64 protein-coding genes, 2 tRNA genes and 2 pseudogenes (1 of these 68 cut by a window edge) are annotated in these 55,255 nt (G+C 56.9%); 58 read left to right on the top strand and 10 right to left on the bottom strand.

Annotation, left to right across the window (positions count from 1 at the left end; genetic code table 11):
• The 9 genes from rpoC to G7069_RS06350 form a co-directional block, all read left to right on the top strand.
• Positions 1-3,137 carry the 3' portion of a DNA-directed RNA polymerase subunit beta' gene (gene rpoC, locus G7069_RS06310; RefSeq protein ID WP_166295381.1) on the top strand. 1,117 nt of this gene lie to the left of the window's left edge, so only the last 3,137 of its 4,254 coding nucleotides appear in the window; its start codon lies off the left edge, out of view; the stop codon is at positions 3,135-3,137.
• A 237-nt stretch (positions 3,138-3,374) separates the two neighbouring features.
• The gene (rpsL, locus tag G7069_RS06315; RefSeq protein ID WP_166295382.1) at positions 3,375-3,749 is read left to right on the top strand and encodes a 30S ribosomal protein S12; all 375 of its coding nucleotides are present in this window, start codon (positions 3,375-3,377) and stop codon (positions 3,747-3,749) included.
• A 62-nt stretch (positions 3,750-3,811) separates the two neighbouring features.
• Positions 3,812-4,279: a 30S ribosomal protein S7 gene (rpsG, locus tag G7069_RS06320; RefSeq protein WP_166295383.1), complete on the top strand. Its 468-nt coding sequence runs from the start codon at positions 3,812-3,814 to the stop codon at positions 4,277-4,279.
• 152 nt (positions 4,280-4,431) lie between these two features.
• Positions 4,432-6,528, top strand: a complete 2,097-nt coding sequence (fusA, locus tag G7069_RS06325; protein WP_166295385.1) for an elongation factor G — start codon at positions 4,432-4,434, stop codon at positions 6,526-6,528.
• A 63-nt stretch (positions 6,529-6,591) separates the two neighbouring features.
• Positions 6,592-7,782, top strand: coding sequence for an elongation factor Tu (gene tuf, locus G7069_RS06330; RefSeq protein WP_166295373.1), 1,191 nt, complete (start codon positions 6,592-6,594; stop codon positions 7,780-7,782).
• Between the two features lie 81 nt (positions 7,783-7,863).
• Positions 7,864-7,939 (top strand) — tRNA-Ala (locus tag G7069_RS06335).
• Between the two features lie 295 nt (positions 7,940-8,234).
• Positions 8,235-9,506: a DNA cytosine methyltransferase gene (locus tag G7069_RS06340; RefSeq protein ID WP_240912663.1), complete on the top strand. Its 1,272-nt coding sequence runs from the start codon at positions 8,235-8,237 to the stop codon at positions 9,504-9,506.
• A gap of 18 nt (positions 9,507-9,524) precedes the next feature.
• Complete coding sequence (locus tag G7069_RS06345) at positions 9,525-10,745, top strand: MvaI/BcnI family restriction endonuclease (protein WP_166295387.1); 1,221 nt, start codon at positions 9,525-9,527, stop codon at positions 10,743-10,745.
• Positions 10,746-10,892: 147 nt separating this feature from the next.
• Complete coding sequence (locus G7069_RS06350; protein WP_166295389.1) at positions 10,893-11,450, top strand: hypothetical protein; 558 nt, start codon at positions 10,893-10,895, stop codon at positions 11,448-11,450.
• 112 nt (positions 11,451-11,562) lie between these two features.
• On the opposite strand, the gene G7069_RS06355 is transcribed toward G7069_RS06350, so the two are convergent.
• Positions 11,563-12,210 carry a trimeric intracellular cation channel family protein gene (locus G7069_RS06355; protein WP_240912498.1) on the bottom strand — a complete coding sequence of 216 codons (648 nt, stop codon included), beginning with the start codon at positions 12,208-12,210 and terminating at the stop codon, positions 11,563-11,565.
• A 130-nt stretch (positions 12,211-12,340) separates the two neighbouring features.
• Between G7069_RS06355 and ygiD the strand changes: the two genes are divergently transcribed.
• From ygiD to G7069_RS06515, 32 genes are all read left to right on the top strand, one after another.
• Complete coding sequence (gene ygiD / locus G7069_RS06360) at positions 12,341-13,120, top strand: 4,5-DOPA dioxygenase extradiol (protein ID WP_166295391.1); 780 nt, start codon at positions 12,341-12,343, stop codon at positions 13,118-13,120.
• A 444-nt stretch (positions 13,121-13,564) separates the two neighbouring features.
• Positions 13,565-13,876, top strand: a complete 312-nt coding sequence (gene rpsJ / locus G7069_RS06365; RefSeq protein ID WP_140908250.1) for a 30S ribosomal protein S10 — start codon at positions 13,565-13,567, stop codon at positions 13,874-13,876.
• 12 nt (positions 13,877-13,888) lie between these two features.
• A complete protein-coding gene (gene rplC, locus G7069_RS06370) occupies positions 13,889-14,545 on the top strand; it encodes a 50S ribosomal protein L3 (protein WP_166295393.1) in 657 nt (218 codons plus the stop codon).
• A 2-nt stretch (positions 14,546-14,547) separates the two neighbouring features.
• Entirely contained in the window at positions 14,548-15,153 is a 606-nt protein-coding gene (gene rplD, locus G7069_RS06375) for a 50S ribosomal protein L4 (protein WP_166295395.1), read from the top strand.
• On the top strand, positions 15,150-15,446 hold the full coding sequence (gene rplW, locus G7069_RS06380; RefSeq protein WP_166295397.1) for a 50S ribosomal protein L23: 297 nt from the start codon (positions 15,150-15,152) through the stop codon (positions 15,444-15,446). Before rplD ends, rplW begins: the two co-directional genes overlap by 4 nt.
• An 11-nt stretch (positions 15,447-15,457) precedes the next feature.
• Positions 15,458-16,285 carry a 50S ribosomal protein L2 gene (gene rplB / locus G7069_RS06385; RefSeq protein WP_166295398.1) on the top strand — a complete coding sequence of 276 codons (828 nt, stop codon included), beginning with the start codon at positions 15,458-15,460 and terminating at the stop codon, positions 16,283-16,285.
• Between the two features lie 6 nt (positions 16,286-16,291).
• Complete coding sequence (gene rpsS, locus G7069_RS06390) at positions 16,292-16,561, top strand: 30S ribosomal protein S19 (protein ID WP_166295399.1); 270 nt, start codon at positions 16,292-16,294, stop codon at positions 16,559-16,561.
• Between the two features lie 10 nt (positions 16,562-16,571).
• A complete protein-coding gene (gene rplV, locus G7069_RS06395) occupies positions 16,572-16,916 on the top strand; it encodes a 50S ribosomal protein L22 (protein WP_166295403.1) in 345 nt (114 codons plus the stop codon).
• A gap of 2 nt (positions 16,917-16,918) precedes the next feature.
• On the top strand, positions 16,919-17,665 hold the full coding sequence (gene rpsC, locus G7069_RS06400; protein ID WP_166295405.1) for a 30S ribosomal protein S3: 747 nt from the start codon (positions 16,919-16,921) through the stop codon (positions 17,663-17,665).
• Between the two features lie 3 nt (positions 17,666-17,668).
• Positions 17,669-18,082 (top strand): 50S ribosomal protein L16, encoded by a 414-nt coding sequence (gene rplP / locus G7069_RS06405; protein ID WP_166295407.1) that lies wholly within the window; start codon positions 17,669-17,671, stop codon positions 18,080-18,082.
• Positions 18,082-18,270: a 50S ribosomal protein L29 gene (gene rpmC, locus G7069_RS06410; RefSeq protein ID WP_166295409.1), complete on the top strand. Its 189-nt coding sequence runs from the start codon at positions 18,082-18,084 to the stop codon at positions 18,268-18,270. Before rplP ends, rpmC begins: the two co-directional genes overlap by 1 nt.
• A gap of 17 nt (positions 18,271-18,287) precedes the next feature.
• Positions 18,288-18,551 carry a 30S ribosomal protein S17 gene (gene rpsQ / locus G7069_RS06415; protein WP_166295411.1) on the top strand — a complete coding sequence of 88 codons (264 nt, stop codon included), beginning with the start codon at positions 18,288-18,290 and terminating at the stop codon, positions 18,549-18,551.
• A 14-nt stretch (positions 18,552-18,565) separates the two neighbouring features.
• Positions 18,566-18,934 carry a 50S ribosomal protein L14 gene (rplN, locus tag G7069_RS06420; RefSeq protein ID WP_166295413.1) on the top strand — a complete coding sequence of 123 codons (369 nt, stop codon included), beginning with the start codon at positions 18,566-18,568 and terminating at the stop codon, positions 18,932-18,934.
• Between the two features lie 11 nt (positions 18,935-18,945).
• Positions 18,946-19,263, top strand: coding sequence for a 50S ribosomal protein L24 (rplX, locus tag G7069_RS06425; RefSeq protein ID WP_205758772.1), 318 nt, complete (start codon positions 18,946-18,948; stop codon positions 19,261-19,263).
• A gap of 11 nt (positions 19,264-19,274) precedes the next feature.
• Positions 19,275-19,817: a 50S ribosomal protein L5 gene (rplE, locus tag G7069_RS06430; RefSeq protein WP_166295417.1), complete on the top strand. Its 543-nt coding sequence runs from the start codon at positions 19,275-19,277 to the stop codon at positions 19,815-19,817.
• A 13-nt stretch (positions 19,818-19,830) separates the two neighbouring features.
• The gene (gene rpsN, locus G7069_RS06435) at positions 19,831-20,136 is read left to right on the top strand and encodes a 30S ribosomal protein S14 (protein ID WP_166295419.1); all 306 of its coding nucleotides are present in this window, start codon (positions 19,831-19,833) and stop codon (positions 20,134-20,136) included.
• Between the two features lie 48 nt (positions 20,137-20,184).
• Positions 20,185-20,583: a 30S ribosomal protein S8 gene (gene rpsH, locus G7069_RS06440; RefSeq protein ID WP_166295421.1), complete on the top strand. Its 399-nt coding sequence runs from the start codon at positions 20,185-20,187 to the stop codon at positions 20,581-20,583.
• A gap of 16 nt (positions 20,584-20,599) precedes the next feature.
• Positions 20,600-21,127, top strand: coding sequence for a 50S ribosomal protein L6 (gene rplF, locus G7069_RS06445; RefSeq protein ID WP_166295423.1), 528 nt, complete (start codon positions 20,600-20,602; stop codon positions 21,125-21,127).
• 24 nt (positions 21,128-21,151) lie between these two features.
• Positions 21,152-21,511 (top strand): 50S ribosomal protein L18, encoded by a 360-nt coding sequence (gene rplR, locus G7069_RS06450; RefSeq protein WP_205758773.1) that lies wholly within the window; start codon positions 21,152-21,154, stop codon positions 21,509-21,511.
• A gap of 66 nt (positions 21,512-21,577) precedes the next feature.
• Positions 21,578-22,132, top strand: coding sequence for a 30S ribosomal protein S5 (gene rpsE, locus G7069_RS06455; protein WP_166295427.1), 555 nt, complete (start codon positions 21,578-21,580; stop codon positions 22,130-22,132).
• Complete coding sequence (rpmD, locus tag G7069_RS06460; protein ID WP_166295429.1) at positions 22,119-22,313, top strand: 50S ribosomal protein L30; 195 nt, start codon at positions 22,119-22,121, stop codon at positions 22,311-22,313. Before rpsE ends, rpmD begins: the two co-directional genes overlap by 14 nt.
• Before the next feature lie 4 nt (positions 22,314-22,317).
• A complete protein-coding gene (gene rplO, locus G7069_RS06465) occupies positions 22,318-22,755 on the top strand; it encodes a 50S ribosomal protein L15 (RefSeq protein ID WP_166295431.1) in 438 nt (145 codons plus the stop codon).
• A gap of 7 nt (positions 22,756-22,762) precedes the next feature.
• On the top strand, positions 22,763-24,118 hold the full coding sequence (secY, locus tag G7069_RS06470; protein ID WP_166295433.1) for a preprotein translocase subunit SecY: 1,356 nt from the start codon (positions 22,763-22,765) through the stop codon (positions 24,116-24,118).
• A 299-nt stretch (positions 24,119-24,417) separates the two neighbouring features.
• Entirely contained in the window at positions 24,418-24,774 is a 357-nt protein-coding gene (rpsM, locus tag G7069_RS06475; protein WP_166295435.1) for a 30S ribosomal protein S13, read from the top strand.
• A gap of 15 nt (positions 24,775-24,789) precedes the next feature.
• Entirely contained in the window at positions 24,790-25,182 is a 393-nt protein-coding gene (rpsK, locus tag G7069_RS06480) for a 30S ribosomal protein S11 (protein WP_166295437.1), read from the top strand.
• A gap of 14 nt (positions 25,183-25,196) precedes the next feature.
• Positions 25,197-25,826 carry a 30S ribosomal protein S4 gene (gene rpsD / locus G7069_RS06485; protein ID WP_166295449.1) on the top strand — a complete coding sequence of 210 codons (630 nt, stop codon included), beginning with the start codon at positions 25,197-25,199 and terminating at the stop codon, positions 25,824-25,826.
• Positions 25,827-25,880: 54 nt separating this feature from the next.
• Positions 25,881-26,879 carry a DNA-directed RNA polymerase subunit alpha gene (gene rpoA / locus G7069_RS06490; RefSeq protein WP_166295451.1) on the top strand — a complete coding sequence of 333 codons (999 nt, stop codon included), beginning with the start codon at positions 25,881-25,883 and terminating at the stop codon, positions 26,877-26,879.
• Between the two features lie 71 nt (positions 26,880-26,950).
• Complete coding sequence (gene rplQ, locus G7069_RS06495) at positions 26,951-27,322, top strand: 50S ribosomal protein L17 (protein WP_166295453.1); 372 nt, start codon at positions 26,951-26,953, stop codon at positions 27,320-27,322.
• A 68-nt stretch (positions 27,323-27,390) separates the two neighbouring features.
• On the top strand, positions 27,391-27,921 hold the full coding sequence (locus G7069_RS06500) for a disulfide bond formation protein B (RefSeq protein WP_166295455.1): 531 nt from the start codon (positions 27,391-27,393) through the stop codon (positions 27,919-27,921).
• Entirely contained in the window at positions 27,918-29,300 is a 1,383-nt protein-coding gene (locus G7069_RS06505; RefSeq protein ID WP_166295457.1) for a 3-deoxy-7-phosphoheptulonate synthase class II, read from the top strand. Before G7069_RS06500 ends, G7069_RS06505 begins: the two co-directional genes overlap by 4 nt.
• Before the next feature lie 71 nt (positions 29,301-29,371).
• Positions 29,372-30,259: a phosphatidate cytidylyltransferase gene (locus tag G7069_RS06510; RefSeq protein WP_240912664.1), complete on the top strand. Its 888-nt coding sequence runs from the start codon at positions 29,372-29,374 to the stop codon at positions 30,257-30,259.
• Between the two features lie 27 nt (positions 30,260-30,286).
• Entirely contained in the window at positions 30,287-32,029 is a 1,743-nt protein-coding gene (locus tag G7069_RS06515; protein ID WP_166295461.1) for a bifunctional alpha/beta hydrolase/class I SAM-dependent methyltransferase, read from the top strand.
• Here G7069_RS06515 and G7069_RS06520 read toward each other — a convergent pair.
• Both G7069_RS06520 and G7069_RS06525 read right to left on the bottom strand, forming a co-directional pair.
• A complete protein-coding gene (locus G7069_RS06520) occupies positions 32,001-32,615 on the bottom strand; it encodes a CDP-alcohol phosphatidyltransferase family protein (RefSeq protein WP_166295463.1) in 615 nt (204 codons plus the stop codon). The genes G7069_RS06515 and G7069_RS06520 overlap by 29 nt on opposite strands.
• A complete protein-coding gene (locus G7069_RS06525) occupies positions 32,612-33,823 on the bottom strand; it encodes a phosphatase PAP2 family protein (protein WP_166295464.1) in 1,212 nt (403 codons plus the stop codon). Before G7069_RS06525 ends, G7069_RS06520 begins: the two co-directional genes overlap by 4 nt.
• 28 nt (positions 33,824-33,851) lie before the next feature.
• Between G7069_RS06525 and G7069_RS06530 the strand changes: the two genes are divergently transcribed.
• The 4 genes from G7069_RS06530 to G7069_RS06545 are packed head-to-tail and all read left to right on the top strand — an operon-like array spanning position 33,852 to position 37,015.
• On the top strand, positions 33,852-34,865 hold the full coding sequence (locus G7069_RS06530) for a patatin-like phospholipase family protein (protein WP_166295465.1): 1,014 nt from the start codon (positions 33,852-33,854) through the stop codon (positions 34,863-34,865).
• Positions 34,862-35,584 (top strand): SDR family NAD(P)-dependent oxidoreductase, encoded by a 723-nt coding sequence (locus G7069_RS06535; protein WP_166295466.1) that lies wholly within the window; start codon positions 34,862-34,864, stop codon positions 35,582-35,584. The genes G7069_RS06530 and G7069_RS06535 overlap by 4 nt, the downstream gene beginning before the upstream one ends.
• Before the next feature lie 28 nt (positions 35,585-35,612).
• The gene (locus G7069_RS06540; RefSeq protein WP_166295467.1) at positions 35,613-36,680 is read left to right on the top strand and encodes an oxidoreductase; all 1,068 of its coding nucleotides are present in this window, start codon (positions 35,613-35,615) and stop codon (positions 36,678-36,680) included.
• Positions 36,677-37,015 (top strand): hypothetical protein, encoded by a 339-nt coding sequence (locus G7069_RS06545; RefSeq protein ID WP_166295468.1) that lies wholly within the window; start codon positions 36,677-36,679, stop codon positions 37,013-37,015. The genes G7069_RS06540 and G7069_RS06545 overlap by 4 nt, the downstream gene beginning before the upstream one ends.
• Here the strand turns inward: G7069_RS06545 and G7069_RS06550 are convergent.
• Both G7069_RS06550 and typA read right to left on the bottom strand, forming a co-directional pair.
• Entirely contained in the window at positions 36,988-37,464 is a 477-nt protein-coding gene (locus G7069_RS06550; protein WP_166295469.1) for a DUF2127 domain-containing protein, read from the bottom strand. The two genes, G7069_RS06545 and G7069_RS06550, sit on opposite strands and share 28 nt — an antisense overlap.
• Positions 37,465-37,491: 27 nt before the next feature.
• Positions 37,492-39,336, bottom strand: coding sequence for a translational GTPase TypA (typA, locus tag G7069_RS06555; RefSeq protein ID WP_166295470.1), 1,845 nt, complete (start codon positions 39,334-39,336; stop codon positions 37,492-37,494).
• A 145-nt stretch (positions 39,337-39,481) separates the two neighbouring features.
• On the opposite strand from typA, the gene G7069_RS06560 reads away from it, so the two are divergent.
• From G7069_RS06560 to prpC, 7 genes are all read left to right on the top strand, one after another.
• Positions 39,482-39,976, top strand: a complete 495-nt coding sequence (locus tag G7069_RS06560; protein WP_166295471.1) for a peptidylprolyl isomerase — start codon at positions 39,482-39,484, stop codon at positions 39,974-39,976.
• Between the two features lie 87 nt (positions 39,977-40,063).
• Entirely contained in the window at positions 40,064-40,855 is a 792-nt protein-coding gene (locus G7069_RS06565) for a hypothetical protein (protein ID WP_166295472.1), read from the top strand.
• A gap of 54 nt (positions 40,856-40,909) precedes the next feature.
• Positions 40,910-42,109 carry an aminotransferase class I/II-fold pyridoxal phosphate-dependent enzyme gene (locus G7069_RS06570; RefSeq protein ID WP_166295473.1) on the top strand — a complete coding sequence of 400 codons (1,200 nt, stop codon included), beginning with the start codon at positions 40,910-40,912 and terminating at the stop codon, positions 42,107-42,109.
• Between the two features lie 33 nt (positions 42,110-42,142).
• Positions 42,143-43,126 (top strand): malate dehydrogenase, encoded by a 984-nt coding sequence (locus tag G7069_RS06575; RefSeq protein ID WP_166295475.1) that lies wholly within the window; start codon positions 42,143-42,145, stop codon positions 43,124-43,126.
• A 20-nt stretch (positions 43,127-43,146) separates the two neighbouring features.
• Positions 43,147-43,773 carry an RluA family pseudouridine synthase gene (locus tag G7069_RS06580; protein WP_240912499.1) on the top strand — a complete coding sequence of 209 codons (627 nt, stop codon included), beginning with the start codon at positions 43,147-43,149 and terminating at the stop codon, positions 43,771-43,773.
• 87 nt (positions 43,774-43,860) lie between these two features.
• Entirely contained in the window at positions 43,861-44,751 is an 891-nt protein-coding gene (prpB, locus tag G7069_RS06585; protein WP_166295477.1) for a methylisocitrate lyase, read from the top strand.
• Positions 44,752-44,756: 5 nt separating this feature from the next.
• Positions 44,757-45,908 carry a 2-methylcitrate synthase gene (gene prpC / locus G7069_RS06590; protein WP_166295479.1) on the top strand — a complete coding sequence of 384 codons (1,152 nt, stop codon included), beginning with the start codon at positions 44,757-44,759 and terminating at the stop codon, positions 45,906-45,908.
• A gap of 48 nt (positions 45,909-45,956) precedes the next feature.
• On the opposite strand, the gene G7069_RS06595 is transcribed toward prpC, so the two are convergent.
• From G7069_RS06595 to trxA, 4 genes are read right to left on the bottom strand one after another with little or no spacing between them, the layout of a single operon-like run.
• The gene (locus G7069_RS06595) at positions 45,957-47,105 is read right to left on the bottom strand and encodes a glucose/sorbosone dehydrogenase (protein ID WP_166295481.1); all 1,149 of its coding nucleotides are present in this window, start codon (positions 47,103-47,105) and stop codon (positions 45,957-45,959) included.
• 55 nt (positions 47,106-47,160) lie between these two features.
• Complete coding sequence (locus G7069_RS06600) at positions 47,161-47,820, bottom strand: DUF502 domain-containing protein (protein ID WP_166295483.1); 660 nt, start codon at positions 47,818-47,820, stop codon at positions 47,161-47,163.
• Between the two features lie 9 nt (positions 47,821-47,829).
• Positions 47,830-48,318 carry a DUF4442 domain-containing protein gene (locus G7069_RS06605; protein WP_166295485.1) on the bottom strand — a complete coding sequence of 163 codons (489 nt, stop codon included), beginning with the start codon at positions 48,316-48,318 and terminating at the stop codon, positions 47,830-47,832.
• 5 nt (positions 48,319-48,323) lie between these two features.
• Entirely contained in the window at positions 48,324-49,196 is an 873-nt protein-coding gene (gene trxA, locus G7069_RS06610; protein WP_166295487.1) for a thioredoxin, read from the bottom strand.
• A gap of 71 nt (positions 49,197-49,267) precedes the next feature.
• Between trxA and G7069_RS06615 the strand changes: the two genes are divergently transcribed.
• From G7069_RS06615 to nadD, 6 genes and pseudogenes are all read left to right on the top strand, one after another.
• Positions 49,268-49,894, top strand: a complete 627-nt coding sequence (locus G7069_RS06615) for a DUF998 domain-containing protein (protein ID WP_205758700.1) — start codon at positions 49,268-49,270, stop codon at positions 49,892-49,894.
• Positions 49,895-49,970: 76 nt separating this feature from the next.
• Positions 49,971-51,149: pseudogene (gene leuS, locus G7069_RS10760) on the top strand (leucine--tRNA ligase); the annotation flags it as partial.
• A 111-nt stretch (positions 51,150-51,260) separates the two neighbouring features.
• Positions 51,261-52,721: pseudogene (locus tag G7069_RS10765) on the top strand (class I tRNA ligase family protein); the annotation flags it as partial.
• Position 52,722: 1 nt separating this feature from the next.
• On the top strand, positions 52,723-53,277 hold the full coding sequence (gene lptE, locus G7069_RS06625) for an LPS assembly lipoprotein LptE (RefSeq protein ID WP_240912500.1): 555 nt from the start codon (positions 52,723-52,725) through the stop codon (positions 53,275-53,277).
• A 2-nt stretch (positions 53,278-53,279) separates the two neighbouring features.
• Positions 53,280-54,317, top strand: coding sequence for a DNA polymerase III subunit delta (gene holA, locus G7069_RS06630; protein ID WP_166295493.1), 1,038 nt, complete (start codon positions 53,280-53,282; stop codon positions 54,315-54,317).
• Positions 54,314-54,985 carry a nicotinate-nucleotide adenylyltransferase gene (nadD, locus tag G7069_RS06635; protein WP_166295495.1) on the top strand — a complete coding sequence of 224 codons (672 nt, stop codon included), beginning with the start codon at positions 54,314-54,316 and terminating at the stop codon, positions 54,983-54,985. The genes holA and nadD overlap by 4 nt, the downstream gene beginning before the upstream one ends.
• 45 nt (positions 54,986-55,030) lie before the next feature.
• On the opposite strand, the gene G7069_RS06640 is transcribed toward nadD, so the two are convergent.
• Positions 55,031-55,107 (bottom strand) — tRNA-Arg (locus G7069_RS06640).
• Positions 55,108-55,255: the final 148 nt, after the last annotated feature.

The following is a 55,255-nucleotide window of genomic DNA, read 5'->3' on the forward strand; positions in this document are numbered from 1 at the left end:
CGCTTGAATTGTTCAAGCCCTTCATTTTCTCCAAGCTGCAATCGCGCGGCCTCGCCACCACCATCAAGGCGGCGAAGAAGTTGGTTGAACGCGAAGAAGCTGAAGTCTGGGACATCTTGGAAGAAGTGATCCGCGAACACCCGGTGTTGTTGAACCGTGCACCGACACTTCACCGTCTCGGTATCCAAGCGTTCGAACCGGTCCTGATCGAAGGCAAGGCCATCCAATTGCATCCGCTCGTGTGTACGGCATTCAACGCCGACTTCGACGGTGACCAAATGGCTGTCCACGTGCCGTTGTCGATCGAAGCACAGCTTGAAGCCCGTGCTTTGATGATGGCCTCAAACAACATCCTGTCGCCGGCCAACGGCGAGCCGATCATCGTGCCGTCGCAAGACGTCGTGTTGGGCTTGTACTACATGACCCGCGCGCTTGAAAACAAGCGTGGCGAAGGCATGGTGTTTGCCAACGTCTCTGAAGTGAAGCGTGCATACGAATCACAACATGACGAAGGCGGCCGTGTGGTCGAACTGCATGCCAAGGTCAAGGTGCGTATCACCGAAACCGTGGGCGAAGAAACCCGCACCCGCATCGTCGAAACGACGGTCGGTCGCGCATTGCTCGCAGAAATCATGCCGAAGGGCTTGCCCTACGAGCTGGTGAATACCGAGCTGTCGAAGAAAAACATCAGCCGCTTGATCAACACCTGTTACCGCATGTTGGGCTTGAAGGACACCGTCGTGTTCGCCGACCAACTGATGTACACCGGTTTCCGTTACGCAACGCGTGCGGGCGTGTCCATCGGTATCGATGACATGACCATTCCGGATGCAAAGAAAGACATCTTGGCCGACGCAGAACAAGAAGTTCTGGAAATCCAAGAGCAGTACCAATCGGGTCTCGTGACCGCCGGCGAACGCTACAACAAGGTCGTCGACATCTGGTCGCGCACGAACGAAAAAGTCGCCAAGGCGATGATGGACACCATCGGTACCGAAAAGGTGCAAAACGCGAAGGGTGAAACCATCGATCAAAAGTCGATGAACTCCATCTACATCATGGCCGACTCCGGCGCTCGTGGTTCGCAAGCACAGATTCGTCAGCTCGCAGGTATGCGTGGTTTGATGGCCAAGCCGGACGGCTCGATCATCGAAACGCCGATCACCGCGAACTTCCGCGAAGGTCTGAACGTGCTTCAGTACTTCATCTCGACCCACGGTGCACGTAAAGGCTTGGCCGATACCGCATTGAAGACGGCGAACTCGGGTTACCTGACCCGTCGTCTGGTCGACGTCGCGCAAGACGTGGTCATCGTGCTCGACGACTGCGGCACGATGGAAGGCATCACCATGACGCCGATCATCGAAGGCGGTGACGAAGTTGAACCGCTGCGCGATCGCGTGTTGGGTCGTATCGTCGCTGAAGACGTGTACTTGCCGGGCAACGACGATGCACCGATCGTGACCCGCAACACCTTGCTCGACGAAGCATGGGTGAAGACGCTCGAAGACAACAGCGTGCAGCTGGTGAAGGTGCGTTCCACCATTACCTGTGAAGCACCGTTCGGCGTCTGCGCCAACTGCTACGGTCGTGACCTCGGTCGCGGTCACTTGGTCAACATGGGTGAAGCCGTCGGCGTCGTCGCAGCACAATCCATCGGTGAACCGGGTACCCAGCTCACCATGCGTACCTTCCACATCGGTGGTGCGGCATCGCGTGCAGCTGCAATCGACAACATCACCGTGAAGACCACGGGTACGGTCAAGTTCAACAACTTGAAGTTCGTTGAACAAGCCAACGGTAACGTGGTTGCAGTGTCGCGTTCGGGCGAAGTGTCGGTGCTCGATGGGCACGGCCGTGAGCGCGAACGTTACAAGCTGCCGTACGGCGCAACCATCACGGTGCACGATGGTGCAGCAGTGAAGGGCGGCCAAACGATCGCCAACTGGGATCCGCATAACCACCCGATCGTCTCGGAAGTGCAAGGTTTCGTGCGCTTCATCGACTTCATCGACGGCGTCACCGTCATCGAGAAGACCGACGAACTCACCGGCCTCGCATCGCGTGAAATCACCGATCCGAAACGTCGTGGCTCGCAAGGCAAGGACCTCCGCCCAGTGGTTCGCATCGTCGACAAAGCAGGCAAGGACCTCAACATCCCGGGTACCGACTTGCCGGCGCAATATCTGTTGCCGCCGCGCTCGATCGTGAACTTGCAAGATGGTGCCTCCGTAGGCGTGGGTGACGTGGTTGCGAAGATTCCGCAAGAAGCGTCGAAGACCCGCGACATCACCGGTGGTCTGCCGCGCGTGGCCGACTTGTTCGAAGCACGTAAGCCGAAGGATCAAGCGATCCTGTCCGAAATCTCGGGCGTGGTCAGCTTCGGTAAGGACACCAAGGGCAAGCAGCGCCTCATCATCAAGGGACCGGAAGGTCAGGAACACGAAGAGCTGATTCCGAAGTACCGCCAAATCATCGTGTTCGAAGGCGAACACGTGGAGAAGGGCGATACCGTCGTGGACGGCGAACCGAATCCGCAAGACATCCTGCGTTTGAAGGGTGTCGAGGAATTGGCCGCTTACCTCGTCAAGGAAATCCAAGACGTGTACCGCTTGCAAGGCGTGAAGATCAACGACAAGCACATTGAAGTGATCATCCGTCAGATGCTGCGTAAGGTCGAAATCACCGATGCCGGTGATAGCCGCTTCCTGGCTGGCGAACAACTCGAACGTCAACGCGTCATCGACGAAAACCGTTCGATTGCCGCCCGTAAGGAAATCGAAGTCAAGTCGGTGCCGGTCTTGCTCGGTATCACCAAGGCTTCGTTGGCGACCGAATCGTTCATCTCGGCAGCGTCCTTCCAGGAAACCACCCGCGTCCTCACCGAGGCAGCGGTTCGTGGTACCCGCGACAACCTGCGCGGCCTGAAGGAAAACGTCATCGTCGGCCGTCTGATCCCGGCCGGTACGGGTCTGGCCTATCACACCCAACGTCGTCGCAAGGCCGAAGGCCTGTTGAGCGAAGACGAACTGGACGTGTTGGCCGCCGAACCGTCGGTGGTGGACGTCGAAGAAATCGCTGCACCGCAAGTCATGATGTTTGAAGGTGACGAACCGGCTGCAACGTCCGAAAATTGAGTTATACTTAACGGGTTAGAGGCGACCCAGGTCGCCTCCAGATTCTGGAAAGAAGTGCTAAGGATAGGCGCTTCGTGTCCAGTTCACGGATGAGGGGATTAATGAAGTTTTGCCGGTTTGACGCGCAGGCGTCAGGCCGGCTATACTTTTTCGTCTAACTTGGCCGGGTTTCGCATGTTTCCCGGCTTTGTTGTTTGAACTGAACGGGCAATCAGCCCTCGAATCACACGGTAAATCATGGCAACCATTAACCAGCTGGTCCGCAAGCCGCGGAGCCCGGAAACATACAAGAGCACGTCGCCTGCTTTGGCGAACTGCCCGCAACGTCGCGGTGTCTGCACGCGCGTTTACACCACCACCCCGAAGAAGCCGAACTCGGCGATGCGTAAGGTGGCCAAGGTGCGTCTCACCAACGGTTACGAAGTCATTTCGTACATCGGTGGCGAAGGCCATAACTTGCAAGAGCACAGCGTGGTCTTGATCCGCGGTGGTCGTGTGAAGGATTTGCCGGGTGTGCGTTACCACACCGTGCGCGGTTCGCTCGACGCCGCCGGTGTCGCCAAGCGCCGCCAACGCCGTTCGAAGTACGGCGCGAAGCGTCCGAAGGCTTAAGCCATTTCCTGTCACCGGGTTTGATCCGGTGGCATCCAAGAACTACAGATTGAGATACACCCATGTCGCGTAAAGGTTCAACCCCGCAACGCAATGTTCTTCCGGATCCGAAGCACGGATCGGAAACCATTGCTCGTTTCATCAACATGGTCATGCAAAGTGGCAAGAAGTCGATCGCTGAAAAGATCGTCTACGGCGCCATGGACGTGATCGGTGAAAAGAACCCCAATTCTTTGGAATTGGTGGAAAAAGCACTCGCAAACGTCGCACCGACAGTCGAAGTGAAATCGCGCCGCGTTGGCGGTGCCACCTATCAGGTGCCGGTCGAAGTTCGCGCTTCACGTCGTATGGCATTGGCCATGCGTTGGTTGATTGAATCCGCGCGTAAGCGTGGTGAAAACTCCATGCCGCGCAAGCTCGCAGCTGAATTGATGGACGCCTCGGAAAGCCGCGGCGGGGCCATCAAGAAGCGCGAAGAAACGCACCGTATGGCAGAAGCCAACAAGGCCTTTGCGCACTTCCGCTGGTAATTCATTTGCCTAGTGGAAGCCGGTAACACCGGCCTTCGCGACCTCACGCGCTTTCGGGCGCGTGGATCCATCCAGAGGCCGCCCCATGGGCGGCGTCTGGGCATTTACCGGTAGGGATTTCCTTCCGGTTAAACCCAAAGAGAGAGACGACCGTGGCACGCACCACTCCTATCGAACGCTATCGCAACTTCGGCATCATGGCCCACATCGATGCTGGCAAGACCACCACGTCCGAACGCATCCTGTTCTACACCGGCAAGAGCCACAAGATCGGTGAAGTGCACGATGGCGCCGCCACCATGGACTGGATGGAACAAGAACAAGAACGCGGTATCACGATCCAATCCGCGGCCACCACCGCGTTCTGGAAAGGCATGGACAAGTCCTTGCCGGAACACCGCTTCAACATCATCGATACCCCCGGCCACGTTGACTTCACCATCGAAGTAGAGCGCTCCTTGCGCGTGCTCGACGGTGCCGTGTTCGTGTTGTGTGCAGTCGGTGGCGTGCAGCCGCAGTCGGAAACTGTGTGGCGCCAAGCCAACAAGTACCACGTGCCGCGCATCGCGTTCGTCAACAAGATGGACCGTACCGGTGCCAACTTCCTCAAGGTTCGCGACCAGTTGAAGTCGCGCCTGGGCGCAGTGCCGGTGCCGATGCAAGTGCCGATCGGTGCTGAAGACAACTTCGAAGGCGTCGTTGACTTGCTGAAGATGAAAGCGATCCATTGGGATACCGCTTCGCAAGGCATGAAGTTCGAATACAAGGACATTCCGGCCGAATTGCAAGCCGAAGCCGAAGAAGCGCGTGCCTTCATGGTGGAAAGCGCAGCTGAAGCCAGCGAAGAACTGATGGACAAGTACCTCGGCGGCGAAGAGCTGACCGAAGCCGAAATCGTCAACGCATTGCGCGAACGCACCTTGAAGACCGAAATCGTGCCGATGTACTGCGGCACCGCGTTCAAGAACAAGGGCGTGCAAGCCATGCTCGACGGCGTGATCCAGCTCCTGCCGTCGCCGGTCGACGTGCCGGACGTGAAGGGCCTCGACGTTGATGACGAAACGGTTGAAATGACCCGTAAGTCGTCCGACAAAGACCCCTTCTCGGCGCTCGCGTTCAAGATCATCACCGACCCGTTCGTGGGTTCGCTGACCTTCTTCCGCGTGTACTCCGGCACCCTGAATGCCGGCGACCAAGTCTTGAACTCGGTCAAGAGCAAGAAGGAACGCATCGGTCGTTTGCTGCAAATGCACTCGAACAACCGCGAAGAAATCAAAGAAGTGTTGGCAGGCGACATCGCCGCAGCCGTCGGCTTGAAGGACGTCACCACCGGTGACACCTTGTGCTCGATGGACGCGCCGATCATCCTCGAACGCATGGTGTTCCCGGAACCGGTCATCTCGATGGCGGTCGAACCGAAGACCAAGTCGGACCAGGAAAAGATGGGTATCGCTTTGGGCCGTTTGGCGCAAGAAGATCCGTCGTTCCGCGTGCGTACCGACGAAGAGTCCGGCCAAACCATCATCGCGGGCATGGGCGAATTGCACCTCGACATCATCGTCGACCGCATGAAGCGCGAGTTCAACGTGGAAGCCAACGTCGGCAAGCCGCAAGTGGCTTACCGCGAAACCATCCGCAAGACCGTCAAGTCGGAAGGCAAGTTCGTTCGCCAGTCCGGTGGTAAGGGTCAATTCGGTCACGTGTGGCTCGAAATCTCACCGCAAGAAGCCGGTAAGGGTTACGAGTTCGAAAACGCGATCGTCGGTGGTGTGGTGCCGAAGGAATACATCCCGGCTGTCGATAAGGGCATCCAAGAAGCATTGGCCAACGGCATCCTCGCCGGTTACCCAATCGTCGACGTCAAGGTCAAGCTGTTTGACGGCTCGTACCACGAAGTCGACTCCTCGGAAATGGCGTTCAAAATCGCCGGCTCCATGGGCTTCAAGGAAGGCTTCAACAAGGCATCGCCTGTGTTGCTCGAGCCGATCATGAAGGTCGAAATCGTGACGCCGGAAGATTACCTCGGTGACGTCATGGGCGACGTGTCGCGTCGTCGCGGCATCCTGCAAGGTCAGGACGACAGCCCGTCGGGCAAGATCATCAATGCGATGATCCCGCTGGGTGAAATGTTCGGTTACGCCACCACCTTGCGTTCGATGTCGCAAGGCCGCGCAACCTTCTCGATGGAATTCGACCATTACGCCGAAGCCCCGTCGAACATCGCCGAACAGGCGATGAAGAAGAAGTAATCAAGTATCGGGTCTGCATGTCGCAGACCCGAATCTAAATTCTCCAAATCAGGTAGAAGAGAAATGGCAAAGGAAAAGTTTGAGCGCAAGAAGCCGCACGTAAACGTGGGCACGATTGGTCACGTTGACCATGGCAAAACGACCTTGACGGCAGCACTGACGAAGGTTGGCGCTGAGCGTTTCGGTGGTGAATTCAAAGATTACTCGGCGATTGACGCTGCACCGGAAGAGAAGGCACGTGGTATCACGATCTCGACCGCGCACGTTGAATACGAAAGCCCGACGCGTCACTACGCGCACGTGGATTGCCCGGGACACGCCGACTACGTGAAGAACATGATCACGGGTGCAGCGCAGATGGACGGCGCGATCTTGGTGTGTTCGGCCGCTGACGGCCCGATGCCGCAAACCCGTGAACACATCTTGTTGTCGCGCCAAGTGGGCGTGCCGCACATTGTTGTGTTCTTGAACAAAGCTGACATGGTTGACGACGCAGAATTGCTCGAACTCGTCGAAATGGAAGTGCGCGAATTGCTCTCGAAGTACGACTTCCCGGGCGACGACACCCCGATCATCCACGGTTCGGCTCGCTTGGCTTTGGAAGGCGACCAATCGGACATCGGCGTGCCGGCGATCCTGAAGCTCGTTGACGCTTTGGACACCTACATTCCGGAACCGGAACGTGACGTTGACAAGCCGTTCTTGATGCCGGTGGAAGACGTGTTCTCGATCTCGGGCCGCGGCACCGTGGTGACCGGTCGTATCGAACGCGGTGTGATCAAGGTTGGCGAAGAAATCGAAATCGTCGGTATCCGTCCGACCCAGAAGACGACCGTGACCGGCGTTGAAATGTTCCGCAAGCTGCTCGACCAAGGTCAAGCAGGCGACAACGCAGGCTTGTTGCTGCGTGGTACGAAGCGTGACGACGTTGAGCGCGGCCAAGTGTTGTGCAAGCCGGGTTCGATCAACCCGCATACCGACTTCGAAGCCGAAGTGTATGTGTTGTCGAAAGACGAAGGTGGCCGTCACACGCCGTTCTTCAAGGGTTACCGTCCGCAGTTCTACTTCCGTACCACCGATATCACGGGTGCGGTTGAGTTGCCGGAAGGCGTTGAAATGGTGATGCCGGGCGACAACGTGAAGATGGTTGTCAGCTTGATCAACCCGGTGGCAATGGACGAAGGTCTGCGCTTCGCAATTCGCGAAGGTGGCCGTACCGTCGGCGCCGGCGTGGTGGCAAAGATCATCAAGTAATCTTTCGCACTACCCGCAATAACCGAAATCCCCCGCTTGAAAGAGCGGGGGATTTTTTTTGTATGATTGAAGCGTACCTACGGGGCCATAGCTCAGCTGGGAGAGCGCGTCGTTCGCAATGACGAGGTCGGGAGTTCGATCCTCCCTGGCTCCACCAAATATCAAATGCACTAGATGAACTGAATAGGTTTTTGTTTGGTCTGCCGTCCCTATGATTGGAATCTGACCTAATTTGTCGACCTTAGTAAAGAAAGCCCTACGTACATTTAAGTCATTGCCGGTAACAATTTACGTCCTATTCCCTGGACTTTTTGAACACTTTCTGCCAAAGTTGCAAGGTGCCGACGCTGCCAGGCACTCTGTCAGTGTTGTGGTCGCAGTTTGTGATACTTCATTCGGGAAAAATCCCGGGCAGTGAAGTTACTTTATGTGTTGGAGATTGTCTGTTGGCGATGAAGAGTCTAAAGGTCGTTGATCTTTTTGCGGGTTGCGGTGGGTTGTCGCTTGGCTTGGAGCTAGCAGGCTTTGAGCCAATTTTCGTAAACGAGCTAAATGATGACGCGCGTTCGACTTACATTCGGAATCGGGTTGAACGACAAGCGTGGCTTCAAGAGAAGGGCTTTCATTCTTCTGACGTCAAAGAAATGGTCCTTCGCAAGCGATATCTCACTGAACTCGAGAAGCGATTCAAAGATTCGTTTGGAATGGAACACGGAGACCTAGACCTTCTAGTTGGCGGTCCTCCATGCCAAGGCTTTTCAGGGATCGGTCATCGACGATCCTATTCAGTGGACAAGGAAAACTTGCCTTCAAACCATCTCTATCAAGACATGGCGACGATAATTCATCGCCTTCAACCGCGCGCATTCTTATTTGAGAATGTACGCGGTCTGCTAAACAGCAAGTGGACTGAGAATGGCTCCAATGGTGAGATTTGGCGAGATATCGTTGCGACATATAAGTCAATTCCGGGCTACTCAATAGCGGCACAGCTCGTCTACGCTAAGGACTATGGAGTCCCTCAAAACAGGCCGCGAATACTGTTGGTTGGAATTAGGGATGATGTTCCAGCGGCCATTGAAAGAGAAGGTCACGACGAAAATGCCGTGGGCCGCGGATATTTGCCAGTTCCTAAGCGCGGGCAGGCGCCCGACCTTATTGATCTCCTCGGAGATCTTGTCGATGCCAACTATGAGAATGGCGGCTCGACCGAAAGCTATTCACACGCTGCAACGACGAAGATTCAGAAATTCTTGAGGATGCCGCTTGATGGAAACTCACCTTTAAAAAAGGGCGCGCCGGTTACGGAACATGAGTACAGCAGGCATAACCCGACCGTTCTGGCGAAGTTCAAGGCGATGCATAAATCCGGCGGCGAAGTTCCGGAGAAGTTCCGGACAAAGAAGTTTGCGCAGAAGCTTCTTCCATCGAGATGGGGCGAGAATGGGCCAACAATTACCGCAACTTCACTTGCAGATGATTACGTTCATTTCTCCCAACCGCGGACACTAACGGTACGTGAGTGGGCACGCCTCCAAATGTTTCCGGATTGGTACCAATTCTCCGGGAAGCGCACAACCGGCGGGATTCGTCGAGCAGGGAACCCGCGAGAAGGTATTTTTGATCGAGAGGTGCCGAAGTACACGCAAATTGGAAATGCGGTGCCGGTTGGGCTTGCCAAAGCGGTAGGCGACCACCTCGCAAGCATACTTGTACACAAATAATTCTTTCGGGGCGATTCGATGTTGAGCTCGGCCGACGTTCCAATTGAAGATGTCTTGCGCTACTTCACACAACGTGGAGTTGAGGTCAGTTTCCTAGTTCCGACCCAAACGGGGATCGTCAAGAGCATCATGGATGCAACGGCGCCCGTTCGCGATTTTCTGAGACGATCTGGAATCCATGACTTTGAGCTTCAGCAGCAAGGTCAAGATCACAAAAAACTCGTTCGCACCCGGATCATTACGTGTACTGGAATATACGAGACGGAGACGAGTCTTTATCGACCGACAACCAAAAATGGTGACCCTAGAATCTGGGTTGCCGGTATTAAGTCATACATCGAAGCTGGAAATGTTTTAGCGCTGGTTGCAACAGAAGATAAAGAGCTTCTCGTCATAAATGCTTCAAATGCGGGATTGGTTGCAGGTGTGAACACTTACACCAGTGGAGCAGTGATGGTTCGCGATTGTGATTGCGTCGATCTTGACGCGGTCTTGGCGCGATACCTTCGCAGAGAGAATGGCGTAGCTGATGAGTTGCTAGAGCTAATGAGAGGCCTCTCTGGTCGCTGGCATGCGGGTAAGTCAGGAGGCCGTAGAGACTTGGAAGTCGGTAGATTGCTTGAGGAATTGCTGGGAATTTCCGCCAATAGCTCCAAAGCACCTGATTACAAGGGGATTGAGATCAAGGCCAGTCGTAGGAAGCCCGGAAATAGACAGACACTCTTCGCAAAGGTTCCGGATTGGTCTGTTAGTCCGCTCAAATCAAGCGCAGCAATTTTAGATGCTTTTGGATATGTGCGTGATCCGAAGTATTTGAAACAATTGCGATGCACTGTTTCTGCAAAAGCACCAAACTCTCAAGGACTGTTCTTAGTTCTGGAGGAAAAGCAAAATCGCCTACTCGAGGCAAGTACGAATTCTGAAATTCCTAAAGTTGCCTATTGGCCAATTCAAGGTCTTCAGGCGGCTCTTCAATCAAAGCACCCTGAGACATTTTGGGTTGATGCGGCATCTCGACGCGAGTCAGAGAGGGAGTTCTTCAAGTACGAGTTTGTGCTTCATACAAAGCGACCACTGATTTCGGCCGTTCCTACCTTGTTAGAAGCGGGGATCATGACGATCGATCATCTGATCACGCGTGATGTGCGAGGCAGAGTATCGGAGCAAGGTCCACTATTCAAAATACCCAAAAATAGTTTTGACTTGCTTTTCCCGCCTGGAACTTTCTATACCCTTTAGCGGTTCGCTGCCGACGTCGCCCCATTGGGGCGCGTCCTACCCGTTATTGGTGAAGATTTGCGAGAGATTGCTCAATTACGAATCTTGGGGTTAGAGTGCCCTAGCAAGAGAATCCCCATGCCTCTCGCTTGATAGAGGATCAGTGATATGGATGCAGTCCCAAGCTTAAAAGAACTTCGGCAGATGGCTGAATTGAAAGCGCTCGAAACTTCGTCTCTCATACGTGCAGGTGTTGATAGCGAAGAAATCCTTTCTCGGTCCGTTGCAAGTTTCAAAGATACTTATCAGCCTCTTTTGGTTGACAAAGTATTTACGGCACTCTTTCAGACATATAGCCAGTGGTTCATTGCTGCTGTGAGAAACCTTCTGGAACCGGGTAGCGCGATTTACGAAGAACCTGTCAGCGTAGCTTCTATCGGAGACGGGCAAGTAATTAGGCGAATGAATCGCTTAAATTTGAGTGAAGATCTCCTCAATGAGTACAAGACTGCGATTGGGTGTCTGGCACAAGAATGCGGATCCCAGATGGTTCAGGCTGGAGCCGCTGGTAAGGATGCTCGAGAAGTGCTTGTGAATTTCAACCTAGCGGCTACAAAACTGGAGTTTGATTTTGGCCTAACCGAGCAAGAATCGCTGGACACGTTTGACCTATTTTCTGGTCAAGTTGCCAAAGAGGTTGACCGGCGCTTATCGAGCGATGACTGACGCTTTAACTGAAACTTTTCAATTATTCCCAGCTTTGATTCGTCGGGCGCCTTTTAAAATCTCGAGTTACACAAGTTTGAGTTCTCTCATTCGCTCGGCTTGACTTAAGTGCTTAGGATGGACCGCCATCTGACTTTTTGTGCCCATTTCCCGCCACCGGCAAATGCCACCCCCTCCGCACCGCCAACATCCGCAGCACAAAACAAAATAACGCCCCCGCAAACATAACCGCAGCAGACGGCAACCCCATCGCAATACCAACCACCACAACCGTCGCCCCAGCCAACGCCGCAATCGCATACAAATCCGCGCGCAACACCATCGGCACATCGGCCAACAACACATCGCGCAACATCCCGCCGCCGATGCCCGTCAACATACCGAGCAATGCCGCCATTACCGGATTCAATCCGTAGTCCAAAGCCTTCTGCGCACCAGCAACAGCAAACAAACCCAACCCAGCCGCATCAAACATCCGCACCGGTGTTTTCATTCGTTCAATCAACGGCGCCCATAAGAAGGTGATCAAGCCGGCAGCCATTGCGACCGCCAAGTAGCGCCAGTCCCGCAACGCGGCAGGTGGCGTCGCACCGATCAATACGTCACGACAAATACCACCGGCACTCGAAGCAGCAAACGAAAGCACCAGCACGCCAAACAGATCCAGCTGTCGCCGAGTGGCCACAGTGGCGCCACTCAATGCAAACACGAATGTCCCGATCAAGTCGGCAATCAGCAAGAGCATGTCAGATGAAGGCATGGCGGTCCCCGGTCGCGTGGGTCACTTTAACATTTGAAAAGCAGCGCTTTCGGAACGCTCAGTCGCATGGATGTGTCTACTAAGGCCGAACTCGAATTGCTACGCTGAGTGCCTCATCAAGGAGCACCCGATGAACGCACGCATGCCCACTCTGTTCTTCGGCCACGGAAGCCCAATGAACGCCATCGAAGACAACCCATGGTCTAAGGGTTGGCGGGCGATCGGGCAGGGCATCCCTAAACCGAAAGCCATCCTTTCGATTTCCGCACATTGGTATGTGCCGACCACGGCCGTCACGGCGAACGCCCATCCAAAAACTATTCACGACTTCGGCGGATTCCCGCCCGAACTTTTCGCCATGCAGTACCCGGCACCCGGCGATGCCGAACTCGTCGAACGCACCCAAGACATCTTGAGGCCGCTCGATGTCGCTGCCGACCACGCGTGGGGCCTCGACCACGGCACTTGGTCCGTACTCTGTCACGTCTACCCGAATGCCGACATTCCGGTCGTCCAACTGTCGATCGACAGCAGCCAGCCGCCCGCATTTCATTACGCGCTTGGCCGCCAGCTGCGCCCCTTGCGAGACGAAGGCATCCTCATCATGGGCAGCGGTGACGTCGTTCATAACCTGCATAGCTATGCCTGGGGCCGTCACCCCGTCGCACCGTTCGACTGGGCGGCACGGTTCGAAGCCCTCTGCAAGCAGATGATGGAGGAGGGCGACCACACGGCCCTAACGCACTATGAGGCGCTTGGCCGCGACGCCGAGCTCTCCATCCCGACGCCCGAACACTATCTCCCTTTACTCTATATATTGGGCGCCAGCCACGAAGATGAGGCGCCCAGCTACCCGGTCGAAGGCATGGATGGCGGTTCGATCTCCATGTTGACCGTTCAGTACGGCTGATTTCGATGGGGGCCTAATCCGCCCCAACATCCCGCGCCAAATTCGCTGTACAATACGCGCCGGTCTTCAGGCCGCAGAACCGTGAAATTTTTGTTTCCGGGGCTTGCGCAGTGCTTTGAAAACCCGTTAGAATGTAAGACCACTTGCGAAAACGTGTCCCAAAAGGGGTCAAAACACGCCGCAGTGACGCGAAATGAGTGGCAGGATGCCTGCTCGTCTTCGCCAGACAGGGACTTGTCGCGCACAGATCTCACGCATGCAGATGCGTGGGCGGCGCGGATTACGTTTCAGTCTGGGCAGGCCGGGAAACCGAGCCTGCCTTTGTCGTTTCAAGGATTTGCAATACGTCGAAACCGTAAAACCTCTGGGTTTTAAGGGTCGGCGCCCTGGGTCAGGCACACCTAGCTGCTTGGCCTTCGCTCTTTCAACCGAGGATTCACCGCCATGGCGGATCAAAAAATTCGTATCAGGCTTAAAGCCTTCGATCACCGACTGATCGATCGTTCGGCCAGCGAAATCGTGGAAACGGCTAAGCGCACCGGCGCTCAAGTCCGCGGTCCGATTCCGTTGCCGACCAAAATTGAACGCTACACCGTATTGACCTCGCCGCACGTCGATAAAGACGCGCGTGATCAGTACGAAACCCGCACGCACAAGCGCGTGCTTGACATCGTCGACCCGAACGACAAGACCGTAGACGCGCTGATGAAGCTCGAACTCGCGGCGGGCGTCGACGTGCAAATCAAGTTGACCTAAGGAGACTGACAGATGAGCGCGAAAATCCATTCGCTCGGCATCGTCGGTCGCAAGGCCGGCATGAGCCGCATGTTCACCGAAGACGGCAAGTCCGTACCGGTGACCTTGATTGAAGCAACGCCGAACCGCATCACCCAAGTGAAGACCCCGGAAACCGACGGCTACGCCGCGATCCAGGTCACCGCTGGCGTGAAGCGCGCAGCACTCGTAAACAAGACCGGTGCAGGTCACTACGCCAAGGCGAAAGTCGAAGCGGGTCGTGGCTTGTGGGAATTCCGCGTCGCTGATGAAAAGATCGCCGACTTCGCCGTAGGTGGCGAAATCAAGGCTGACATCTTCAGCGAAGGCCAAATCGTCGACGTCCAAGGCGTCACGAAGGGTAAGGGCTTCCAAGGCACCATCAAGCGCTGGAACTTCCGTATGGGTGACGCCACCCACGGTAACTCGCTGTCGCACCGTTCACCCGGTTCGATCGGTCAGCGCCAAACACCGGGTCGTGTGTTCCCGGGCAAGAAGATGTCGGGTCACATGGGTCAAGACACGCAAACGACCCAAGGCCTTGCCATCGTGAAAGTTGACGCAGAACGCGGCCTGATCGCCGTGCGCGGCGCCGTTCCGGGTGCACCGGGTGGCGACGTCATTGTGCGTCCGACGAGCAAGGGGGTCTGATCATGGAACTCGTAATCAACGGTAGCAACAAGAAGGTCTCGGTCTCCGACGCCATCTTCGGTCGCGAATTCAACCAGGACCTCGTCCAACAAGTTGTCACCGCATACCGCAACGCTGGTCGTGCAGGCACCAAGGCGCAAAAGACGCGCTCTGAAGTCGCCGGTACCACCAAGAAGTCGAAGAAGCAAAAGGGTGGCGGTGCACGTCACGGCGCCTTGACTGCTCCGATCTTCGTCGGCGGTGGTGTGACCTTCGCAGCGAAGCCGCGTAGCTTCGCGCAAAAGGTCAACCGCAAGATGTACCGCGCAGCGATGATGAACATCCTGTCGGAACTCAACCGTCAAAACCGTCTGACCATCGTCGAAGCGTTCGACGTTGACGCCCCGAAGACCAGCGGCTTGGTGACCAAGCTTGCAGATCTGAAGGCCGGCAAGCGTCCGCTGCTCGTGGTCGAAGATGCCAGCGAGAACCTGTATCTCGCAGCACGCAACATTCCGTACGTTGAAGTGCGCGATGTCCTGGGTCTCGACCCGGTCGCATTGGTCGCTTCCGACACCGTCGTCATGACGGCTGATGCGGTCAAGAAGATTGAGGAGTGGTTGGCATGAGCGCCACGAATGTATACGCAGTAATCCGCGCGCCGCGCGTGTCTGAAAAGACCGCACGTTTGCAGGAACTCTCCAACCAGTATGTCTTTGAAATCGCAACGACTGCTACGAAGGCTGACGTCAAAGCAGCCGTCGAGCAGATCTTTGAAGTCAAGGTCGAATCGGTGAACGTCGTCAACGTGAAGGGCAAGACCAAAAACTTCCGTCAACGCGCCGGCCGCCGCAGCGACTGGAAAAAAGCATACGTCAAGCTCGCTGATGGCCAGTCCATCGACGTGATGGCCAAGGCCTGAGGAAACGACCCATGCCATTGATGACATTTAATCCCACCTCTCCCGGCCGTCGCAGCGCAGTTCGCGTTGTCACGCCCGACCTCCACAAGGGTGCGCCGTATGCACCGTTGCTGGAAAAGAAGAGCAAAACCGGTGGACGCAACAACTACGGCCGCATCACCACTCGCCACGTCGGCGGTGGTCATAAGCAGCATTACCGCATCATCGACTTCAAGCGCGATAAGGAATCCATTCCGGCTAAAGTCGAACGCATTGAATACGATCCGAACCGTACCGCGCACATCGCTTTGTTGGTGTACGCAGACGGCGAACGTCGTTACATCATTGCGCCGAAGGGCTTGAAAGCAGGCGACCAAGTGCTCGCAGGTTCGGCATCGCCGATCCGCGCTGGCAACACCTTGCCGCTGCGTAACATCCCGGTCGGTACCACGGTGCATTGCATTGAAATGAAGCCTGGCAAGGGCGCGCAAATGGCGCGTGCTGCTGGCGCCGGCGTCCAATTGGTCGCTCGCGAACAAGGCTACGCCACCTTGCGTTTGCGCTCTGGTGAAATGCGTCGCGTGCCGGTTGAATGCCGCGCGACCATCGGCGAAGTCGGCAACGTCGAGCACAGCCTCGAGAAGCTCGGCAAAGCAGGTGCCAAACGCTGGCGCGGTATCCGTCCGACCGTTCGTGGTGCAGCCATGAACCCGGTGGATCACCCGCACGGTGGTGGTGAAGCAAAGGCTGGTCAGGGCAATCCGCATCCGGTTACACCGTGGGGCGTTCCGACCAAGGGTTACAAGACGCGCAAGAACAAGCGCACGCAGCAATTCATCGTTCGCGATCGCAGGGGTTGATAGAAGATGGCACGTTCACTAAAGAAAGGTCCGTTCATCGACCACCACCTGATCACGAAGGTGGAGGCCGCTGCCGGCAACACCAAGAAGCCGATCAAAACCTGGTCGCGTCGTTCCATGATCATGCCGGAAATGGTGGGTTACACCATTGCCGTGCATAACGGTAAAGCCCACGTCCCGGTGCTCGTCAACGAGCAAATGGTCGGTCACAAGCTTGGCGAATTCGCATTGACCCGTACGTTTAAGGGTCATGGCGGCGACAAGAAGGGGCGCTAAGGAAATGGCTATGAATGCAAATGACGCCAAAGCAGTGTTGCGCACCGCGCGCATCTCTTCGCAAAAAGCACGTTTGGTCGCAGACCAAATCCGCGGTCTCCCGGCCGCACGCGCCCTCGACTTGCTGAAGTTCAGCGACAAGAAGGCTGCTGCAATGATTCACAAGTTGTTGTGGTCGGCGGTTTCGAACGCTGAAAACAACAACGGCGCAGACGCTGATGCACTGCGTGTCAAAACGATCATGGTCGACGAAGGTCCGTCCTTGAAGCGTTTCATGGCACGTGCAAAAGGTCGCGGTACGCGCATTGTGAAGCGCACCAGCCACATCACCATTGTCGTCGGCGAGGGCAAATAATCATGGGTCATAAAGTTAACCCGATCGGCATCCGTCTTGGCATCGCCAAAGATTGGAACTCCAAGTGGTATGCCGGCAAGAAAGAATTCGCAGGTTTTCTCGCCGCCGATTTGAAGGTGCGCGAAATGTTGCGTAAGAAGCTCGCTTCGGCTGGCATCTCGCGCATCCTGATCGAACGTCCCGCCAAGACGGCACGCGTCACCATCTTCACGGCACGTCCGGGTCTGGTGATCGGCAAGCGCGGCGAAGACATCGAAAAGCTGCGTAAAGAAGTCGGTGACATGATGGGCGTTCCGGCGCACATCAACGTCACCGAAGTCCGCAAGCCGGAGCTCGACGCACAACTCGTCGCCGAATCCATCGCACAACAGCTGGAACGCCGTATCATGTTCCGCCGTGCGATGAAGCGCTCGGTTGGTAATGCCATGCGCCTCGGCGCATTGGGCATCAAGGTCAATGTCGCTGGCCGCTTGAATGGTGCAGAAATCGCACGTTCTGAGTGGTACCGCGAAGGCCGCGTGCCGTTGCATACCCTCCGCGCCGACATCGACTACGGTTTTGCCGAAGCGCACACCACCTACGGTGTGATCGGTATCAAGGTGTGGATCTACAAGGGTGAAGTGTTTGACTTCAGCCAAGTGGGCCAAGAAAAGAATGACGAGCCGCGCAATGAGCGTTCGGACCGTCCGGCTCGTGCACCTCGTGCACCGCGCGGCGGCGATCGTGACCATCGTGAGGCAAGGGGCTAAGCCATGTTGCAACCGAAGCGAACCAAATACCGCAAACTCCACAAGGGCCGTAACGAAGGCCTGGCATGGAGCTCAAATGCAGTGAGCTTTGGCGAATACGGTCTGCGTTCAACGCAAACCGGCCGCCTGACCGCTCGCCAAATCGAAGCCGCACGTCGTGCCATCTCCCGCTATGTAAAGCGCGGTGGCAAGATGTGGATCCGCGTGTTCCCGGACAAGCCGATTACCCAAAAGCCGATCGAAGTCCGCATGGGCTCGGGTAAAGGTAACGTCGAGTACTGGGTGGCACAGATCCAACCCGGCCGCATGATTTATGAAATCGAAGGTGTGGACGAAGCAACGGCGCGCGAAGCGTTCCGTTTGGCTGCCGCCAAGCTTTCGGTCACCACCCAATTCGTGACCCGGACGGTGCGCTAATGAGCATTAAAGAACTCCGCCAAAAGTCGACCACCGACTTGAATGGCCATCTGGTTGAGCTCCAAAAGGAGCAGTTCGCCCTGCGTATGCAGAAGGTGACCGGCCAAATGACCAAGACCCACGAAATTCGTCGCGTGCGCCGTGAAATCGCCCGCGTGAAAATGCTGCTCGGCGCCGCCAAGCAGTAACCCACCAGGACTTGACCATGAACAATACTGATAAAAAGCAGCACTCGGTCGAAGGTCGCGTGGTGAGCAACAAGATGGACAAGACGGTTACCGTTCTTGTCGAGCGCCAAATCAAACACGCGCTCTACGGCAAATTCATTCGCCGTTCCACCAAGTTGCACGCTCACGACGCTGACAATTCGTGTAATGAAGGTGATTTCGTCCGCATCGTTGAATGCGCGCCGATGTCGAAAACCAAAAACTGGCGCGTCGTCGAAATCGTCGCCCGCGCAGCTGAATAAGAGGAGGCACAGCCATGATTCAAATGCAAAGCCATCTCGATGTCGCTGACAATTCGGGTGCAAAAGAAGTGATGTGCATCAAGGTGCTCGGCGGCTCCAAGCGCCGTTACGCCCACATCGGCGACATCATCAAGGTGTCGGTGAAAGATGCCATTCCGCGCGGCAAGGTCAAGAAGGGCGAGGTGTACAACGCCGTCGTCGTTCGTACCCGTAAAGGCGTTCGTCGCCCGGACGGTTCCTTGATCCGTTTCGACGGCAACGCAGCCGTGTTGCTCAATAACAAGCATGAACCGATCGGTACCCGTATCTTCGGACCGGTGACGCGCGAACTGCGCTCCGAGAAGTTTATGAAGATCGTTTCGCTTGCACCTGAAGTGCTCTGAGCCGGAGATATCTGATGAACCGTATCAAGAAAGGCGATCAAGTGATCGTCATTGCCGGCAAGGACAAGGGCAAGAAAGGTGATGTTGTCAGCGTGGGTGGCGGCAAAGTCGTCGTCTCGAACGTCAACATGATCAAACGCCACACCAAGCCGAACCCGCAAGCCGGCCAAGCCGGTGGTGTGATTGAACGTGAAGCGGCTATCGACGCTTCGAATGTGATGTTGTTCAACCCTGCTTCTGGCAAGGGTGAGCGCGTCGGTATTAAGGTGCTGGAGAATGGACGCAAAATTCGTGTGTTCCGCTCCAGCGGCGATGCAATTGACGCCTAAGGACTGAATCCATGACAACTCGTCTCGAAAAAATCTACAAGGAAGAAGTGGTGCCGGTGCTGATGAAGCGCTTTGGCTACACCAATCCGATGCAAGTGCCGCGTATCGAAAAGATCACCATCAACATGGGCGTGGGCGAAGCAGCAACCAACAAGAAAGTGTTGGAAAACGCTGTGGCAGACCTTGCCAAGATCACCGGTCAACAACCGATCATCACGAAGAGCCGCGTGTCGGTCGCTTCGTTCAAGATCCGTGACGGCTGGCCGATCGGCACCAAGGTGACCTTGCGTCGCGCCAAAATGTTCGAATTCCTCGATCGCCTGATCAACGTCTCGCTCCCGCGCGTGCGTGACTTCCGTGGCGTGAATGGTCGTTCGTTCGACGGTCGCGGCAACTACAATATGGGCCTGAAGGAACAGATCATCTTCCCGGAAATCGACTTCGACGCCGTCGACGCGCTCCGCGGTATGGATATCGCCATCACCACGTCCGCCAAAACAAACGAAGAAGCCAAGGCATTGCTCGAAGCCTTCCGCTTCCCGTTCCGTAACTAATTAAGGATCTGACATGGCCAAGACTTCCATGATCAACCGCGAAGTGAAGCGCGTCAAACTTGCAAACAAATATGCAGGCAAGCGCGAAGCACTGAAGAAGATCATTGCCAGCACGGACGCATCCTACGAAGAAAAGATGGATGCTTCCGCCAAGCTGCAAAAGCTGCCGCGTGATTCTTCGCCGGCACGCCAAATGAGCCGTTGCGCGCTCACTGGTCGCCCGCAAGGCGTCTACAGCAAGTTCGGTTTGGGCCGTAACAAGCTCCGCGAAGCCACCATGCGTGGTGACGTTCCGGGCTTGCGCAAAGCCTCCTGGTAATACTCACACCGCTTAACCGCGGATATCGATGCTAAAGGAAATACTCGAATGAGCATGACTGATCCAATCGCCGACATGCTGGTCCGCATCAAGAATGCGGCCGCTGTTCGCAAGCCGACGGTGAAAATGCCGTCTTCAAAAATCAAGGTCGCCATTGCTGGCGTGTTGAAGGCTGAAGGCTACATCACCGACTTCCGTACCTCGGACATCGGCAGCAACAAGACCGAACTCGAAATCCAACTGAAGTACTTCGAAGGCCGTCCGGTCATCGAGCGCCTGCACCGCGTTTCGCGTTCGGGCCTGCGTCAGTACCGTAGCAAGCACGACTTGCCGAAAGTCCTCGGTGGCCTGGGTATCGCCATCGTTTCCACCTCGAAAGGCATCATGACCGACTCGCAAGCACGCCATCAAGGCGTCGGCGGTGAAGTCCTGTGCTTCGTGGCTTAATCGGGAGAATTCGAATATGTCACGCGTAGCCAAGCAACCAATCGCCTTGCCGAAAGGCGTGGAAATCAAATCCGAAAACGGCCAAATCGTTGTGAAGGGCGGCAAGGGCACCTTGTCGATCGCACAACCGGAAGGCATCAACTATGCAGTGGAAGACGGCAACATCGTCATGAGCGCTGCAGACGCTGACAAAATTCCGTTGACCGGCACCCTTCGCGCCATCATCGCCAACATGGTGAAGGGCGTGTCTGAAGGTTTCGAGCGCAAGCTTGAACTTGTAGGCGTGGGTTACCGCGCCGCCGTTCAAGGCAAAGAACTGAACCTTCAATTGGGTTTCTCGCATCCGGTCGTGTTTCCGGCGCCGGAAGGTATTACCATTGCAACCCCGACCCAGACTGAAATCCTGGTTTCGGGTGCCGACAAGCAACTCGTCGGCCAAGTGGCAGCCAAGATCCGTGGGTTCCGCCCGCCGGAGCCTTATAAGGGCAAGGGCGTGAAGTACTCAGACGAAGTCATCATCCGCAAGGAAGCCAAGAAGGCCTAATCGGCCGATCCGCTTTCGGGAGTTATTGCAATGGAAAAGAAAATCGCACGTCTGCGCCGCGCCAAGTCCACGCGCGCTCGCATCCGCATCCTCGGTGTGCCGCGCCTTTCGGTGCTGCGTACCGGTCAACACATTTATGCCCAGCTCTTTTCGGCTGACGGCGCAACCGTGATCGCTTCGGCGAACACCTTGCAAGCCGAAGTCGGTGGTGGTTTGAAGAGCAAGAAGAACACCGAAGCAGCCGCACAAGTCGGCCGCGTGATTGCTGAGCGCGCGAAAGCCGCTGGCATTGACGCGATTGCGTTCGATCGTTCGGGCTACCGCTACCACGGTCGCATCAAGGCTTTGGCCGATGCAGCACGTGAAGCGGGCTTGCAGTTCTAAGTAACACGCAACAGTCCAACAACAATAAGCGGCCTAAGCCGTAATCACATTCAATAGAGAACAATCATGGCAAATGAGCAACGCGAACCCCGCGGCCGCGATCGCAACAACGATCGCTCGCGCGAGGAATACGATGACGGCATGATCGAAAAGTTGGTCGCGGTCAACCGCGTCAGCAAGACGGTCAAGGGCGGTCGCCAATTCACCTTCACCGCTTTGACGGTGGTCGGTGATGGTTCGGGCAAGGTCGGTTTTGGTTATGGCAAAGCACGCGAAGTGCCGATCGCCATCCAAAAGTCGATGGAACAAGCCCGTAAGAACATGTCGGTTGTCGATCTGAACAACGGCACCTTGTGGCACGAAGTGAAGGCCGGTCACGGCGCAGCACGCGTGTTCATGAAGCCGGCGTCGGAAGGTACCGGTGTTATCGCCGGCGGTGCAATGCGCGCCGTTTTGGAAGCCGTGGGCGTGAAGGACGTGTTGGCTAAGGCCGTCGGTTCGCGTAACCCCATCAATCTCGTCCGCGCAACGTTGAAGGGCTTGGTGCAAATGCATTCGCCGTCCAACATTGCTGCGAAACGTGGCAAGGCCGTTGAGGAGATCATGCATGTCCGCAACTAATTCCACCGGCACCGTCAAGGTGCGTCTGGTCAAGGGTCTGCGCGGTTCGCAGGCAAAGCATCGTTTGTCCGTTCGCGCGCTGGGCTTGAACAAGCTCAACGACGTGCGTGAACTGAAAGACTGCCCGCAGGTTCGTGGTCTGATCAATAAGGTCCACTACCTGGTGAAGGTCGAGGAATAATCACATGAAGCTCAATACCATCAAGCGCGCCGACGGCGCACTCACCGCAGCCAAGCGCGTCGGTCGCGGCATTGGCTCCGGCCTGGGCAAGACCTGTGGTCGTGGCCACAAGGGTTCTTTCGCTCGCGCAGGTAAAGGCAAGATCAAGGCCGGCTTCGAAGGCGGTCAAATGCCGATGCACATGCGTCTGCCGAAGATCGGTTTCCGCTCCAAGATGGCTGCAGATACCGCAGAAGTGTTGTTGTACAAGCTCGACATGCTCGACGCCGGTACGATCGACTTCGCGGCGTTGCGTGCTGCCAAGCTGGTGCCGAGCACCGCTAAGCGCGCCAAGATCGTAGTCAAGGGCGAAGTCACCAAGGCATTCGTGCTGAAGGGTCTCACCGCAACTGCAGGTGCCAAGGCGGCGATTGAAGCCGCTGGCGGCAAGTTCGAGGAGTAAGGGCAGTATGTCGCGTAGCGGCAACGCCGTAGGCGGAATGGGCGGGCTCGGTCAATTTACCGAGCTCCGTCAACGCCTGTTGTTCGTGTTCGGCGCCATGATCGTGTATCGATTGGGCTGTTTCATACCCGTGCCGGGCGTCAATCCTGAAGCCATGACTGCGCTCATGGATTCTCAAAAGGGCACGATCGTAGACATGTTCAACATGTTCTCCGGTGGTGCGCTTCATCGTTTCAGCGTGTTCGCGTTGAACGTGATGCCGTACATCTCGGCATCGATCATCATCCAGCTCTGTGCCCAAATCTTCCCGAGCTTGAAAGCCATCCAAAAGGAAGGTGAATCAGGTCGCCGGAAAATCACCCAGTGGGCCCGCCTTGCAGCGGTGCCATTGGCGGTTTTCCAAGCATTCGGTATCGCGGTCGCATTGCAAAACTCGGGTGCCGCAAACGGCATCGCAGTTGTCTACAATCCAGGTCCGGCCTTCATCTTGACCGCAGTCATTTCATTGACCGCAGGCACGATGTTCCTGATGTGGTTGGGTGAACAAATGACCGAACGCGGCATCGGCAACGGTGTGTCGTTGATCATCTTCGCCGGTATCGTTGCAGGCTTGCCGAGTGCTGTGATCAGCACAGTCAAGTCGACCTTGGACGGCAACATGTCAGCCATCGCGCTGATCGTTGTCGCTTTGGTGGTCTTTGCCTTTACCTATCTCGTTGTATTCGTCGAACAAGGCCAACGCCGCGTCACGGTGAACTACGCGCGGGCAGGGCAGTCGGGCCGCAGTGGTTTCAACAACCAAACCTCGTTCCTGCCGTTGAAGCTCAACATGTCGGGCGTGATTCCGCCGATCTTTGCATCGTCGATCATCATGTTCCCGGCGACCGCAGCACAATGGTTCGGCACTTCAGGTTCGGCAGCGACGCAGTGGATGCAGCGCGTGGCTCAGGCTTTGTCGCCGGGTCAGCCGTTGCACATGATTCTCTTCAGTGCCTTGATCATCGGTTTTGCGTTCTTCTACACCGCCTTGGTGTTCAACTCGCAAGAAACCGCAGACAACCTGAAGAAGTCGGGCGCACTCATTCCGGGCATCCGTCCGGGCCGTGCAACCGCCGAATATGTCGATGGCGTTCTGACCCGTTTGACCATGGTCGGCGCAATCTACTTGACAGCGGTGTGTATCTTGCCTGAAATTATGCGCACCCAACTGGGTACTTCGTTCTACTTCGGCGGCACCTCGCTGCTGATCGTGGTGGTGGTGGTCATGGACTTCATCGCGCAGGTACAAGCGCACTTGATGTCTCACCAGTACCAAAGCCTTTTGAAAAAGGCGAATCTTAAAGGCGGCGCCCGCGGGCGCTGACCAAACCATCCGGGCGGAACTTCAGTCTCCCCCGGATGAAATGGGCGACTTGCGCGGCTGTCCCGCGCGCAAGTGATCCGGTTCCGATGCGCACGCCAGAGTAGCGAGCGCGGCGGGGCAACCTCGAAAGAGGCGGCCTTCTGCCTAGGACCAGGTCTTCGCCGGAGCATGGGCACACTCCCCATGCCGGGTCGACAAAACACCGTCGGCTTCACTAAGTATCGGGACATTGTTATACTTGAACGTTTCCCCGCCCAGTTCTCACGAGCTGTGCTCAATTTTTCGTTGGAGATCGCCTCATGGCGCGTATCGCAGGCGTCAATCTGCCTGCCCAGAAGCATGTCTGGGTCGGATTGCAAAGCATTTACGGCATCGGTCGTACCCGTTCCAAACTCGTGTGTGACGCCGCTGGCGTGACCAAGTCCACCAAAATCCGTGACCTCTCGGAGCCGGAAGTCGAACGCCTGCGTTCGGAAATCGGTAAGTTCATCGTCGAAGGCGACCTGCGTCGTGAAGTTGGCATGGCTATCAAGCGATTGATGGACATGGGCAGCTACCGTGGCCTGCGTCACCGTCGTGGCCTGCCGCTGCGTGGTCAGCGCACCCGTACCAATGCACGTACTCGTAAGGGTCCGCGCAAGGCCATTAAGAAGTAAGGGAGTCTATAGACCATGGCCAAGCCAGCAGCAGCTAAAACCAAGAAGAAGATCAAGCGCGTCGTCACTGACGGCATTGCACACGTGCACGCTTCCTTCAACAACACGATCATCACCATCACCGACCGCCAAGGCAATGCATTGTCCTGGGCGACTTCGGGTGGTGCCGGCTTCCGCGGTTCGCGCAAGTCGACCCCGTTTGCAGCACAGGTCGCCGCCGAAAAGGCCGGTCGCGCTGCACTCGACTACGGTGTGAAGGCGCTCGAAGTTCGTATTAAGGGCCCGGGCCCAGGCCGTGAATCGGCCGTGCGTTCTTTGAACAGCGTCGGTTACAAAATTCTCAACATCACGGACGTGACGCCAATCCCGCACAACGGTTGCCGTCCGCCGAAAAAGCGTCGCGTCTGAGGAGTTGACAAGACATGGCACGTTATATTGGACCTACCTGTAAGCTCGCGCGTCGCGAAGGCGCCGACCTTTCCCTGAAGAGCCCGGCCCGCGCCCTCGATTCCAAGTGCAAACTGGAACAGAAGCCCGGCCAGCATGGTGCTACCGCCCGTAAGGGCAAGCTCTCCGACTACGCCACCCAGCTGCGTGAAAAGCAGAAGGTCAAGCGTATCTACGGTTTGCTTGAGCGCCAATTCCGTAACTACTACAAAAAGGCTTCGACCAAGAAAGGCAACACCGGTGAAAACCTGTTGCAACTCTTGGAAACACGCCTGGACAACGTCGTCTTCCGTATGGGCTTCGCTGTCACCCGCGCTTCTGCTCGCCAATTGGTCTCGCACCGTGGCGTGTTGGTGAACGGTAAGTACGTCAACCTGCCGTCCTACCAAGTGAAGGCCGGTGATGCGATCTCGCTTTCCGAACGCGCGCAAAAGCAACTCCGCGTGCAGGAAGCACTGACGCTTTCCCAACAGATGGATCTTTCTCCGTCTTGGGTTGACGTCGATGCAGGCAAGTTCTCTGGCGTGTTCAAGGCTGTGCCTGACCGCGGCGATTTGCCGGCCGACATCAACGAAGCGCTGATCGTCGAGTTGTACTCGAAGTAATCCCCTTAGCAAAGCACCCCGGTCACTGGCTGGGGTGTCATGGAGACGCCATACATGTCGGCAATTGCCAACCAAGTTCTGCGCCCGCGTGCTCCTCAAATCGAGCGTATCACCGACCTTCGCTCGAAGGTTGTGATCGAACCGCTCGAACGAGGCTACGGTCATACGCTGGGCAACGCCCTGCGTCGTGTCCTGCTTTCGTCCATCCCCGGTTTCGCTGTCACGGAAGTGAGCATCGACAACGTGGTGCACGAATACAGCACCATCGAAGGCTTGCAGGAGGACGTGCTTGAAGTGTTGTTGAACCTCAAGGATGTCGCCATTCGCATGGCCAGCGGCGAATCTGCAACCCTCACCTTGTCCAAACAAGGCGCGGGCGTTGTAACCGCCGGTGATATCAAGACGGATTCAAACGTTGAAATCGTGAATCCCGACCACGTTGTCTGCAATCTGACCAAAGATGCGCAGATCAACATGCAACTTAAGATCGAGCGCGGTTTCGGCTACCAGCCGGCTGCCCAACGCCGTTCTCCCGACGAAGACACCAGCACTGTGGGTCGTTTGATGCTTGACGCATCTTTCTCCCCGGTTCGCCGCGTGGCCTACGCCGTGGAAGCAGCGCGTGTTGAACAGCGCACCAACCTCGACAAACTCGTGCTCGACATCGAAACCAATGGCACGATCGATGCAGAAGAAGCAGTCCGTACCGCTTCCAACATCCTGATCGAGCAATTGTCGGTGTTTGGCGACTTCGTTCCGCGCCAAGCCGGTGCGCCGAAGCAACAAGCAGGTGGTGTGGATCCGATGCTGATGCGTCCGATCGATGACCTCGAGTTGACGGTGCGTTCGGCGAACTGCCTCAAGGCTGAAAGCATTTACTACGTCGGTGAATTGATCCAAAAGACCGAAGTGGAATTGCTGAAGACCCCGAACCTCGGCAAGAAGTCGCTGACCGAAATCAAGGAAGTGCTTGCACAGCACGGCCTGTCGCTCGGCATGAAGGTTGACAATTGGCCGCCTGCTGGCGTTTCGCAGCACGGCATGATGGGGTAATCCATTTCCCTGTTGGCAACGACAGGGAATCGGCAAGCCCACTGACAGATATTTGAGTAGGAATCACGACCATGCGCCACCAGAAATCCGGACGCAAATTCTCCCGCACCAGCGCGCATCGCGAAGCGATGTTCCGCAACATGGCGGCTTCGCTCATCAAGCATGAGCTGATCCGCACCACCTTGCCGAAGGCTAAGGAACTGCGCCGCGTCGCAGAACCCCTGATCACCTTGGCAAAGACCGATGGCGTTGCAAACCGCCGTTTGGCATTCTCGCGCTTGCGTGACAAGGAAGCCGTAGGCACCTTGTTCACCGTGCTCGGTCCGCGTTACACCAGCCGTCCGGGTGGTTATGTGCGTATCTTGAAGTGCGGCTTCCGCGACGGCGACAACGCGCCGATGGCGTATGTCGAGCTCGTGGATCGCCCGGTCGCTGTTGACTAATAGTCAACACACCGCAGCAAATCAAAAACCCCGGTCAAACGACTGGGGTTTTTTGCTATTGTGTGGGGATGGACATCCCATTCATACCTAAAACGTTTCGTGCGCGTTGTTTGCTTGCTGCGTTCGCATGCGCGGCGATGTTGGGATACGCGTTCTACGCACAGTTTCAAGAGGGTTTGATGCCCTGTGCGTTCTGTATTTTCCAGCGCGTGTGTTTTGCCGCGCTTGGCGTCGTTTTCTTGATCGCAGGGCTGCATTCGCCGCGCCCGGGCAAGGGCCGCAAAATTTACGCCGTATTAGCCGCGATCATCGCCTTGATTGGCGCGGGCATTGCGTTCCGCCACGTGTGGGTTCAGTTGTACCCGCCGCCGATGGCGATGTGCGGCTCACCCTTGGATTTCATGCTGCAGACCATGTCGTTCGATAACGTCATCCGCAAGGTATTGACCGCGACGGGTGACTGCAGCAACACCGATTGGAAACTCCTCGGCATGACCATGCCGGCATGGAGTCTGATTTCATTCCTCGCGTACGCCGGCTGGGCAATTCATGCCGGTTGGTCTACGCACGCACGTGATGGTTGGAGACGGTTTAAGTGAAACCCGTTCTCGCTGCATCCGGGTCACTGCCATCGCAAGCAAACGCACCATGGACACCGCAAACCTGGCGCAATAAGACGGCGCTGCAGCAGCCCACATACCCTGACTCGGCCTTGCTCGAAGAGGCCGTCGATGAAGTGCGCGCATTGCCGCCCCTGGTCACCTCGTGGGAAATCCTCTCGCTGCAACAACAAATTGCCGAAGCACAAGAAGGCAAACGCTTCTTTTTGCAAGGCGGCGATTGCGCTGAGATTTTTGCCGACTGCACCAATGACGTCATTTCGAATCGACTGAAAGTACTGCTGCAAATGAGCCTCGTGCTCGTGCATGGCTTGCGCAAGCCGGTCGTACGCGTGGGTCGCTTCGCAGGACAGTATGCAAAGCCGCGCTCGTCAGATTTGGAAGTGCGTGATGGCGTGAGTTTGCCGAGCTACCGCGGCGACATCATCAACTCACCTGAGTTCACTGAAGCCGCGCGGACACCCGACCCGCGTCGCATGATTCGCGCACACGCGCGTTCTGCGATGACACTGAACTTTGTGCGCGCGCTCATCGACGGCGGTTTCGCAGACTTGCACCACCCGGAATATTGGGACCTCGCATGGATGAAAGATTCGCCGCTTGCGGGTGAGTACCAACGCATGGTGGATGGCGTACGCGATGCCGTGCAGTTCATGGAAACGCTGTCTGGCCACAAGCTGCGCAACATGGAGACCGTAGATTTCTACGCCTCTCACGAAGCCTTGCTGTTGCCTTACGAAGAAGCTGTGACCCGCGAAGTGCCGCGTCAAACCGGCTGGTTCAACATGGGCACCCACTTCCCATGGATCGGCATGCGCACGGCGGCAGCCGACGGCGCGCATCTTGAATACATGCGCGGCATCCGAAATCCAATTGCGGTCAAGGTCGGTCCTTCGGTGACCACAGGCGAATTGCGTCGCGTCATCGACACATTGAATCCGGAGAACACACCGGGCCGTCTCACCTTGATTCACCGCATGGGTGTGAAGGAAGTCGACACCAAATTGGCACCGCTGTTGAAAGCGGTGCAAGCGGAAGGTTCGCGCGTCCTCTGGGTCTGCGACCCGATGCACGGCAATACTGAAACCGCTGCCAATGGCTTAAAGACGCGCCGCTTCGAAAACATTCGTGGCGAAATTGAACGCGCATTTGAAGTGCACGCTGCCTGCGGAACGCATTTGGGCGGTGTGCATTTGGAACTTACGGGTGAGAACGTCACGGAGTGCACGGGGGGTGCACGTGCTTTGACCGATCACGATTTGGAACGCGATTACCGCTCCACCGTCGATCCACGCTTAAACGATGAGCAGGCATTGGAAATCGCCATGTCGATCGTCCGGAGTCAGAATCCTGCCTGATCCCGTTGCGTGGATATCAGTGAGCCCGGGGAGGGGCGAATTGCATCAATAGTTTTTGGAACAACTTGGCGATGTGGCCGAGCGAACTCGTTGTATGTGTGCTGTTGCTGTATGCCTTTTTGTTGTTGTCGACGGTGTGGGTGTATGCGGCCCGCAAGTCGATTGCGCTAAGAGAAAAGATCATGGCGTGGTGGATTTTCCTGCCCGCTGTGACTTTTGCATTGTTATTCACGGCGGCAGCGGGCTGGGCCCTCTGCGCGATCATCTTGTGCCTTGGGGTGCGAGAGGTGGCGTCGCACTTACGTGCTGATCAAGGACACCCGCGTCTAAGCGATCTTCTTCTGTGCGCAGCATTGTGCATCGCGATTGTTTGGGTCGTCTGGTTTTTTACGTGGGTCGGCGTGCTCGTATTCGCACTCGCGTTTGCCGCCATCTGTTGGCTGTTTGGTCACCCGCATCAGCACACGCGCAGGCGCGCGGCCATGTGCGCACTCGTACTGCTTTCGTCGGGTATGGCTTTCCTGCCCAAGCTGCAAGCACAACTCGTCGATGACGGTCGATGGGTGCTGTGGCTATGTGCCGTCACGGCGCTGTGCGATGTTGCGCAATATATCGCGGGGACCACGATGGGCAAGCGGCAAGTCACACCTAGTGCGAGTCCGGGGAAAACCTGGGCAGGATGGTTCGGCGGGCTCGTTGTCGCCGTCTGTACCAGCCTCGCATTAGGCGGTGCGCTGTCACTCGCCACATGGCCTCCGTTGCTTGCCTATGGCGTGGCGATTGCGGTCAGCGGATTTATGGGCGACGTGTCGTTTTCAGCCTGCAAGCGAATGTTAGGCATCAAAGATTTTTCATCGCGCGTGCCCGGGCACGGCGGTGTGTTGGATCGTGTCGACAGTTTGACCTTCACGGCCCCGACGATTTTCATCCTTACTTTCTTTCAATCTGCGTCCGTTTGACGCCCCAAACAAGAGTGCATTTCCCCCATGCAACGCCCTTCAATAGAGTCTGATTTCAATACATTCGATCGCATGCGCCTGTTCTACCGGACATGGAAGCCGGTCGTCGAGCCGTCTGGCAGAGTGCTGATTTTTTTGCACCGCGGACACGAACATTCAGGCCGCGTCGAGTCGCTGGTTGAACGTATCGCGGGCCCAGGCGACCTGTGCTTTGCATGGGATGCGCGCGGTCATGGCAAGTCGCCGGGTGTTCGGGGTGATGCGCCGGATTTTTATGCGTTGGTGCGCGACTTGCATGCGTTCGTGCAGCACGTGGTGCAAATGCATGGCGTGAAATTGGAACAGATCTTCATCGTTGCCAACAGCGTTGCTGCGGTCACCACTGCGACCTGGCTGCATGACTACGCACCGCAAATTCGCGGCGTAGCGATGGCCGCTGCTGCGTTCTCGATCAAGTTGTATGTGCCGCTTGCCGAGCCCGCATTGCGTCTTGGGTTGAAAGCGAAGCCGGACCTGAAGGTGACGAGCTACGTTCGACCTTCGATGATCACGCATTCCGAGAAAGAGGCCAAAGCGTATGCGTCTGACCCATTGGTGACGCGTGACATTTCCGCACGCGTATTGGTCGACCTTGCCGACACGGCGCGCCGCGTGGTGGCCGATGCGCAGGCAATCGATGTGCCTGTGTTGATGTTGGTCGCAGGTAAAGACGTCGTGGTTCGCACAGAGCCGCAACGTACGTTCTTCGACGGCCTGTCTTCGACCTTGAAGCAATGGCAGCTGATACCTGAAAGTCGCCACGCGATTTTTCATGAAGCGGACACCCGTGTCGGAGATGCGGCATGCAAATCGTTTATCGAGGCGTGCTTCAACAGCGAAGTGCCGAGCGCCGCGCGATTTGTCGATCACGACACGCGAAGCGCGAGTGCGCGTTTGCATGCAACGGTCGCGGCGGGCGTCAAACATCCAAGTTTTTCCAATCGCATGCAGCGCGCGATGCTACGTCGCATCGGCCATTTGAGTGACGGCATGCGCATTGGCTTGAAGCAAGGCTTCGATTCGGGTGCGTCTTTGGACTATGTCTATAAGAACGAAGCTTCTGGCAAGTTGGGCATCGGCGCATGGTTGGATCGCGGTTATTTGGACGCAACCGGTTGGAAAGGGGTGCGCGTGCGCAAAGTGCACATGCAGTCTTTGCTCGCGGCACAAATTCGCACGTTCCCGAGTTCGTCTGTGATTCACGTGTTGGATATTGCGGCAGGCTCAGGACGCTACGTGCTGGAAACCTTGGCGCAATTCAAAGACCGAACATTTGAAGTCGAACTGCGTGACCTCGATCCGAACAACTTGAAAGCCGCAGAAGCCTTGGCGAATTCGCTGGGCTTGAGCGAGCGCAATCAAATTCGCTATGTGCCGACGGATGCTTTTGCGCCAACGGATGGGAATGCGCCGGATGCGCAATTCGACATTGCGATTGTCTCAGGGCTGTATGAACTGTTTCCCGAAAATGCGCCGGTCTTGGGATCACTCGAACGGATCGCCAAGCAAGTTCGTCCAGGCGGTGCACTTATTTACACCGGGCAACCTTGGCATCCGCAACTGCGTCAAATTGCAGAAACCTTGGACAGCCACCGGGGGGGTGCATGGGTGATGCGTCCACGTCCGCAGAACGAACTCGATGGTTTGGTCCGCTTGGCGGGCTTTGAGAAGACCGGCTCCGAAGTCGGACCGCAAGGCATCTTTACGGTGTCTGTGGCGCGTCGTGTTTAAGACTCGCCCGGCAGCGATTGAAGAGTGTCCAAACTAGAAGCAACGCGATGACGGCCAAGAGGCCATTGCGCAGGCCGGGCGATACCCCGGCCGCGCACATCAGCGCGAGTACGGCATAGGCAAACGCGCGATCGCTTTTTCCCATCGGTCCTTGGTGGGCACGCGTCCCGGTGATGGCTTGTGCCAAGACGCCGGTGAACTCCGCGACCAACGCCAACAAAACGACGCCGAGCGCGAGCGCCGGATGAATGCCGGCCACCCAAATGAAGGGCAGGTAGAGTGCGATATCTGCGAGCACATCACCCAGTTCGTTGAGCAAGGCACCGAGACGGCTTTCCAAACGCATGCGACGCGCGAGCATGCCGTCGAGCGCGTCCAATGCCATGCGAATCAAGAGCACGGGTGCATACAGCGCGAGCACCCAACGTGCGTCGGGCCACAGATACAACGCTGCGCCTTGCACGACGCTGATGAAAAGCGCAGCGCAGGTAATTTGATTCGGCGTAATGCCGGCAGCTTGCAAACCAGAGAGCAGGGGAGAGAGCAGGCGTTGGAATGCCGGTTTGATGGCGTAAATCGAAATCATGAAAGTTCGTCCTGTGGCGCCAAGGTGCGCGCGACGTGCACGCTTCGCGCAATGCCCATTGCGCAATGCAAATAAATGGTACGGCCTGCCGCGCGCTCGTTCGCCATGATCGCTGAAATGCGTTCGAGCGCGTGCGGCGGGGGTTCGCGCAGATCTAATAAGGGCACTGCGTAGTAGATCCCCGTTCGTAGTGCTGGCGTTTCTGAAAGCTCTGCAGATAGGTCGATGACACTACATGACTCGGGCAACAGATGCGTCTCGTGCACGGTAAGCCTGCGACCAACGAGAACATCCGGTTGCCAGTAAGCGAACGGCGGGCGTCTGTGCGTTCGCGCGCGTTGCAGCGCCCATGTGAGCCAGTAGCCTGCCAACCACGGCGCCAGCATGAGCCATCGCATTAGTGGGACGCGCCCACGCTGCTTGCGTGCGAGGTCTGCGTCATTGATGGCATAGGCATACGCGACGTAGGCCAACGACAAAGCGACGTATAGGCCGATCCACGCGACGCCAAGATGGATTGCCGTGTTCAACACCAAGAGCGCGCCCACGAGGTAATGCAAGCTCACGTCAGGCGTCGGGCGCGTCGGGCGGACACACAGAATCACACCTACGGCCAATGCAACGCCTGCCAACGCGTCTGCCACGTGATGGCGATGGGTCAACACCGCAGAACATGCCATTAAGCACAGCGCACCGTACGCGAGCGGGCGTTGCCAGTGCTTGAGATAGGGCACGGCCGTCATCGCCAAGCAGGCGTAGGCCACGTGCAAGGACGGCCATTGATTTCCGCGTCCATCGTATCGATCGAGTGCATGCAACAGCCGCATGGACACACTGTCGGCGTTTTCGTGCAGCGCAAACGTATTGATCGCAGGGAGTACCGCAAAGCACAGGCCTGCAATCGCGGTAATGCACATCAAGCGTCTGCTGAAAGTTCTCAGTGGCGCACCCTCCGGTATGAAAGCAAAGCACGCAAACAACACCGGCAAGGAACACACATAGATCCAAACCATCGCGGGCCATAACGGCACGACCGCATCCAATGGCAGTGCAAAACGATGCAGCGCATCGATGTCATAGGCATGCAAACGGGCACCGCCGTACGCAATGCAAAACACCACGGCATTCAACACACCCAAGCGCACGCGACGCGCGGTCGAATCAGACAGGCGTTGCGCAGACGACGAGGCGTGGTGAGAATACGGCATGGGGAGAACGGCAAAGTACGAACGATGCATGGTAATGGCAGGCGGCGGATTCCGCTTCGGCTATTACCTAGGCATGCACGCCGCAGCAGAAGAACTCGAACGAGCCCCCGACATCATCCTCGCTGCCTGCGGCGGCGCCATCGCAGCCGCAGCCATCCACGGACTCCCCGACACCGACACCCGCCGCGACTGGCTCTGCGCCCCCGAGCTCTACACCTTCCAACGCAACATCCGCAGCCTCCCCCCCGCCAACGCAAAATTAACGGTGACAGGTACAGTTAATCGGGTGTGGCGGCAGTGGACGCAGCAGGCGGCGCACCGCGCGGCGCCGGATTTGCTGCGTGATGCGATGTTTGAGTTGCCGGCGCTACCGGTGATTCCGACGGCGCGATCGGGTGGAACAGACATCGCGATCATTGCTGCGCGTGTGAGCACCCATGCATCGATGTCGCACTGGCCGTATCAGCTGCATGAGACGGTGTTTGCGCCGAATCGCGTGGCGGGCTTGCTTGCAAATCGTGCAAGTTGGGCCAAGCCGTTCTTGAAGTCTGCCATTGCGCCCGCGTTGGAATGCAATACAACGGTGGCCATTGAACATGCAGTGCGTGCTTCGGTGGCAGATCCTTTTTACTTTGCGAGTGTTCACGCGGAAGGCCAAGACTGGTCTGGTGGGCTCGTTGATTTATTTCCAATCGAAATTGCACATGCACTCGCAGATCACGTGGTGATGGAGCGCAAGCGAAAGTTCAACCCGCTCTATGCGCAGCCGGCAGTGCGCGCTGTCTATGGCGTGAATGGCAATGCACGACGGCGCGCCGTGCAAGACAACACACATGCGGATGTTTGGGTGGACACGACCGACGTGTCGCGCGTGCTCCGTCATGAAACGGAACGAAAGCAGTACGATCGCGCCACCGGTCAAATTGTTCTGCGTGCCGCGCCAACGCACAGCGAATTCGTCAGGCAAATGACCGCGCAGTGGCACTACGGGCGCGAGCGCACCTTGCGCGCATTTGAAGCTGCGAACAAGCGCAAGACATGAAGCGCGTACTCATCATCGGTGGCACACGCGGCATGGGGCTCGGCCTCGCCTGTGCCTATGCGCGCGAAGGTGCGAATGTTGTCGTGGTTGGACGCGATCCGAGCTGTTTGTCGGATGCAGCGGTCCAGCTAGGGATTAGCGCTCGACAAAGTGATGTCACTGATCCAACGCAGATACAAGCTCTAGTGTGCGAAGTGGGGGCCGAAGGTTTGGATCGCGTCATCTACAGTGCGGGCTATTACGCGACCTCTAAGCAGATTCAAAAAGATCACAGCGCGCTCGAACGCATGCGCGCAAGTAATGTCGCCGGCATCCAACACGTGTTCGACGCGGCGATGCCATTGATGCGTCCATCGGGACGCTTCGCGGCCATCGCCTCTATCGCAGGCTTACTTCGCGCCGATCCATGGTCAACAGACTATGCCGCCAGCAAACGTGCAGCCATTGCCTTGTGTGAAGGCTATCGTGTCGTCGCCGCACTGAAGTCGGTCGGCGTGACCGTCTTGATTCCGGGCTATGTCGATACCGCGCAACTGCGCGCATTGAATGGTGGTTCTGCTGCGCATAAGCCCTTTCTGGTGAGCGAGGCGCGCGCCGTCAAACGCATGCATGCAGCGCTGGAAAACGGTGAGCCGCGATGTGTCTTCCCTTGGCAACTCCACACGCTGGTGCGACTGTACAACCACTTACCCGTGCGCCTACGTGCCCTGCGCGCATAGAATCAGATATCTCTTCAGGGGGTTGATCATGCGTCGTCGATTTGTCCGTTCTCTTCGTTTGCCGATGCCTGTCTTGGCGTGTGGCTTGATGTTGGCTTTCGGTGCTGTTGCCGCTGTATCCGCGCAAGACGCGCCAGCACCTCTGACCTCCAGTCAAACCACGCAGGTACGTTTGCGCGGCTTGTCTGCAGTGAATGATCAATTGGCCTGGGCATCAGGCGTCAAAGGCACGGTCATTCGCACCAGCGACGGCGGCACGACGTGGCAAAACGTGTCCGTCCCGAACACCGACGCACTCGACTTCCGTGACATCCAAGCCTTCTCTGCGGACGAGGCGATTGTCTTGGCAGCAGGCCCCGGGCAAAGCTCTAAGCTCTATCGCACCGTCGATGGCGGCGCCACGTGGACCTTGGTATTACAAAATCTAGCGGCCGATGGCTTTTACGACTGCATGGTGTTCGAAGGTGATCACGGTTGGATGATGGGCGATCCGATCGAAGGCCGTTATCAAATCTTTGAATCGCGTGATCGCGGCGCGCATTGGGCGCAATCGGCGAATGGTACGCCGGCAGCAAAAGACGAAGCCGCCTTTGCCGCAAGCGGCACCTGTATTGCACGCAATCGCAACAGCACCTTCGTCGCGACTGGCGGCGCGCAAGCCAATCTGCATATGAAGGTAGACGGCATGGGTGTATGGCAAAAGTTCGATAGCGGTATGGGACGCGCGGTGAGCTCGGCAGGTGTGTTCAGTGCTGCGCCTATGGGTGAGCGCATGATGCTCGTCGGCGGCGACTACAAGCTGGAAAAACAACCTGGCAACGCGGCGATCTATTCGAACGGCAAGTTGAAAGCCATCCCGGCACCGCCCGGCTATCGCTCTGGCGTGGCGTGCTTTGCCGACGGCGAACGCTGCGTTGCCGTCGGGCCGAGCGGCGCAGATGTGTGGGATGGCAAAGGCTGGCGAAGCGTCAGCACTGAATCTTGGGACACGGTGGCGATTGCAGGTGATTCCGCGTGGATGAGTGGTGTCAAAGGACGCGTGGCGCGAATTGAGCAACTCAATGCCACCCCGCGTGCAGGTGACGCCACGCCATGATCTTTTTTGGTCAAGGCGAGCGCGTGGTCGCCTACGGCGAGGTAGAGAAGCACCGGTGTCCACGCTGCTGCGAAGAACGGCTGTTTCAACCGCAGCTACGCTATAAATACGGCCACATCTATGCCTTGTTCGGCTGGGTGTATAGCAAACGCTATGAATTGGCCTGCGGTGAATGCGGTCACGGTTGGGTACTCGACAAGAAAGCAGAAGAGGCCAAGCTCGACAAATTGCCCATCCCCAGCCACTTGCAATACGGCTTCATGGTCTTCTTGGTGGCCTTGATTTCTTTGGCCATCATCGGCGCAGGTTATAACGGTGTCGCTTTCTTGCCGTAGTTCGGGTGACGTCTGCGGATGTCGTGGATCAAGTACGCCACGACCGCAAGATTGAGTACCAAGATTGACGCTTCCAATACATGCGGATGCTTGAGCAAGGCAATGATTTCGAAAGGCAAATAAACGCCTGCACTGATGGCACCGAACCACGACGCCCATTCGCGCGTGCGCCACAAACCATAGCCTTCAATAAAGCGCATCGCCGCATAGATCAATGTCACCGCGACTGCGACGTGAATGCTATTTGCACTGATACGAGAAGACAGCTGCGCCAACATGCCATTCTGCGCGTCCATATGGAACGCGCGTGCAAGGTGCGCGATGGCCTGTTTGACCGGGGCAGGGCCCGCCCACGCGAGTGAAAACCCGCCCAGACACGCCACAGCGCCTTTGAACAATTCGACGACTGCAATCCAACGCAGCGCCTTTTGAGGGGAGACAACTTCCACGAGTGGATGCGACTTCCGGTTTCGGAATTAAGCGGCGCGGCTCGCGCGCTTACGGTCGGTTTCCAAACGATGCTTCTTGCGCAAACGGATCGCCTTTGGCGTCACTTCCACCAGTTCATCGTCGTCGATGAATTCCAGCGCTTGTTCCAACGAGAACTTGATCGCAGGAATCAGGCCTTCGTCTTTGTCGGTACCCGATGCGCGGAAGTTGGTCAGCTGCTTGCCGCGCAAAGCGTTGACCGTCAGGTCGTTGTCCTTGGCGTGGATACCGACCACTTGGCCTTCGTAGATTTCTTCACCCGGCTCAATGAACAAACGGCCGCGTTCTTGCATGGCAATTTGCGCATAAGCAGGCGAGGGGCCCGTGCCGTTTGAAATCAATACACCGTTCTGACGCTGACCGATTTGGCCTTCCGCCTTCACGTTGTAGTGGTCAAACACATGGAACAACAAACCGGTACCCGCCGTCAGCGTGCGGAATTCGGTTTGGAAGCCGATCAGGCCACGCGCCGGAATGATGAATTCCATGCGCACGCGACCCTTGCCATCTGGCTCCATGTTTTGCAGCAGCGCTTTGCGCTCACCCAAACGGCCCATCACGCCGCCTTGGAATTGTTCTTCCAAGTCCACAACGAGTTGTTCGTAGGGTTCTTGCATCACGCCGTCGATTTCACGAATGATCACTTCCGGACGCGACACAGCCAATTCGTAGCCTTCGCGACGCATGGTTTCAATCAAGATCGACAAATGCAATTCGCCACGGCCCGACACCTTGAACTTGTCAGCGTCGCTGGTGTCTTCCACCTTCAAAGCCACGTTGTGTTGGGTTTCGCGGGTGAGACGATCACGCAATTGGCGTGAGGTCAGGAACTTGCCACCGCTGCGATCTTTGGCGCCTGCGAACGGTGAGTCGTTGACTTGGAAGGTCATCGAGATGGTCGGCTCGTCGACCGACAACACCGGCAATTGTTCAACCGCTGTTGGATCGCAAATCGTTTCAGAAATGCCGAGGCCTTCGATGCCCGAGAACGCAATGATGTCACCGGCTTGTGCTTCCGGCACTTCGACGCGTTCGAGGCCCATGAAACCGAGCACTTGAAGCACCTTGCCGTTGCGCGTTTTACCATCGACGCCTACGACAGTGACTTGCTGATTGGTGCGCACTTTGCCGCGCTGGATACGACCGACGCCGATCACACCGACGTAGTTGTTGTAATCCAACGAGGTCACGCGCATTTGGAACGGACCGTCTTCGCTCACAGGCGGCACGGCCACGTGCTTGATGATGGCTTCGAACAGCGGCGTCATGTCGCCTTCGCGCACGGATTCGTCGAGGCCGGCATAGCCGTTCAGACCCGATGCGTAGACAACCGGGAAATCCAGTTGTTCATCGGTGGCGCCGAGGCGATCGAACAAATCAAAGGTTTGGTCCAACACCCAAGCCGGACGTGCGCCCGGACGGTCGACCTTATTAATAACGACGATCGGCTTGAAGCCCATCGCAAACGCTTTCTGCGTCACGAAGCGCGTTTGCGGCATCGGACCGTCCATGGCATCGACCAAGATGAGCACGGAGTCGACCATCGACAACACGCGTTCCACTTCGCCGCCGAAGTCGGCGTGTCCGGGGGTGTCGACGATATTGATGCGGAACTCTTCGCCTTCCGGCGACCTCCACTTGATCGCGGTGTTCTTCGACAGGATGGTGATACCGCGTTCTTTTTCGATATCTCCGCTGTCCATGACGCGCTCTGTAAGCACGAAGCGCTCGTCGAAGGTGTCGGATTGCTTCAGTAGCTGATCGACAAGCGTAGTCTTGCCATGGTCGACGTGGGCGACAATAGCGATGTTGCGGAGATTTTGAATGGACATGCGGAAAGGGCCGCCTTGCGCGACCGAGGGACAGGAAATGAGGGGCAGATTATACGGGAAAAACCGGAAATCCCACCTTGTCTCCACCTGAACCGGCCCCATGTTAAGTTCACCCCCTTTCAAGCTGAACCTTCAGGAGTTCGACATGGCATTGACCGCCACCTTTGATACTGACCGCGGCCCCATCAAGCTGGAGCTGTTCCAAGACAAGGCGCCGCTGACCGTCGCCAACTTCGTCAACCTCGCCACCAAGGGCTTTTACGACGGCCTGAACTTCCACCGCGTGATCGATGACTTCATGATCCAAGGCGGCTGCCCGCAGGGCACAGGCACCGGCGGCCCGGGCTACAAGTTCGAAGATGAGACCAACAATGGCGTGCCCCATGAGCGCGGCGTGTTGTCGATGGCCAATGCCGGCCCGAACACCAATGGCAGCCAGTTCTTCATCACCCATATCAAAACCGATTGGCTGGACGGCAAGCACACCGTGTTCGGCAAGGTCTTGGAAGGCCTAGACGTGGTCGATAGCGTGAAGCAGGGCGACAAGATCAAGTCCGTCAAGATCGAAGGCGATATCGATGGCGCGCTCGCTGCCAAAGCCGATCGCGTGGCCGACTGGAACGCCAAGCTCGCACCGTAAGCCGCTGCTAAAATTCAGCGCAACACCCTTCGGGGCGATGCATCCATCAAGCACCTCCGGGTGCTTGATGTCTATTTGGGGTAAGCAATGAAAGGTTTGACGATTGTCTTGAGTTTGACCCTGGCGCTGGTGGCTGGCTGCAATAAACCGGTGGAGGGTCGTCCGGACGAAGTTGCAACGGCCGTCCACAGCGAAGACAGCTTTCTATCCGGGTTCGATGGCGTTTGGGCCACGACGAGCAGCGCGAGCACGGACGATGCAGAGACCGTCTATCGCTTGCGATTCGCGAAAAACGGCAGCGATCTTGTCATGGACAACCATGTGTTTGATGCCCATGTGATCGATGTCGACACTGTGAATCAAACGGTGACGTTTCAAACCAGTGGCGAGACAGGGCCGCAAGAAATGTTGACCGTTGCGCGCGTCGTTGAAACCAAGGATCGCGGCAATCCGGAAGCACCGTTCACGCTGCGTATCACCTTCGGCAATGGGCAGTTCTCAGATTTGAGTTTTGTCCGTCGATTGATGCCGCAAGATGTGCAATTCATTGCTGAAGCGCGTCAAAGCCTGTCGGCTGACAGCGAGGAGACCGCTGAGGTCTCGCAGTCCGTTGAAACGTCGGATGCCTGTGCCGATCAAACCAGCTTCATTGAGCGCACAACCTGCAAGGATCCTGCGCTGAAAGAGGCGCGCGCGGGCTTTGAATCTGCGTTCGGCGACGCCGTCATGGCCCACGGTCAAGAGGCGGGCAGCAGCATGAAAGCCGCACAGCGCCAACTGGACGCGTGTGCCAGCACGGAATGCCTACAAAAGACCTACGCCGAGTGGACGAAATACGTGCACGAGAATTATCCGGTGCACGCCACTGATGCAGAGTAAACAAGCGTTCGTGGTAAAATTTCGGGCTCCACCGATCCGTTGAAGAGAAGCGAAATGCCTGATTTTTCCAGTCGTATGGACCGCGCCAAACCCAGCGCCATCATGGCCGTTGCGGAGAAGGCCAAAGCGTTGAAAGCGGCCGGCAAAGACATCATCAGCTTCTCTATCGGTGTGCCGAACTTCCTGCCTGGCGACCACGTATACGCCGCCGCGCGCGATGCCTTGTCGCATGATTCGGGACAGTACGGAAGCAACCGTGGTGCACCGGCTTTGATTGAAGCCTTCCTAAAGCACATCGCCGAAATCGGTTTGACAGGCTATACCGCGAAAAATGTCGCCACCGGTATCGGTGCGAAGCACGTGATCTACAACCTGTGTGAAGCCTTGTTGGATGAAGGCGACACGATTGCGTTTCCGACGCCGTACTGGACAAGCTACGTCGACATCGCCGAAATTCTCAATGCGAAGATCGATCTGTTGCCGTGTCCGGCATCGCAGCACTACAAGATGTCGCCGGCACAACTTGATGCCGCACTCGCAAAGAAGCCGCGCGTGTTCTTGTTCAACAATCCGTCGAACCCGACCGGCATGGTGTACAGCAAGGACGAAATTTCTGCATTGGCAGATGTGATTGCGAAGTATCCGGACACCTGGATCATCACCGACGATATTTACAACCGCATGATTTTTGATGGCAACGGTTATCACAACTTCGTGCATGCGCGTCCGGAATTGAAGGATCGCGTGATTTTCATCGATTCCTTGTCCAAGACGTACGGCATGCCGGGTTGGCGCGTGGGTTTCATGGCGGGACCGGAATCGGTTGCCAACGCGGTGACTACGATGAACTCCAATCACATCACCAACTTGCCGGAAATCACTACGGCGGCGGCGATCGCAGCACTGTCGGGTCCGCAAGATGTCCCGAATGCAAAAGTGCGCGAGTTCCAAGAGAAACGTGATCTTGTGATGGCTGTGCTTGATGCCGTTCCCGGTGTGGTCTGCCCGAAACCGGAGGGCGCGTTCTACGTGTTCCCGGATATCAGTGCGTACTACGGCAAGTCGCACGAAGGCAAAGTCATTCAAAACGACATCGAATTCTGCAGTGCACTGCTGGAGTCTAAGGGCGTCGCTTGCGTACCGGGTTCGGCCTTTGGTGAGCCCAATGCCATGCGCATCAGTTACACCTGCCCGACGCCGCAATTGGCGCCCGGTATGGAGCGCATCAAAGCGTTCTTCGCTGAAATGCAGTGATTCAATTCATCTAAAAACATTCGGAGTGATCCCATGAAACAACCCGTCCGCGTTGCTGTTACCGGCGCAGCTGGTCAAATCGGCTATGCACTTTTGTTCCGCATCGCTTCCGGTGAAATGCTTGGCAAAGACCAGCCGGTCATCTTGCAAATGCTTGAGTTGCCGATGGAAAAGGCACAAGCCGCGCTCAATGGCGTGATGATGGAACTTGAAGATTGCGCGTTCCCGCTGTTGGCCGGCATGGTCGGCACCTCGGATCCGGAAGTGGCGTTCAAGGACGCGGACTACGCTTTGTTGGTTGGCGCGATGCCGCGCGGCCCGGGCATGGAACGCAAAGATCTTCTGCTGAAGAATGCGGAAATTTTCACCGTTCAAGGTAAGGCTTTGAACAAGGTCGCGAGCCGCAACGTGAAGGTGCTTGTTGTCGGTAATCCGGCGAACACCAACGCGTACATCGCCATGAAGTCGGCGCCGGATCTGCCGTCAAAGAACTTCACCGCCATGTTGCGTCTCGATCACAACCGTGCGTTGTCGCAATTGGCGAACAAAGCGGAAGTGCCGGTCGATGCCATCAAGAAGTTGGTCGTGTGGGGTAACCACAGCCCGACCATGTATCCCGACTACCGTTTCGCGACGGTCGAAGGCGCGTCCTTGAAGGACAAGATTGACGACGCCGCATGGAACGCCAATCAGTTCATTCCGAATGTGGGCAAGCGTGGCGCGGCGATCATTGAAGCGCGCGGTTTGTCTTCTGCAGCATCGGCGGCGAATGCCGCGATTGACCACATGCATGACTGGGCCTTGGGCACGAATGGCGAATGGGCCACGATGGGCGTGCCGAGCGATGGTAGCTATGGCATTCCGGAAGGCGTGATTTATGGCGTGCCGGTGACGTGCGCCAATGGCGAATACACCGTGATTAAAGATTTGCCGATCGACGACTTCAGCCGTGCAGCCATGGACAAGACCTTGGCTGAGCTGGAAGAAGAACGCGCTGGCGTCGCACACCTTCTGTAAGCGAGTTGCTGGCGTCAGTAATGGCGCCAAGCTCTGAAATGATGCGACCCCTCCATGAAGACCGTCATTTCCTGATCTTCTCCAAGCCCCCGGGACTGCTTTCAGTGCCGGGGCGCGGTGAAGATAAACAAGATTGTTTGATTCATCGCATCCAGTGCCTGTGGCCGGATGCGCTGACTGTGCATCGCTTGGATCAAGTCACCAGTGGCGTGATGGTCTTCGCGCGCAGTCCCGAAATACACCGCGCACTCAGTGACGCCTTCGCCACACGCCGCGTACAAAAAACCTACGAAGCTTTAGTTGAAGGCGAACTGCGGGATGACAGCGGCACCATCGATTTGCCGCTCATTTGCGACTGGCCGAATCGCCCACGCCAAATCGTCGCGCATGCAATCGGCAAACCTGCTCAAACGCACTGGACCGTGCTCTCTCGCCACACCAACCACACCCGCGTAGCCCTGGAGCCCCTCACGGGCCGCACACACCAACTACGCGTCCACATGCAGGCACTGGGCCACCCCATCATCGGCGACGTCTTCTACGACGCTCTGCCTGCGCCACGCGTCATGCTGCACGCCCGCGCACTCACCTTCCATCACCCCGCCACACAAGAACACCTCACCTTCCAAGACCCCACCCCCTTTTAACCGTACCTGTCACCGTTAATTCAAATTAACGGGGACAGGTACAGTTAATTTAGGGCGTAAAATTGGGGTTTCGTTTGGAGCTGCTTCATGACGCAATTGTCCGCAGGCGCGCGATTCCGCGCCGCGCTCTCTGAAGAAACCCCACTGCAAGTGATGGGCGCCATTACGGCCTATGCGGGCTTGATGGCAAAACGCACCGGTTACCGCGCCTTGTATTTGTCGGGTGGTGGTGTGGCCGCGAATTCGTTGGGTATGCCGGACTTGGGTATCAGCACGATGGAAGATGTGTTGACGGATGCGCGTCGTATTGTCGATGCCACCGGTATGCCGTTGTTGGTCGACATTGATACAGGATGGGGCGGGGCGTTCAATATCGCGCGCACCATTCGTAACTTCGAACGCATTGGCGTAGCCGCAGTCCACATGGAAGACCAAGTCGGACAGAAGCGTTGCGGTCACCGTCCGGGTAAAGAAGTTGTGCCGTTGTCCGAAATGGTGGATCGCGTTAAAGCCGCAGTGGATGCCAAGACCGACAAAGACTTCGTGTTGATGGCACGCACAGATGCGGCGGCGGTTGAAGGCATCGATGGCGCCATTGAACGCGCAGTCGCCTATGTCGAAGCGGGCGCTGACATGATTTTTCCGGAAGCGATGAAAACACTCGAGGACTACCGGAAGTTCAAAGCTGCAGTCAAAGTGCCGATTCTTGCGAATCTCACCGAGTTCGGCTCAACACCGTTTTTCACCACGGACGAATTGCGCAGCGCAGGTGTCGACATCGCCCTGTACTGCTGTGGCGCCTATCGCGCTATGAACAAGGCCGCATTGGGTTTCTACGAAACCGTGCGCCGCGAAGGCACACAAAAGAACACCATCGATCAACTGCAAACCCGCGCCGAGTTGTACGACTTCCTCGGCTATCACGCATACGAAGACAAGCTTGATGCCTTGTTTTCAAATCAGGCATCCAAGGAGTAAGCACGATGACCCAAGCAGAAACAAACGCCCCAAAGGTCAAAAAATCCGTCGCACTGTCCGGCACAGCAGCCGGGAATACCGCGCTGTGTACCGTTGGCCGCAGCGGAAATGATTTGCACTATCGCGGTTATGACATCAAAGACCTTGCCACCAAGTCGAGCTTTGAAGAAGTCGCGCATTTGCTTGTGCACGGCACCTTGCCGACGGCATCGCAACTGAAGTACTACCGCACCAAGTTGAAGCGCCTTCGCGGCCTACCCGCCGTCGTCACCGATGCGCTTGAACTGATCCCGGCCAACGCGCACCCCATGGACGTGCTGCGCACCGGTTGCTCCGTGCTTGGCACCGTCTTGCCAGAACGTGAAGGCCACCCGGCCGCTGAAGCACGTGACATCGCAGACCGCTTGATGGCGAGCTTCGGCTCCATGCTGCTGTACTGGTGGCACTTCACGCGCAATAGCCGCCGCATCGACGTCGAGACTGATGACGAAACCATTGCCGGTCACTTCTTGCACCTGCTGCACGGTCAAGCACCGACCGCGTTGGAAGCAGACGCGTTGGACAAGTCACTGATCCTCTACGCCGAACACGAATTCAACGCGTCCACCTTCACGGGTCGCGTCATCGCCGGTACCGGCAGCGACATGTATTCCTGCATCACCGGTGCAATCGGTGCATTGCGCGGTCCGAAACACGGCGGTGCAAACGAAGTCGCGATGGACATCATCAGCAGATACGACACGGCAGATGAAGCTGAAGCCGACATCAAAGCGCGTATGGAACGCAAGGAAATCGTGATTGGATTCGGCCATCCGGTGTACACCGTAGGTGACCCGCGCAACCCGATCATCAAGGAAATCTCGCGCGCACTGTGCAAGGCCGGTGGCAATCAAACCTTGTTTGACGTCTCCGAGCGCATCGAAAACTTGATGATGGATACCAAGAAGATGTTCCCGAATCTCGATTGGTACTCGGCAAGCGCGTATCACATGATGGGCATTCCGACGCCGATGTTCACGCCCTTGTTCGTGATCGCACGCACCTCCGGATGGAGCGCGCATGTGATTGAACAACGCGAAGACGGCAAGATCATTCGCCCGAGTGCGAACTACACGGGGCCGGAAGATCGCGACTACGTCGATATCGGCCAACGCTGATCAAGAAAAAAGCCGGGGCAACCCGGCTTTTTTTACGTCAAGAGAAAACTATTCGGGATGGACGTAGTAAACGATGCCGAACTTGTCATCCGTAAACAAAAAGGCATCTTGGCCAACGCGCAAGACACCGCACGGACGACCAGACACTTTGCCGTTGGTCAGAAAGCCCGTCATGAAATCGCCCAGAGGTTTGCCATTGGCAGACATTTGCACGAGCTTGTAACCATGCCCCAAACGCGTACTGCCAGAACCGTGCAGCGCCACCAAATAACTTCCGGCCAAGAGCGGGTTGTCGGCCTTAGCAAACCAATCAAAACCGAGCGCCGAGGCATGCGCATCGAAACGACCCATAGGTGTGCCCACATTCTTGCAACCTGCGGCACGCGGATACTTCGGATCTGCCTTGATTTGCGTGCCTGACACATAGCAGTGCGGCCAACCGTAATCCGTGCCGCGCTTCAAGGCATAGAAGGTTTCATTCGGCGCATCCGGGCCCAAATGATCTGCACCTTGATTGCTCGCGACCAATTGCTCACCCGTGAATTGCATCCACACTGCGTTGCGAAGCCCGCGTGCAAACACCTTTGAATTGCTGCCATCGGGATCCATTTCGAGCACAACCGCGCGCTTGTCCTTCTCAGCCGGATCTTCGATACACGCATTGCAACTGCTGCCGACCGCGACATACAACTTGCCATTCGGCCCGGCGACCACGGTGCGCGTCAAATGCCAGCCGCCATTCGCAGCACTCATGCCACGATCAGGAAAACGCGCAACGACTTGCGCTGCGCCAGACGGTGACGTTTCACCTGCCTTATAGGGATAACGCATCAATACGTCGGTCAATGCGACATAGATCCACTCTTTGCCATTCGCATCTTTCATGAAGGCGACACTGTTGGGATTGCGCAGTCCCGTCTTCCAGGGAATCACACGCGTCACGCGACCCGTCTTTGGATTGAAACCATCCAAAATGTAAATCGCGCCGCGCGTGTTGTCGGCAAGGTTGTACATGCTGGTCAAGAAAATGCGGTTGTCCGGGCTACGCGCAAAAAAGCGCGGCCGCTTAAACCCATCCGCGACAACCGAATAGGTAAACCCGCGCGGCAGATTGAGACGCATCGTGCGGCCGTCGGCCAACTTGAACGACTTCGCTACCAGCGGTTCGGCCTCTGCGACGCCCGTATGCGTCGCCATGAAAAGGCCAAGGACAATTAGGGCAAATCGCAGCACACAAGACATAGGCTCGGCTCTATGGGGGCGTCACACGCGGCAACTTATCAGCAGGCGCGACAGCACCGCCGGAAATAATGAAACTCATCGCTTGATCCACAGTCCAATCGGTCGGAATCAAGTCTTCAATGGGCACGATTTCCAAATAGCCACCGGTCGGATTCGGCGTTGTCGGCACGTACACGGCAGCCAATTCGCGGCCCGTGCCTTCTTCTTTCAAGACGCGCGTGACAAAACCCACCGTGCGCATGCCTTTCGCAGGAAATTCAATCAGCACTACGCGCTGCGTACCGTCAGGTGAGGTTTGCAGAATATCGAGCAGCTTGCGCGCGCCCGAATACACAGAGTTCGCCAGGGGCACACGTTGAATGAAGCGATCAAAAGCACGCAAGATGCGTTGCCCCACAACCCGACCAGCCACCGCGCCCACAATCAAGACGACGACAACGGTACCGATCATCGCCAGCACGCCACGCGACGTTTCGCTGGTAATCCAAGCCATCGCTGGATCACTCGCGGCAATGCTCGACAACGCTGGCTCCACCCATGGGCGACTGATGTCACTCAAGGTGACGAACACAAACCGGACAACGACCCAGGTCAACCAAATCGGCAGCAAGGTCAGCAAGCCGGTCAGGAACAATCGGCGCAAAGAGCGGGGTTGGGCTTCGTTTGGCATGTCGCGATTCTACGCTGCGTCTGTTGCGGTGTTCTTCGCGCCCTGTCTATCTTTTTTTAGGCGTACATAAATTTGCTTCCGCACCTTGGCCACCACGGTGCCGTCTTCACCGATCACATCCGTTTCAAACCAACGCAAGACCTTCTCGCCGCCAGCCGCCGCTGCGCGCAATTCTTCAACAATCTCAGGCGTCACATCAAATGAAGCGGAGACCGTGCCACGTCCTGGATTCTCAAACGAAATCTCGCCGGCGCGATCCCACACTATGTAGTCGCGCCCCAATTGATGCAGGATCAGCAACATCCAAAACGGATCGGTCATTGCGAATAAGCTGCCACCAAAATGCGTGCCGACGTAATTGCGATTCCACGGACGCATGCGCAACTCAACGCGCGCATGGCGCCAGTCGTTGCTCAGTTCTTTGAGCTTAATGCCGGCAAACAGAAACGGCGGCCACAGATTGATGCCGTGGCGAAATTTGAACGGGGTGACGCGCATGTCGATCAGGACAACAAAAGCGATGACATCTTGCGACGGTAGGCGCTGACCAGCGCTTCGTCATCAATGATGCGAAATGCATCAATCAACGCCTTGCGCGGCAATCCGTCCTGAAAACCACGGTCTTTTTGCAGCATGAAGAGAAGATGCGACAAGCCCGCCTCTTCGCGACCGCTCAGCAAATCATGCACGGCCAGCAAGTGACGTGCGGTCATATCGTTTTCATCTGTCGCAATGGCGGCCTCAAGCACTTCACGCGGCGGCGCATTTTCAAGCTGCGCTGCGAAATCGAGCTTGGCATGCGCCTTCAGTGCACGATCATCCGTGGCGAGATTCGCGGGCAGGGCATCAATCATGGTGCGCGCTTCGTGGTGTGCGCCGGTCGCCAAAAGTGCCAAGGCCAAATCAAGCGCATGGCTTGGCGTGTCCGGTTCGGTTTCATGCAAATGACGTAGCCGTACCACTTCCGCATGCGGATCCGGCGCCTCGTCGGCAGTCGGTGCATCCGCCACTTCAACTTCTGCCGCAGCAAGCGGCTCAATGCCATGGTGGCTCAGAAAGCTACGCACCTGATCTTCCGGGAGCGCACCTTGGAACCCATCGACCGGTTGACCATTGCGGAACAAATACACCGTCGGAATCGAACGAATCTGGAAAGCCTCAGCAATCTGCGGCTCGGTCTCCGTATTGACTTTGGCCAACACGAACGCGCCGTTGTAGTCGGCGGCCAACTTTTCAAGGATGGGCTTCAAGGTTTTGCATGGCCCACACCATTCGGCCCAAAAATCAATGAGGACGGGCATCTCCATCGACTTATGGATGATGTCTCGTTCAAACGCCTCGGTCGTGACGTCGATGCTATGCGTGCGGCTGGTCATGTTTTGAATCCGATGTGATGTGTGCAATGCTCCCATACACCCAGATAAGGGTGCGTGAGCGGAAATCAAGAATGATCGGTGTTGGCACGAAAAAAACAGCCCTGTTTCGTGGTCTGCCATGGGCAGGCATTTTGGCCATTTCCATGTTTGCTGCCGCATTGTATGCGGCGATTCGCGTTGCAGGGTGGCATTTCGGATTGCCCATCAGTTTGGCGGGATCCAGCCTCTCGAAAGTGGCGCAGGAATTCAATGCCGTTGGCTTCGTCGTGCCTGGCACGCTGCTTGCATACCAAGCGCTGCGGAGCCGCTTGAACATGCAAGACTCGGCAAAAAAGGGTGAACGCTTTGCGATGTGGCTGTGGCTGCTCTCAGGGACGGCGTTTGCCGCCATGGGCGCGTTCGCCTTGGACACGCACCTCGGTGTCGATGAAGGCAACAATCAACGCCACGCCGTCGCTTGGTATCTGTGGTGGTCCTCAGCGGCATTGGGCTGTATTTCCGCTGCATTCGGCAGCGAAGGCCGACTGCGCGTGTTCGCGATCTTTGCGTTCGTAGAAATCCTCTTGGGTGTCTGGTATTTGCCGTCGGTCATCCCCGCAGGCGCGGCACAAGTCTTCGCTGTTTTGGCGTGGATGGTATGGCCGTTCAGCCGTGTGGGCGTGCCGCAGAAAGAAAAGCGCGCAATTTCAGCCATTTGAGGCTGAAAAACGCCTTTGCATCTGTTCGTCGTTGCTGCGGTGCGGTACGCTGGTTCTTTGACTCATTGCAGCAATCGTGAACACGCAAGCAGCCCCTGACGCAACGCATTACGACCCCCGCAGCACCGAATCCGAGGCGCAGGCCTTCTGGTCTTCGTCACGTGCGTACGAGGTGAAAGAAACCGGCGACAAGCCGAAGTACTACTGCTTGTCGATGCTGCCGTATCCGAGCGGCGCTTTGCATGTGGGCCATGTGCGCAATTACACGATTGGCGACGTGATCTCGCGCTACAAGCGCATGGTCGGTTTCAACGTGCTGCAACCGATGGGCTGGGATGCCTTCGGATTGCCCGCAGAAAATGCGGCCATCAAAAACAAAACCGCGCCTGCGAAGTGGACCTACGCCAACATCGAACACATGCGCACCCAGTTGCAAGCCATGGGCTATGCAATCGACTGGAGCCGCGAGTTCGCGACCTGTCGTCCCGACTATTACATCCACGAACAACGCATGTTCGTGCGTTTGATGAAGAAGGGCATCGCCTACCGCAAGAACAGTGTCGTCAACTGGGATCCCATTGACCAAACCGTCCTCGCGAACGAACAGGTGATCGATGGCAAGGGTTGGCGCACGGGCGCCGTCGTTGAAAAGCGCGAGATCCCGCAGTGGTTCTTGCGCATCACCGACTACGCACAAGATTTGCTCGATGGCCTGGATCAGCTTGAAGGTTGGCCGGATTCGGTCAAGACCATGCAACGCAATTGGATCGGACGCAGCGAAGGCTTGGAAGTCCAATTCCGTGTTGAAGGTGAAGAAGCGCCGTTGACCGTATTCACCACGCGCCCCGACACCTTGATGGGTGTCACCTTCATCAGCATTGCGGGCGAACATCCGCTGGCCAAAAAGGCCGCAGAAGCAAACCCGGAAGTGGCGGCATTCGTCGCCTCGCTGAAGCAAGGCGGTGTGTCGGAAGCCGAACAAGAAACACAAGAAAAGCGCGGTATTGCAACGGGCTTGTGGGCAACGCATCCCATCACCGGCGACGATTTGCCGATCTATATTGCCAACTTCGTGCTGATGGGCTACGGCACCGGCGCGGTGATGGCGGTCCCTGCGCATGACCAGCGCGATTGGGAATTCGCCAAGGCCTATGGACTGCCGATCCACACGGTGATCGTGCCGGTGTCCGTGCGAGATGCATTGGCTGAAATCACGATGGACGAACACAACCATTCGGACATCATGCAGGCCGCACTCGGCGCGCAAACGTCGCTAGACGTCTACGAAAAAGATGCTGCGGTTCAAGTCATCACCGAATACTTGCGCAAGGTCAATGACGAGGCCGCGTTTACAGAACGCGGGTTCCTGATCAATTCGGGCGAATACAACGGCATGGATTTCAGCGCCGCGTTTGCAGCGCTGGCGAAAAACTTCGAAGAAGACGGCCGTGGTCGCGTGCAAGTGAACTATCGCCTGCGCGATTGGGGCGTTAGCCGCCAACGCTATTGGGGCTGTCCCATTCCGGTGATCTATTGCGCCGGGTGCGGTGCGGTGCCCGTGCCGGAAGATCAATTGCCGGTGGTATTGCCGGAAAACGTTGAAGACGCCTTTGCCAGTGGCCAAGTCGTTTCGCCCATCAAAGCCGATCCCGAATGGCGCAAGTGTGTGTGCCCGGAATGCGGTAAGCCTGCCGAGCGTGAAACCGACACCTTCGATACCTTCATGGAGTCGAGCTGGTATTACGCGCGCTACACCTCACCAAATGCATCAGAAATGGTGGATGCGCGTGCCAAGTATTGGCTGCCGGTCGACCAATACATCGGCGGTATCGAACACGCGATTTTGCATTTGATGTATTTCCGTTTTTACAACAAGTTGATGTTCGATGCGGGCATGGTGCCCGCCAGCGAACCGGCGACACATCTACTCACGCAAGGCATGGTGATCGCCGATACCTTCTTCCGTGATGCAGGCGGCGGTCGCAAGGAATGGATCAATCCGGCGGATGTCGAAATTCAACGCGATGAACGCGGCAAGATCATCGGTGCGCACAGCATTTCGGATGGCAGCGCGGTGCAGATTGGTGGCACCGAAAAAATGTCGAAGTCGAAAAACAACGGTGTCGATCCGCAAGTATTGGTCGACAAGTACGGCGCAGATACCGTGCGTTTGTTCTCGATGTTTGCAGCACCGCCGGAGCAATCCTTGGAATGGAGCGATGCAGGCGTTGAAGGCATGGCGCGCTTCTTGCGGCGCGTCTGGCGCGATGTCGTCACGCATGCCGCACAGCCCGATCATCCGCCCGTTGACCCAAGCGCATTGAACGCCGAGCAGAAAGCATTGCGTCGACATACCCACGAAGCGATTCAAAAAGTTGGCGATGACTACGGCCGTCGTCACAGCTTCAATACAGCGATTGCATCTCTGATGGAACTACTCAACCACGTCAACAAGTTCGATGACATGAGCGACCAAGGGCGCGCCGTGCGCCATGAAGCGTTCGAAGCCATCGTGCTGATGTTGAATCCGGTGACGCCGCATATCAGTCACAGTCTGTGGAAGGTCCTCGGCCACGCCGAAACCGTGCTTGAAGACTTACCGTTCCCAACCGTCGATCCAAGCGCGCTGACCCGCGACACACTGAAGTTGGCAGTGCAATTGAATGGCAAATTACGCGGCACGCTTGACGTCGCGCATGACGCAACCAAGGACGCGATTGAAGCCTTGGCCTTGGCCGAACCGGGCGTCCTTGCCAATCTGAACGGGATGACGGTCCGCAAAGTGATCGTTGTACCTGGACGCGTCGTCAACATCGTTGCGAGCTAAGATGAACGCGTTCCCGAACCTGGTCCGAGTGCGCATGATTCGAAAGCTCCTGATCGTCGTCTGTCTTGCCGTCCTCGCAGGGTGCGGTTTCCATCCGCGTGGTGCGATGGTGCTACCCGAAGACATGGGTCCTTTGCGCGTCGTCTCGAGCGACCCATACAGTCCCTTGGCGGAATCCTTGTCCGAAGCGATGACGCGGGCAGGGGCCATGCCCGCAGATCCGACGCTCACCACCGGCGTGACCACGCTCGAAATCCATTCCGAGCGTTGGGGCGACATTCCGATTGCAATCGATCAACAAGGCCGCGCGCTGGAATTTAGCTTGAAGTACGCAGTGGTCTTCAGCATGCGTGACACCTTGGATCGCGAAGTGATTCCACAACAAGTGGTCGAATTGTCGCGTGACTATGTCGCGCCGCCCGCCGATGCCATTGGTCGCAGCAGCGAACGCGATTTGTTGGCAAAAGAATTGCGCCGTGAAATGTCGGCGTCGATCTTGCGCCGCATTGATACCGTGTCTAAGCGCGCCCGTGCCGTAGAAGCAGCGCCGAACTAAGCGTGGAGCAGAAGCCCGAACAATTGGCTTCATCTGTCAGCGCGCAGACCCTCAAGCCTGCGTACTTGATCGCAGGCGCAGAATTTTTGAAAGTGATGGAAGCGGCCGACGCAATTCGTGCCGCTGCGCGTGCCGCAGGTGTCGACGGGCGCGACGTCTTTGATGCATCGGCAAAAGACTTTGATTGGCAGCTCGTCGAAAATGCCGCGGGCGCCATGGGCTTGTTTAGCGCGGCCAAATTGGTGGAAGTCACCCTCGCCACGGGCAAACCCGGCAAAGAAGGTGCGGCGATGATCGAAGCCTACTGCGCCAATCCACCGCCCGGTACAACTTTGCTGATTCTTGCAAACGAATGGAGCACGAAGCACGGCGGAAAGTGGAGCGATGCCATGGCAAAGATCGGCGTGCTCTCTGTCGCTTGGCCGGTTAAACCCCACGAGTTTCCGAACTGGATCAGTCAGCGCATGCGCGCATGCAAGGTGCAAGCGACGCAGAGCGCAATCGATCAACTTGCCTTGCGTACAGAAGGCAACTTGCTCGCTGCGGCACAAGAAATCGACAAGCTGGCCTTGTTGGCCAATGGCGAAATGATCGATGAAGCACGCATGGAAACGTATGTGGCGGATGCCGCGCGATTTGATGTGTTTCGACTGCTCGACGCTGCATTAAACGGTGAAGCATCCAAAGTCTCGCGCATGATTGCCGGTCTGCAAGCCGAAGGCACAGCAATTCACGCGATGCTCGGCATGGTGACGACCGAAGTACAGCGATTGGCGGCATTGGCCATCACCCAAGCGCGCGGTGGCAATTTGGCGCAGGAGTTCAAAGTGCATCGCATTTGGGATTCCAAGCAAGCGCAATACAAGCGCGCACTCGCGCGCTATCCCGCGGCGAAATGGCAGGGCCTGTTGTCTGAAATGGGACGTCTGGATCGCGCAAGTAAAGGCCGTGCAGCGGATGAGCCTTGGGTCTTGCTCGAACGCGTGCTGCTTGCTGTCGCCGAGCCGCGTGCGCACGGACTGTTGAGGGCGCACGCTTGAGTTTGCGTGTGATGTACGGCGGCACGTTTGACCCGGTACATGCAGGTCATATCGCTGTCGCGCAACAGGCGCGAGATGTGTTGAAGGCGGAAGTCATCTTGTTGCCCGCAGGCGATCCACCGCACAAAGGACCGACGCAGGCGAGTGCGCAACAACGGGTGGCCATGTGTGATTTGGCGATTGCGGGTATTCCCGGTTTGCGCGTAGATCCGCGTGAAGCGATGCGCGATACCCCGTCGTGGACATACGACACCTTGCTCAGCCTGCGCGCAGACATTGGTCCTGATGCACCCGTTGCGCTGCTGATCGGCGCAGACAGCTTCCTGTCACTGCCTACGTGGAAGTCATGGCGTGCACTGTTTGATTTAGCGCATTTCGTGGTGGCTGAAAGACCCGGCAATGCGTTGCATAGTGAATCATGGTCAGACGAACTCCGTGCGGAAGCCTTGGATCGAATCATTCGCGTCGACGGCAAGCCGGATGCAAAAGATATTGAAGTCCTGCATCAGCAGCCGGCCGGTCGCATTCTCATGATGAATCAACCCGTTTTTCCGCATTCGTCCAGCGAGATTCGCGCGCACATTGCCGCCGGCGGGACATGGGAAAACTGGGTCGACCCGAAAGTGGCGGCCTTCATCCAGCGCACGCATCTCTACCGCGCATCCTGAGCGGCAGGCACAAAAAAACCAGCCGTTAAGCTGGTTTCTTATAAATGGCGCGCCCGGAAGGATTCGAACCTCCGACCCCCAAGTTCGTAGCCTGGTGCTCTATCCAACTGAGCTACGGGCGCGCTGTGAGCTGGGAATTATGCCCATGCCAATCGGCGTCGTCAAGCCTTGAGACTTGACCAATGTAGCCGGTCGCGAGACGATAGACACTCGATAACGCTGAAGAGGTGGCCCGCGTAAGCCGGCCGAGTGTGCGACATGCGTACTACC

The organism is Lysobacter sp. HDW10 (assembly GCF_011300685.1).
GTDB lineage: Bacteria > Pseudomonadota > Gammaproteobacteria > Xanthomonadales > Xanthomonadaceae > Solilutibacter.

What these genes read in the sequence shown, in the direction of transcription:
- rpsL (WP_166295382.1), top strand. Translation starts at nt 3,375, where the DNA reads ATGGCAACCATTAACCAGCTGGTCCGCAAGCCGCGGAGCCCGGAAACA.
- rpsG (WP_166295383.1), top strand. Translation starts at nt 3,812, where the DNA reads ATGTCGCGTAAAGGTTCAACCCCGCAACGCAATGTTCTTCCGGATCCG.
- tuf (WP_166295373.1), top strand. Translation starts at nt 6,592, where the DNA reads ATGGCAAAGGAAAAGTTTGAGCGCAAGAAGCCGCACGTAAACGTGGGC.
- G7069_RS06340 (WP_240912663.1), top strand. Translation starts at nt 8,235, where the DNA reads ATGAAGAGTCTAAAGGTCGTTGATCTTTTTGCGGGTTGCGGTGGGTTG.
- G7069_RS06345 (WP_166295387.1), top strand. Translation starts at nt 9,525, where the DNA reads ATGTTGAGCTCGGCCGACGTTCCAATTGAAGATGTCTTGCGCTACTTC.
- G7069_RS06350 (WP_166295389.1), top strand. Translation starts at nt 10,893, where the DNA reads ATGGATGCAGTCCCAAGCTTAAAAGAACTTCGGCAGATGGCTGAATTG.
- G7069_RS06355 (WP_240912498.1), bottom strand. Translation starts at nt 12,210, where the DNA reads ATGCCTTCATCTGACATGCTCTTGCTGATTGCCGACTTGATCGGGACA.
- ygiD (WP_166295391.1), top strand. Translation starts at nt 12,341, where the DNA reads ATGAACGCACGCATGCCCACTCTGTTCTTCGGCCACGGAAGCCCAATG.
- rpsJ (WP_140908250.1), top strand. Translation starts at nt 13,565, where the DNA reads ATGGCGGATCAAAAAATTCGTATCAGGCTTAAAGCCTTCGATCACCGA.
- rplC (WP_166295393.1), top strand. Translation starts at nt 13,889, where the DNA reads ATGAGCGCGAAAATCCATTCGCTCGGCATCGTCGGTCGCAAGGCCGGC.
- rplD (WP_166295395.1), top strand. Translation starts at nt 14,548, where the DNA reads ATGGAACTCGTAATCAACGGTAGCAACAAGAAGGTCTCGGTCTCCGAC.
- rplW (WP_166295397.1), top strand. Translation starts at nt 15,150, where the DNA reads ATGAGCGCCACGAATGTATACGCAGTAATCCGCGCGCCGCGCGTGTCT.
- rplB (WP_166295398.1), top strand. Translation starts at nt 15,458, where the DNA reads ATGCCATTGATGACATTTAATCCCACCTCTCCCGGCCGTCGCAGCGCA.
- rpsS (WP_166295399.1), top strand. Translation starts at nt 16,292, where the DNA reads ATGGCACGTTCACTAAAGAAAGGTCCGTTCATCGACCACCACCTGATC.
- rplV (WP_166295403.1), top strand. Translation starts at nt 16,572, where the DNA reads ATGAATGCAAATGACGCCAAAGCAGTGTTGCGCACCGCGCGCATCTCT.
- rpsC (WP_166295405.1), top strand. Translation starts at nt 16,919, where the DNA reads ATGGGTCATAAAGTTAACCCGATCGGCATCCGTCTTGGCATCGCCAAA.
- rplP (WP_166295407.1), top strand. Translation starts at nt 17,669, where the DNA reads ATGTTGCAACCGAAGCGAACCAAATACCGCAAACTCCACAAGGGCCGT.
- rpmC (WP_166295409.1), top strand. Translation starts at nt 18,082, where the DNA reads ATGAGCATTAAAGAACTCCGCCAAAAGTCGACCACCGACTTGAATGGC.
- rpsQ (WP_166295411.1), top strand. Translation starts at nt 18,288, where the DNA reads ATGAACAATACTGATAAAAAGCAGCACTCGGTCGAAGGTCGCGTGGTG.
- rplN (WP_166295413.1), top strand. Translation starts at nt 18,566, where the DNA reads ATGATTCAAATGCAAAGCCATCTCGATGTCGCTGACAATTCGGGTGCA.
- rplE (WP_166295417.1), top strand. Translation starts at nt 19,275, where the DNA reads ATGACAACTCGTCTCGAAAAAATCTACAAGGAAGAAGTGGTGCCGGTG.
- rpsN (WP_166295419.1), top strand. Translation starts at nt 19,831, where the DNA reads ATGGCCAAGACTTCCATGATCAACCGCGAAGTGAAGCGCGTCAAACTT.
- rpsH (WP_166295421.1), top strand. Translation starts at nt 20,185, where the DNA reads ATGAGCATGACTGATCCAATCGCCGACATGCTGGTCCGCATCAAGAAT.
- rplF (WP_166295423.1), top strand. Translation starts at nt 20,600, where the DNA reads ATGTCACGCGTAGCCAAGCAACCAATCGCCTTGCCGAAAGGCGTGGAA.
- rpsE (WP_166295427.1), top strand. Translation starts at nt 21,578, where the DNA reads ATGGCAAATGAGCAACGCGAACCCCGCGGCCGCGATCGCAACAACGAT.
- rpmD (WP_166295429.1), top strand. Translation starts at nt 22,119, where the DNA reads ATGTCCGCAACTAATTCCACCGGCACCGTCAAGGTGCGTCTGGTCAAG.
- rplO (WP_166295431.1), top strand. Translation starts at nt 22,318, where the DNA reads ATGAAGCTCAATACCATCAAGCGCGCCGACGGCGCACTCACCGCAGCC.
- secY (WP_166295433.1), top strand. Translation starts at nt 22,763, where the DNA reads ATGTCGCGTAGCGGCAACGCCGTAGGCGGAATGGGCGGGCTCGGTCAA.
- rpsM (WP_166295435.1), top strand. Translation starts at nt 24,418, where the DNA reads ATGGCGCGTATCGCAGGCGTCAATCTGCCTGCCCAGAAGCATGTCTGG.
- rpsK (WP_166295437.1), top strand. Translation starts at nt 24,790, where the DNA reads ATGGCCAAGCCAGCAGCAGCTAAAACCAAGAAGAAGATCAAGCGCGTC.
- rpsD (WP_166295449.1), top strand. Translation starts at nt 25,197, where the DNA reads ATGGCACGTTATATTGGACCTACCTGTAAGCTCGCGCGTCGCGAAGGC.
- rpoA (WP_166295451.1), top strand. Translation starts at nt 25,881, where the DNA reads ATGTCGGCAATTGCCAACCAAGTTCTGCGCCCGCGTGCTCCTCAAATC.
- rplQ (WP_166295453.1), top strand. Translation starts at nt 26,951, where the DNA reads ATGCGCCACCAGAAATCCGGACGCAAATTCTCCCGCACCAGCGCGCAT.
- G7069_RS06500 (WP_166295455.1), top strand. Translation starts at nt 27,391, where the DNA reads ATGGACATCCCATTCATACCTAAAACGTTTCGTGCGCGTTGTTTGCTT.
- G7069_RS06510 (WP_240912664.1), top strand. Translation starts at nt 29,372, where the DNA reads ATGTGGCCGAGCGAACTCGTTGTATGTGTGCTGTTGCTGTATGCCTTT.
- G7069_RS06515 (WP_166295461.1), top strand. Translation starts at nt 30,287, where the DNA reads ATGCAACGCCCTTCAATAGAGTCTGATTTCAATACATTCGATCGCATG.
- G7069_RS06520 (WP_166295463.1), bottom strand. Translation starts at nt 32,615, where the DNA reads ATGATTTCGATTTACGCCATCAAACCGGCATTCCAACGCCTGCTCTCT.
- G7069_RS06525 (WP_166295464.1), bottom strand. Translation starts at nt 33,823, where the DNA reads ATGCCGTATTCTCACCACGCCTCGTCGTCTGCGCAACGCCTGTCTGAT.
- G7069_RS06530 (WP_166295465.1), top strand. Translation starts at nt 33,852, where the DNA reads ATGGTAATGGCAGGCGGCGGATTCCGCTTCGGCTATTACCTAGGCATG.
- G7069_RS06535 (WP_166295466.1), top strand. Translation starts at nt 34,862, where the DNA reads ATGAAGCGCGTACTCATCATCGGTGGCACACGCGGCATGGGGCTCGGC.
- G7069_RS06540 (WP_166295467.1), top strand. Translation starts at nt 35,613, where the DNA reads ATGCGTCGTCGATTTGTCCGTTCTCTTCGTTTGCCGATGCCTGTCTTG.
- G7069_RS06545 (WP_166295468.1), top strand. Translation starts at nt 36,677, where the DNA reads ATGATCTTTTTTGGTCAAGGCGAGCGCGTGGTCGCCTACGGCGAGGTA.
- typA (WP_166295470.1), bottom strand. Translation starts at nt 39,336, where the DNA reads ATGTCCATTCAAAATCTCCGCAACATCGCTATTGTCGCCCACGTCGAC.
- G7069_RS06560 (WP_166295471.1), top strand. Translation starts at nt 39,482, where the DNA reads ATGGCATTGACCGCCACCTTTGATACTGACCGCGGCCCCATCAAGCTG.
- G7069_RS06565 (WP_166295472.1), top strand. Translation starts at nt 40,064, where the DNA reads ATGAAAGGTTTGACGATTGTCTTGAGTTTGACCCTGGCGCTGGTGGCT.
- G7069_RS06570 (WP_166295473.1), top strand. Translation starts at nt 40,910, where the DNA reads ATGCCTGATTTTTCCAGTCGTATGGACCGCGCCAAACCCAGCGCCATC.
- G7069_RS06575 (WP_166295475.1), top strand. Translation starts at nt 42,143, where the DNA reads ATGAAACAACCCGTCCGCGTTGCTGTTACCGGCGCAGCTGGTCAAATC.
- G7069_RS06580 (WP_240912499.1), top strand. Translation starts at nt 43,147, where the DNA reads ATGGCGCCAAGCTCTGAAATGATGCGACCCCTCCATGAAGACCGTCAT.
- prpB (WP_166295477.1), top strand. Translation starts at nt 43,861, where the DNA reads ATGACGCAATTGTCCGCAGGCGCGCGATTCCGCGCCGCGCTCTCTGAA.
- prpC (WP_166295479.1), top strand. Translation starts at nt 44,757, where the DNA reads ATGACCCAAGCAGAAACAAACGCCCCAAAGGTCAAAAAATCCGTCGCA.
- G7069_RS06595 (WP_166295481.1), bottom strand. Translation starts at nt 47,105, where the DNA reads ATGGCGACGCATACGGGCGTCGCAGAGGCCGAACCGCTGGTAGCGAAG.
- G7069_RS06600 (WP_166295483.1), bottom strand. Translation starts at nt 47,820, where the DNA reads ATGCCAAACGAAGCCCAACCCCGCTCTTTGCGCCGATTGTTCCTGACC.
- G7069_RS06605 (WP_166295485.1), bottom strand. Translation starts at nt 48,318, where the DNA reads ATGCGCGTCACCCCGTTCAAATTTCGCCACGGCATCAATCTGTGGCCG.
- trxA (WP_166295487.1), bottom strand. Translation starts at nt 49,196, where the DNA reads ATGACCAGCCGCACGCATAGCATCGACGTCACGACCGAGGCGTTTGAA.
- G7069_RS06615 (WP_205758700.1), top strand. Translation starts at nt 49,268, where the DNA reads ATGATCGGTGTTGGCACGAAAAAAACAGCCCTGTTTCGTGGTCTGCCA.
- lptE (WP_240912500.1), top strand. Translation starts at nt 52,723, where the DNA reads ATGAACGCGTTCCCGAACCTGGTCCGAGTGCGCATGATTCGAAAGCTC.